Below are 53,527 nucleotides of genomic sequence, written 5' to 3' on the forward strand. Positions count from 1 at the left end.
CGTGTCCTATGAGCTCGGCAAACGGTGCGGGCCGAGGCTGCTGGAGATGCGGATGCTCCAATCGCGTCAGCAACTGGTGGCGCGGGTGCGTGGGCTATTCGAGCGCTACGGCATCGCGGCGATCATGGTCGGTTATCATATCGGGCCGGCGCGCGCGCTGGTCACCAGCGTCGCGGGCATTACCGGCATGCCGCGTCTGAAGTTCGAAATTGCCAGTATCGTGTCAGCAATGGTCTGGATCGTCGATCACGCCTTGATCGGCGTCATCCCCGGCACACTCATCGACGCCGACAGTCCATGGTTGCTCCCGGTGACATTCGGAGCACCGGTCGTCGTGATCGTGCTGACCGTGATGTTGCTGCGCAAGTCGTTGTAGCCCCAGCGCCAACGTCTCGCATCACGCGGCCTTCGAGATCTTCTTCTTGAGATGCCCGGTGTCGTGATCGCGGCGGAGCTGACTGAGCGACGTGTCGTTGAGCTTCGGCAGCACTTCGCTGAGCGTGAGCGTGTCGGGATGCCCGGCTGCGAAAAACTTGCCGTAGATCTTGCGGAGTGTTGCCAGTGTGGTGCTGCCGTATTTCTCGGTCATCGCGCTGTCGTGCGCGTGAAGGTGATCGCCGCCGTCATGCTTCATGTCTCGCTCCCTGCCGGTATCGCATGATCTCGCACCTTGAGCAGTGCAGATTGCGTTCGGCCAGACAGACTAGGCGCGGTGCTGTGGAGAGTACAAGCAGTTCACGTGTACTCGGGAGCAATCGCGCGGGATGGCTTAGCCGCGCGCCCCGGGGCGCTTGCGCTGCACAACGATCTTCATCTTCTGACGGCCCTTGCTTGCCGCGGCGCGGGAGCGTGAGCGGCGCGGTTGCTCTCGCGCGGCAGGCTTGTCGTCGGTCGCCGAGGTGCTGGCAAAAGACTGCCGGAGAGTGTCGAGCGTGGAGGTGAGGGCGCCGACCTGCTCGTTGAGCTTGCGCGCTTCGTTCTGCTGCGCCGTCATCAGACGCTGCATAGTCTGCAACTGATCCTGCACGACCTGGAGTTGGTCGATCGACTGCTGCTGCGTGGCCTCGATGCCCTTGGTTTTCTCGATCAACTGTTCGGACGCCTGCGCCACACGGGCCTGCTGCAGGCGCGATGCGGTGAGACGCTCCGGCTCCGGCGTTGCGCCGCTATAGCTGCGCCACGTGAAGATGCCGCCGATGCCGATCACGACCAGAAACAGGGCCGCAGCCGCAACCATGATCGGCTGCTGGCTAATGCGCCAGGTGTGACTGGGTTCGGACGCGTAACTGTGCTGGGAAGCGCTCGGCATGATTTCGACCATGAAGCTCGAAGTCCTATGGCGTGTGATCGTTCCAATCCGCGACAAAACCATCCAGAACGCGTGAATTTCGGGAGGTTCGCGGCCAAGTTCAACGAAAATAAGGCTCGGGTGGCAATAACGTGGCCTAACCCAGGGCAGTGCGCGAATGGCGCTCCCTAGCGGAATCGAACCGCTCTCTCCACCGTGAAAGGGTGGCGTCCTAACCGATAGACGAAGGGAGCAAAAAACCCCGGCCGATCCAGCGGCCCGAAATCAGGCCAAGGATACCGCGGTTCTGCACGGCTATTTCTAAAATCGCCGCAACATCAAAGCTTTAGGGCTGATCTATCGCGGGCGGCACCGACCGAAAGCAAATCAGTTTGGTGCCAGCGGCCGAACGTATAGTGACGTTTGTTCGGGTCGGCAAGTGGGCGGTGAGGGATCAGGTGGATGATCCCCATGCGCGGCGCACGGACCTTGTGCACAGGACATTTCGAACTCTTCTGCACCTCTCAACGGTTCTTAAAGCATGCAGGCTTAAGGCTCTCTCCCGGGGGCGTGGAGTGATGCGATGGCAGTGACGAAAAAACGCGACACACGCCGGTCCGTACACCAGGCCGCATGGATCACGCTGGACGGTGGATTCGCGGCCCGGCAATGCAATGTACTGGATCTCTCGACTTCCGGCGCGAAAGTCGTCGTCGACGATCCCACGTCGGTCCCCAACAAGATGAAGCTGGCCTTCTCGCGCGACGCACGCACCGGGCGTACGTGTGAAGTGGTCTGGCGCCGCGGCAAGACGCTGGGCGTTCGCTTCATCGCGTAGGGCTCCACGATCGTGCGCCCCGATATCGTCATTCCCGTATTGATGGGCTGCGCGCTGCTGTGGTGGATCGGCCGCGGCATGAACTGGACCATGCGCCTGGTCGTGGCCGGGATCACGCTGGTGTTGATCATGGGCATCCTGCTGCTCGAACGTTCGTTGAACTAACGTTCAAGCGAACGCCTGCTATCAGGAGAGCGGCGGCGCGACATAGGTCTGGAAGCCAGGCCGTGCCGAGATCACCTGATACCAATGTTGCAGATGCGGAAGTGCAGGGCGCGTGACACCCTCGACGCCGAACCAGCGCCGCGCATAGCAACCGATGGCGATATCGGCGAGACTGAAATCGTCGCCTTCCATCCAGGTCTGATGGGAAAGTTGCCGGTCGACCATCTCCCACAGCGCCGCATTGGCATCCGCGGCCTTCTGCAGCGCGGCCATGTCGCGGTCGGCGACGGGCGTCCGCACCAGTCCCCAAAACAACGGGCGCTCGGCCGGCTGCAATGTCGTCAGTGTCCAGTCGAGCCAGCGCTCCATCCCGGCGCGCACTTTTGGCGTGGATGGGTAGAGGGGCGATGTAGCGCCATAGGCCAGGGCGATATAGCGCATGATGGAATTGGATTCCCACAGCACGAAATCGCCTTGCACCAATGTGGGGACGCGGCCGTTGGGATTCATCGCCAGATAGTCGGCCTCGCCATTTCGGCCGAACTGCATGCCGGCATCGATGCGCTCATAGGCGACGTCGAGTTCATGGCAGCACCACAGAACCTTTTGCACATTGACCGAATTGGCGCGGCCCCAGATCTGCAGGGATGGAGTGGGAGTCTGTGACACGATGAACCTCGCTGGCGAATAAGCGCCGCAGGTTTAGCCAGCAACGCGCCGCCATCGCAAGGCCGGTCTCGTGCTGACCTCTCACAAAGGAGCGAGCCCGCAAACGAAACAGGCCCCGCGTGAGCGAGGCCTGTTCATGGGTTCAGCTTGGGAGGCGTCAGCGACCGAAGAAGAGCCACAGCAGAATGATCACCGGAATCGGTACACCCAGCAGCCAGAGCAGAATTCCACGTCCCATTGTCTCAGCCTCCATGAAATCAGTATCGCATCGACAACGCGGCATTGCTCATGGCGTTCCACCGCTGCACCTGCAGCGATGCGTTTTGTGAGTTACCAATGTCCGGTGTTGGGCATTGACGACCATGGCTCCTGCGGCGGCAGTGCGTCGCCTTTCTGCAGAAGCTCGATGGAATGCAGATCGGGCGAGCGAACGAAGGCCATCTGGCCATCGCGCGGCGGACGATTGATGGTGATGCCGAGCTTCATCAACCGGTCGCAGGTCGCATAGATGTCGTCGACTTCGTAAGCGAGATGGCCGAAATAGCGATCCTCGCCGTATTTCTCTTCGTCCCAGTTGTAAGTGAGTTCGACCAGCGGCGCGCCGCGTCCCTTGGTCTTGGCAAGCAACGCCTCGTCTTCGGCGGCGCACAAGAACACCAGAGTGAATTTCGCCTTGTCGTTGTCGACCCGGCGGACTTCCTTGAGCTCGAGCGCATCGGCATAGAATTTCAGGGCCGCATCCAGATTGCGGACGCGCAGCATGGTGTGAAGGTAGCGCATTGGGATTGTCTCCATGGGATCGACACAAGCGTGCAACCACTAGGGCAGCGGCGCTTGCCATAGCAGCTAAACAAGACAAATGGCAGATGTCGTCTTGAGAAAGAGGGCGCACCATCTGAATTGTGAAGAGCGTTGCCCTCAGGCGCTGACATCCACGATGGCGGGCGTATCGATTTCCCGCTTGTGCCAGACGGTCAAATCCTTGCGCGGCTTCTCCCACGCATATTCGTCACCGTTTTTTTGCAAATGCTGAATGGCCGCCACATGGGCGTCATCGGCGCTCTTGGCTTCCACGACGATCTCCACGGATTCCTCGACGGAGCGAACGACGACGACGCTAAAAAATTTCCTTGCCATGCGGGCATAACCGGCAGCGCAAGGCTACGTTCCCGGCGACGATGTATTAAGCCGTGACCGCAGCATTTTATCGGCAACGCTGTCGTAAAGGGCAATCTCGAACCGTGCGGGATTAGGTCGGGACGATGCTGAAATGATGGTCATCGATCTTCTCCCGCGTGATGTCGACGATGGCGCCGGGAAACCGAACCGCCTTGCCCGACGAATCGAGCGTGCACATACCGCGCGCATAAACCCAATGCGTGTCGCCGTGAGAGACGACGCGATATTCACGGGAGAACACCTGACCGGTCGTCAGTGCGCGATTGATAGCGGCGGTGACGTCATCGATGTCGTCCGGATGAATGGCATCCAGCCAATCTTGCAACGGCGTGCCCCGCGAGGCCAAATCCGCATTGACGCCGAACAGACGGGCGAATTTGCTGTCTGCATAGACGCGGTCATTGGCGATGTCCCAGTCCCAGGTGCCGACCAATCGATCCTGGATACTGGAATCGCCTTCATGATGACGCACGCCGCTCTGGGCGGCTTCGAGCGAAGCCATCCGCAGGATCTGCGCGAGAACTGTCTGATGGCTCGCCTGCGCCGAGATGGCGAGCTCCCTGCAGATCTCCGAGATGGGCCGACCGACAATCATCACCGCTCCCGGAACTTATTGGCCAACCGATCGTAATATTGCGTATATTGATGGGCATTCAATTCAACGTACAGGGAAAAGGTTCCGAAACCTTTCCGTACAACTTGGGAGTGTTACTCGTGTGGCGGTTTGGAAGGGCTTCGGACGAGGAGGCCTTAAAAATGGTCGTGACTTACCTCACCATTAACGAGCCGGAGCGCCGTCGCGAAATATTCGAACTCGCTGAGAAGTATGCGAAGGAGACCTGCTCTCCCCCGATCTCGCAGGACAACGTCGATAAGAAGTAACACGCCGAGGAAGTAACGAACCAGGCAGGAGCGCTTCACGATGCGGCCTGTAGTTTAGTTTGATCGCGGGAGCGCCGGAAATTAACAGTCCACAACGGCTTCGTTAAAATCCGATCGGCCAAGTAACCTTCATCGGTTAGGTTAAAACCAGAGTATGATTGCGCGGAAATAAGAGTGAGCTATTCATTTCCCATCGAGGGAGTGACCATGTCCGCTTCGTTTCACAATGCCGACAAGCCGACGCATCGACGGGTGATGCTGGTGGGATTTCTGTTCTGCACAGCCTTTGTCGCGGTGAGCTTCTTCGCCCGGCCGCAGCCGGCAACGGACCATGTCCTGCTGAAAGCCGACAAGCTCACTCGTACCGCGGGCCAGCCTGTGGCTGCCAACTAGCCAAGCAAGGCTTCAACGCTGGCTTGGCGTGGTGTTCGGGCTAAAGGGCATGATCACGCGCACCGGCTCTTGCGACACAGGTCGCTCATAGGCGACACGCTGGGTGTTTTTGCTTGCAACAGCGGGGGTCGGCTCGAGGACCCACGGTACGAAGGCGATCATTCCGCAGACAAGCGCGACCGCGCTGAGCAGCAATACACCATTATCTTCTTCTCTCGGTCCCATGCCATGGAAACACCGCACTGCGGTATTCGTTCCAATGAGCTATGCGACCGCATACAAGCGGCGAGGGAAGACCATGAGAATTATCGTTGTTGGACTGCTGATCGCTGTCATCCCGCTGCAGGCCTTCGCTGCGGCGTCGAAGAAGCCAGTGGCAACGAAGCAGAGCATGACGCCGGCACCACGAAAACCAGATCCGTGTAAGCAATACGGCGCGGGCTTCGTCCAGGTTGAGGGGACGTCGACCTGCATCAGGGTCGGCGGGAGCGTCGGCATTGGTGGGGGCGTTTCGCAATAGAGCGTGGATCGCCGGCGGGACTGGTGGCTAACCTCAGACCTTCTTGTCGAGCTCGACCGGCGCCTCCGGCGGCTCGTGATGGTCGTCATAGGCCCGTTTCGCCTGCAACTGGTCCCATGCCCCCTTGCGCAATGACAGCCGACCGTAAGGCGGCGGGTTCGGCCTCAGTTCGACGGTTTGAACGACAAGGGCTGTGGACATCATCTCCCATAATGCCGCGGGTGCGATTGGGTTCTCCGAGCTCTGGAAGTGCAGTTAAAGCCGGGTTGGCGGAATCTCCGGCATTTGAACGATTACTTGTGTGGCAGGTGAGCGGCGCCCGGAACAAGTCACAGTCGTGCATGTTTTGCACTCACCAAACGGCATATGGGACACCTTGCGTGGACGAAGATTTCAATGACGCCGGCGAGCAGCTCGCCATTTATATCAACCAGTTAATTGAAGAGGCCGACGACGATGGACGACCGGAAGAACAAGGGTCAGCCGGATCGCAGCAAGATCAACATGCACGAGGCGCATGAGGTGAAATACTGGACCCATCAGCTCGGTGTGTCCCGCGAGAAGCTGCAGGCGGCGGTGGAGAAAGTCGGCAATGCGGCTGCGGCAGTGCGCAAGGAACTGGCGCACTAGAGTGCCGATGCATCGGACTGGGTGAACAAACAAGAACGGCACCCGATCGGGTGCCGTTCTGCTGTGTGGTATATCCCGGGCGTCAGATGCCCATGGGAACGCCGTAGTAATCGTTCACCGCGCGGGCCCGCGATGTGTCAGCCCAATTCCAACTATTGTCGTTGCCGTATTTGGGAGCGTTCTCCAGCTGCTGCTGCGTTACGCCAGTGCGATAACCGCCCAGTGCGGTATCATATTTCAGCGACTGCCAGGGCAGGGGATAGTGATCGTCGCCGATGCCGAGAAAGCCGCCAAAGCTGAGCACAGCGTAGGAAACCCGGCCACTCTTCTTGTCGATCATCACGCGCTCGATTGAACCGATCTTCTGGTCGTCAGCGCCGAACACTGCGGTGCCTTCGACCTTGTCGCTGCCAATCAGGTTACCTTGTTCACTTGCTTCGATGGGCATGTAGAGCCTCCCTTTTGGTTGTGTCTGGCCAACAGGTAAAAGGGAGAAACGTTCCTACGTCGTTGCCCTGCAAATGTTTTGGGACGCCCAGCGTCGTCAGTGACTGGCCACGAGACGCAGGCGCGGCTTCAGCGTATTTTGCAAGTCGTCAGCAAGCTTGAGGACCCGCGGATCGCTGGAGCGGGCTGCGCAGGTTGAGAACTGATTGACTGAGCGGACAAGAGCCTCGCGTTCCTCGCGCGTACGCGTGACATGCGGACTCGACAGGCGCAGCACCATCTGGCCAAGGCCGACGAGCAATTCATCGAGCGCCTTGTCGATCTTTGCGATCTGTTCAATCATCGCCATTACTCCACTGCTCGCACGCGTGTCCGTGCGACTCCGCGTACATTCATGGAGAGGAAAGCGTCGGCTTTGCGAGCCGTTCCGATAACCGGCCCCTCATGGTTAATGAAACGTGAAGGCGATATGGGGCGCGTTAAGGCTTCACCCCGAGCTAATCGGCGCCTTGTCGCGGGGGAGCGCAGCCAAGCGACGCGCATAGGGTGACGGTTTCATTTTGCGATGCGTCACGGGAATCATCTTGTCGCGTCCGTTGTGTTCATCGAAAGCGCGAAGCCGCTCTCGGATGAATTCGGGATGCGCCGCGTGAAAGGCCTGAAGCTGGCGTGCGAGTTGCGCACGGCGATAGCGAATGGGCATCATGACGCACCTCCGGTCCGGAACCCGAGCGGTGAAATCTTACAGGCCCTGAAACCAACAAAAAAGCTTGGCGTTATTTGGCCGGTGGTGAACAGAAAGGGTATCACATGAAAAAAGCAGCATTGATCCTGGCCACTGTCGCAGCCATCGGCACGACCGCCGTTACGGCGCCTGCTGAAGCGCGCGGATGGGGTAGAGGTTGGGGACCGGGTCCCGCAATCGGCTTTGGTATTGCCGCAGGTGCGCTGGCCGCGGGGGCCTATGGTGCGTACGGACCGTACGGATACGGATATGGCCCACGCTATTATGGCTACGGTCCCGGCTACGGATATTACCGACCGCGTTATTACCGTCCGGCTTACTATGGCGGTTACTATGGTCCCGGCCCCTATGCCTATGGCCCGCGTTACTATCGCAGCTATGGTTATTGGTAGGGCCGAACACGGCCCGGAGCATTGCTTCGGGCCTATTGCGCTGCACGTGCGTGACGCGCATTCAATAAAAAGCCCGCCAGAAATGGCGGGCTTTTTATTGGTCGCTGCTGCGAGCAGATCGTAGCTAGTGCCGCACACGGCGCTCCTGACGGGGTGTCACGAACTCGTTCCAGTCGGTTGCCCGTACCTTTTCGATCGTGGTCTCGTAATAGTCTTCACGTTCGCGCTGGAACTTCGCCTGCTTCTCGCGAAATTCTGCCACCCGGCGTTCCATGTCGGCGCGCGCCGCTGAAATTCTTTCTTCGTTCATTTTCTTCTCTTCGTTTCGCTCCCCAAGGAGAGCATCGATGCCGAATGCGGCATCAATCCGATCTTTGCAAGGCGACCGGTGGATAAGTCGCAGCGCGCGACGCTCACGCAAGCTCAGATCTCTCGCACCGAATCACCGGCAAAACAAAACCTCGCATCACCGCTGTGAAGCGAGGTTGGATATTCCAGCGCAGACGTAACGCCGTCGACGCCAAAGGGTTCCGTTATTCAGCACTCTCCAACGCAAGCGCCTGTTCGAAATCCCGCATCCGCGCGTTGACCCAGTCTTCGTCCTGACAACTCAAGAGCAGCATTTCTCGTTCTGCCTTGCGGCAGAATTCCGGATCCGGATCGATGCTTTTCCAAAGGTCGATACGTGCCTGCAAATCCATGTCAGTCTCCCAGTTTTCCAGCCGCGTATGCCCCGCCAATCCGGCGATTCCTGTGACGTCCCGATAAAACATTGGCGAATGATGTTCTCTATTTGTTCTAGCTCAGGTCAGCCATTCTGTCCATCGGGATCTCGCTACGGGAGATTGGAATGCACGGAATTCTGCAGGGGAATGGTGCGATCCGGGGCTCCCGATTTTGATCGCGATGGAGAGTGTCATCGTCATCAGCTATAAGGCCGCTCGCTCGGGGCCTTTTGCTTCGGCGTCTGTCAGGAGAGCTGCATGAGCAAGCAGGCAATGCGCGAAGAGGCCGAGCGTCTGATCCGCGAGACTATGGAGCGCAAGGCGCTGGTGGTGAAGCAGGGCGACACACGGATTATGACGACCTGCGGCAAGTGCGGCGCGGCGAACAAGGTCTCGGCGCCAAAGGGTGTCGCGCGGGTGTCTTTCACCTGCAAGGAGTGCGGTCACGAGCAGGTCACGCTCTGACCCTATGCTGAAACCGGAAATCGGCGCGAAAATTGCTTTGTGTTTCGCGGTGGTCCGGGGCAATAATTGCGGTAACGGCTCGGGGAGAGCTGACTGCAAAAATTGAAGGGCGTGAACGATTACCCTTGGACCGGTGCGTATTTGCTGTGTTGGGGACGACCATGCGTTTTTGGGTTTTGGGGACTTTCGGAATTTCTCTGGTGGCGTTGGCCACACCTTCCGCCGCTCAGTCCATTCGGACAGCTGAACCGCTCATCCTGGCGCCTTACGAGAGCGCGCTGGTCCAGGACGGGTCATGTGCGGCCGGCAAGATCTTAAAGGTCACCGGCGCCATTCGTGGCCTGCGCCGCAAGAAGTTGTGCATCCCGCTCAATGAGATCCAGGCCTCGCTGGGCTCGGTGGTTCAGTAATTGCTCGCGGCAAGACTTCTTGCTTTGACTGGACGACTTTCCGAGATCGCATCAATCGCCTGTTAACGTTGGAGTGTGCACTCGCTTGGGCTGTGCGGGCGACGTGTTACCCTGCCGGCATGATCAGTCTCGTCCCAGTCGCCGCCGTCCTGGCGTCCGAACGTGGCGTCCGGCCGGCGCCGGTGATCGATTCCAGTGATGCTTCCCAACGCGACTATTGGGCCTATCGGCTGAGCGTCTCGCCGACCGAATTGAACGCCGCGATCGAAAAGGTCGGCTCGTCGGTTGCCGCCGTGCGGCGACACCTCGGCAAATAACCCGAACCGACAGACCGTCTCCTCACGTTGAAGCCCGCAAGGCGAAAGCCCCGCCGGGGGAGGACGGGGCTTTCTGAAAACAGAGCATCGGGGAAACTGCTCCGGCTTTACAACCGGTCGCGCCCGGAATCGTTCCGCAGCGTTGTGCGGATACGCGTCTGCATAGCTTCGTAATAGACGTCGCGCTCGTGGATCATCTGGGCCTGGCGAGCCTTGAACGACGCAACGCGCTTGAGGATCTCGGCCCGCTCGGATGGGCCCGAATAAAGCGGATCTCTCCGGGCAGGAGATGGCACGTTGGTTGGACCTGCAACAGGAAGGTCCTGCGAACTGCGCTCCGAGGTTTCAATTGCCGCGTTCGCCGCATGTACAATCAAAGCAGGGGCCGTCAAGCGATCTGCCTCCATGATGGCAGGCGAGGTGACGGTTTCCGTTGAATCGGACGCGTGCGACGGCGCGTGGCTCGGCGGTTGCCAGATGTTCAGTCGCTGGGCCGCGACCGGATGCGCTGCGGCGACTTCCTGTACGAATGCGAGCGTCTGCGCGACCAGCCGGTCACGCTCTTCTTTCCAAGATGCCATGACGCGTTTCCCCAATCCCGCATCCATTCTCTGCGAAGCAAGAGCTCGACGTCAATTGAATTGCATCCATCATGATGTCTTCGGTGGATGATCGCGCTGCCGCGCTTGCGGCGCATGGATGTTATCGCTAGTTCGGAACAAACGGAGATTTCCATGGCCAAGATCGATCTGGACTCACTGAGCATCGAGGAACTTGCGGCACTGCGCGATCATGCATCCGACAAGCTGGCGGAAAAAGTTGCTGCGCGTCAGGCTGAGCTCGAAGCCGAGCTGGATAAGCTCGCGCAGTACGGCAAGTCCGTGAAGAAGTCTCAGGCAACGCCGGTGGCAAAGCCGAAGAAGGACGATCTGCCGAAGAGCGAGCTCTCCGCCGATGTCTCGCGGGCTGCATAAAGATTTCGCAAATCGGTATTTAATTACTTAAGGGCGGAGCTCATTTCAGCTTCGCCCCGATATTTGATTTTGATGTGGTGTTTTGACACCGCCCGCATTTCATTTAATTGACGCACGCTGGCGCGTATTTTGCGCGCCTTGGGAAGGAGTGCGGACGCATTTGATCGGAGCTTGTTTATGCCGGCCCTTGATATCAAATCTCTTTCGGTTCCCGAACTCCTCGCATTGCGGGAGGATATCGACAAGCAACTGCAAGCCCACCGTGCCGAATTGCAGGCGCAACTCGCACAGATCAGAAGCGTCGATGGCAAAACCAGCCGTGTCAAAGGCATCAAGGTTCCGGCGAAGTATCGCCATCCCAAGACGGGAGAGACCTGGACCGGGCGCGGCGGTGTAGCGGGCTGGCTCGCGAAGGAGATCGCCGCCGGTCGCAAGCGGGAAGACTTTTTGATCGACAAGCCCGCAAGGAATGGACGCGCCAAAGCGAAATAGATCCAGGAAACGTGGCGACGAAGCGAAACATGCGTTGATCCCGGCATGGCACCGGATCCCGGTCTGCGGCATTGTCGTCGGATCACTTCCTCTCGGACCTTCCAATGATTGCAACTGACCTTCCCACTGGCGTGGATCGTCTTGGCGAGATGATCGCCGAGGCGAGAACCATCGTGCCGTTCACCGGCGCGGGGATCTCGACCGAAACAGGCATTCCCGATTTCCGTTCGCCTGGTGGCTTGTGGACCCGTAACCGGCCAATTCCGTTCGACGAGTTCGTCGCCAGTCAGGATGCGCGCGATGAAGCCTGGCGCCGGCGCTTTGCGATGGAAGAGACATTCGCTGCCGCCAAGCCTGGTCGCGGGCATCGCGCGCTCGCCTCACTCTACAAGGCCGGCAAGATTCCCGCTGTGATCACCCAAAACATCGACAACTTGCATCAAGCGTCCGGCTTCAAGGCTGACGCTGTGATCGAGCTGCACGGCAATACGACCTATGCGCGTTGCATCGGTTGCGCGAGGCGCTATGAGCTCGATTGGGTGAAGAGCAGATTCGATTCCGAAAGACAGGCGCCAGACTGCACGGCATGCGGCGAGCCCGTGAAGGCTGCGACGATCTCATTCGGTCAGGCGATGCCTGAAGATGAGATGCGTCGCGCAACTGAGCTATCGCAGCACTGCGATCTGTTCATTGCGATTGGATCGTCGCTCGTCGTGTGGCCCGCAGCGGGATTCCCGATGATGGCGAAACATGCCGGTGCACGCCTTGTTATCATCAACAATGAGGCGACCGAGCAGGACGATCACGCTGACCTTGTCATTCGCCATGATATCGGCGAAACGCTCGGACCGTTCGTCGGAAATTGATGCGCATCTGATTCGTTTGAGCGCAAGCTGTTCATAGCTGTCACTGTGTTCGTTTTTTGTCTTTGCTGATCAGGCGACAGTGTTATCTTCGAATCGAAAGATTCGCACCGCGCCATCGTGAATTAGCTTCGATGGGGCATGTGAGATGGCGCTGACAGGGCTGACAGCGCAAATGATAGTGGGATCCGGGGCCATGGGGTCGGACGCATTTGAGTCCAAGCGGTTGGGGGGACTGATTCCCGGAGCGGGTGGTCCGCGACCAGGGAATGAGCTTTCAGGCAACGCAAGCCGCGACGCACTCGACCCCTTTGCGGGTGTCGGCGAAGGCAACGCCGTCGATCTCGTCGAGATCAGCGGTGTTATCAAGTGGTTCGATGCTTCCAAGGGTTATGGCTTCATCATTCCTGACAATGGCGCAGCCGACGTGCTCCTGCATGTGACCGTGCTTCGCCGCGACGGCTACCAGACGGCCTATGAAGGTGCCCGTGTGGTCGTTGAATGCACCCAGCGGTCCAAGGGCTATCAGGCTTTCCGCGTTGTCTCGATGGACGAGTCGACTGCCATCCATCCGGCGCAGATGTTGCCGCCGCGCACCCATGTCAGCGTGACGCCTACCAGTGGCCTCGAGCGGGCGCAGGTGAAGTGGTTCAACCGGCTGCGTGGCTTCGGCTTCCTGAGCTGCGGTGAAGGCACGCCGGACATCTTCGTCCACATGGAAACCCTGCGCCGTTTCGGCATGACCGAACTGCGTCCCGGCCAGTATGTGCTGGTGCGCTTCGGGCCTGGTTCCAAGGGCATGATGGCTGCCGAGATCCAGCCCGAAGGCGGTACGCCGGGTCTTTCGTCGCACTAAGCCGTCTACGGTTTTCCAAGTTTCTTGCAGGTTTCCTGTCGGCCTTACCGTCCTAGGGCCATCACGCGGCTGTGCATCACGACCGTCTGGCGCTGGCACGCGTCGTCAGGCTAGGGTCGCGCCGCCCGGCGTCCTGACCGGGCTCTTTGCGTGGATTGCCCTTCATGAGTCTGTTTCGCTTCGCCTACCGCTGCCGCCTCTCGATGCTGGCGGTGATCGCCGCTCTGGCCCTTGTCGGCCCTTATAAGCCAGCCGCAGCCGCCGAATTCCAGCCGCTCGAAATCGTCACCAAGTCAGGTGTGCGGATGTTCTCCGTCGAAATCGCCAAGACCGACGAGGAGCGGGCGACCGGTCTGATGTACCGCAAGGAGCTCGCGGATGGCCGCGGTATGCTGTTCGACTTCACCCCCGAGCAGCAGGTCTCCATGTGGATGAAGAACACCTTCGTTTCACTCGACATGATCTTCATCGGCGGTGATGGCCGGGTGCTCCGGATCGCGGAGAATACCGAGCCACAATCCCTCAGGATCATTTCATCGGGAGGCCCGGCACGGGCTGTTCTCGAAGTGGTCGCAGGCACCGCCAAAAAATACGGAATCGCGCCCGGGGACCAGGTGGTCCACCCGCTGTTCAAGAGGCGCTAAGTCATTGAATATAATGGAGGATGGTCGGGGCACTAGGATTCGAACCTAGGACCTGCGGTACCCAAAACCGCCGCGCTACCAGGCTGCGCTATACCCCGACGATGCGGTGTCGATACACGCTTAGGCCGGGGGCAGCAAGGCATCTGCCGGCGATTTCTCGCCTGTCCCGCACCATGTTCGACAACGGGTCTATTCTGCGGCTTTCGACGGCGATGCCTGCTGTTCTGACGTTGCGGGAGCAGTCGGCTTCGGCAACGGCTTGTCCTGCTTCTTCGACCACGAGATGTAATAGGCCACGCAGGTCATGATGCCGATGCCGGCGGCGCTGACGAATATTTGCGCCAGCAGCGAGCCTGACGACATCATCAGCTGGAAGTGGCCGACGAAGGACAGGAACACGCCGACGCAGAATACGGCGAGCGACTGCTGGCCGCATTTGATGAGCGGCTGAAACACCGGCCACTCCAGGCCTTTCCATTCCTTCGGCACGAAGCGGGTGACGAAGAAGGCGATGATCACGAAATGCAGCACGCGATAGGGCGCAAGGTTGGTCTTGTCGTTCGGATTGAACGCGTCGAACAACCAGTCCGGCATGATCATGTGGCCGGTGTCCGGGAAGCGACCGGCCATGGTCATGACAAGCGAGAACAAGAGATAGGCGATACCGAAATACAGCAGCACCTTGGAGCGGATCACCGAGCGTGACTCGAGCGCACCGCCGAGCGCGAACCAGGCGCCGAACACAAACAGTAATTGCCAGGTGAACGGGTTGAAGTACCAGACGCCGTAGGGATAGGCGGGCAGATTCCAGCCGAACTGGCGTGCCGCGAAATAGAGCGCCAGCGACGCCAGCATCGTCAGATCCGGCTTGCGCAGCATCATCCACAGCACCGGCGGGAACAGGCCCATCAGCACAATATAGAGTGGCAGCACGTCGAGATTGAGCGGCTTGAACTTGAGCAGCAGACCTTGCGTCAGCGTCTGGATCGGATTGTCGACCAGACCGGCAACGTTGAACTCGTTAATGATGTCGGGGTCGTTATAGCGCTGCGCCACATAGCCGATGGCGGCGATGTAGATCACGAACAGGATAACGTGGGCGACATAGAGCTGCCAGACCCGCTTGGTGAGGCGCGTAGCGCCGACGATGAAGCCCCGCTCCAGCATCATCTTGGCGTAGACGAAGGACGCCGTGTAGCCGGAGATGAAGACGAACAGGTCGGCCGCGTCGGAGAAGCCATAGTTCCGGGTGGTGACCCAGTTCACCACATTGTCGGGGATGTGATCGAGGTAGATCGCCCAGTTGGCGATGCCGCGGAACAGGTCCAGCCGAAGGTCTCGGCCTTTGGGGGGAAGGATGGCGTGAATATCCATGGGTGCCGCTTCAGGAGCCCTTCGTGATGCCGAATTGCGAGATCAGATAGACCGCTTCGTGCCCCGATTGTCACGACGCCGTGGAACGAATATACACAATAACGAAGCCGCCAAACGACGGAATCACGGATCAAATTCGTGACAATTGGATATACCAGCCCCGCCGTTTTCACCAATTTGTCGCAGTGTCGCAGCTGACCAAGGCCGATCCCGAGACGCTAATCCCGAGACGAAGGCCCATCCTTAAAAGGCTATCGCATTCCATGACCGCACGTATCTTCAAAGCCCCCAAGAATGCCATGCAGGCAGGCCTCGCCAAGACCAAGGACTGGCAGCTCGATTATGAGCCGGAGCAGGCGCGGGTGATCGAGCCCCTGATGGGCTGGACGTCGTCCGGTGACATGAAGCAGCAGCTGTCCATCCACTTCGACAGCAAGGAAGAGGCGGTCGCCTACTGCGAGCGCGAAGGCATTGCCTATCAGGTGATTGAGCCCAAGGTGCGTGCGCCCCGGACCATCGCCTATGCCGACAATTTTGCGTTCCGCCGCTCGGAGCCATGGTCGCACTGACGACCGGTTTGCGGGCAAATCAGCCTCCGTAACGCTCCAAATCTCACCCTGACCAGCACCGAAAGTTAGGGTTGCGTCCCGCCACGACGGGGTGACACCATCATGGCAGGCCCGTTGCCGGGCCGCCGTGCAAACAAGAAACAGACCCTCCAGGAAACGGAAGCCGATGTCGCTTCGCTCCACGATCGATCCCACCTCGGCCGAGTTCAAACGCAATGTCGATGTGATGAAGGCGCAGGTTGCCGAGCTCAAGGACAAGCTCGGTGCGGTCGCCGGCGGCGGCGGCAAGGCGTCCCGCGCCAAGCACACCGCGCGCGGCAAGATGCTGGCCCGCGAGCGTGTCGATCTGATGATCGATCCCGGCACGGCCTTCCTCGAACTCTCGCCATTGGCCGCCAACGGCCTCTATGGCGGCGATGTCCATTCCGCCAGCGTCATCACTGGCGTCGGCCGAGTGTCAGGCAGGGAGTGCATGATCGTCGCCAATGATGCGACCATCAAGGGCGGCACCTACTATCCGATGACGGTGAAGAAGCATCTGCGCGCGCAGGACATCGCGCGGCAGAACAATCTGCCGTGTATCTATATGGTGGACTCCGGCGGTGCGTTTCTGCCGCAGCAGGACGACATCTTTCCGGATGAGCGCCATTTCGGCCGCATCTTCTACAATCAGGCGCAGATGTCGGCGCAGGGCATTCCGCAGATTGCGGTCGTGATGGGCTCGTGCACCGCCGGCGGCGCCTATATGCCGGCGATGTCCGACGAGAGCATCATCGTGCGCAATCAGGGCACGATCTTCCTCGGCGGTCCGCCGCTGGTGAAGGCCGCAACCGGCGAAGTGGTCACCGCCGAAGAACTTGGCGGCGCGGATGTACATTCGCGGCAGTCTGGCGTCACCGATCACTACGCACAGAACGATGGCCACGCCATCGGCATCGCGCGAAAAATCGTCGCAACGCTGAAGCCACCACAGCGGGCCACACTGAACATGCAGTCGCCGCGCGATCCCCTGTATGCAGCTGAAGAACTCTACGGTGTCATTCCTGCCGACGCGCGCAAGCCGTTCGATATGCACGACATCATCGCGCGCATTGTCGACGGCTCCGAATTCGACGAATTCAAGAAGCTCTACGGCACGACGCTGATCTGCGGCTTCGCGCATATCTGGGGTTTCCCGGTCGGCATCATCGCCAACAACGGAATCCTGTTCAGCGAGAGCTCGCTGAAGGGCGCGCATTTCATCGAGCTTTGCTGCCAGCGCAACATCCCGCTGGTGTTCCTGCAGAACATCACCGGCTTCATGGTCGGCAAGAAATACGAAGCCGGCGGCATTGCGCGCGATGGCGCCAAGCTGGTGACAGCTGTCGCCACGGCCAACGTCCCGAAATTCACTGTGGTGGTCGGCGGCTCCTACGGCGCCGGCAATTACGGCATGTGCGGCCGCGCCTACAGCCCGCGCTTTCTGTGGATGTGGCCCAATGCCCGTATCTCGGTGATGGGCGGCGAGCAGGCAGCGATGGTGCTGAGTCAGCTGCGCCGCGACAATATCGAAGCCAAGGGCGGCACCTGGTCGACCGAAGAGGAGGAAGCGTTTCGCAAGCCGACACGCGACCAGTTCGAGACCCAGGGCAGCCCGTATTACGCGACGGCGCGCCTCTGGGATGACGGCGTGATTGATCCCGCAGATACGCGCCTGGTGCTCGGACTTGGTTTGTCAGCGTCGGCCAATGCGCCGATCGAGCCGACGCGCTTCGGCCTGTTCAGGATGTGATGATGGCCAAAGCCGAAATCTCAAAAGCGTTATATCGCCGCTTTCGCACGCTCCTGATCGCCAATCGCGGCGAGATAGCCTGCCGCGTCATCCGTACCGCGCGGGCCATGGGCTTGCGCACCGTCGCGGTCTATTCCGAGGCAGATGCCAATGCGCTGCATGTCGCGGAAGCCGACGAGGCCGTGTTGATCGGCCCGGCGCGTGCGCGCGACAGCTATCTCAATATCGAGCGCATTCTCGAAGCTGCAAAGAAGACCGGCGCCGAGGCGATCCATCCCGGCTACGGCTTTCTCTCGGAGAGCGCCGAGTTCGCGCAGGCTTGTGCCGATGCCGGCCTGATCTTCGTTGGACCTACTGCGGAGATGATCACTGCGATGGGCTCGAAGTCGGGCTCCAAGGCGCTGATGGAGAAGGCTGGCGTGCCGCTGGTGCCGGGATTCCACGGCGAAGCGCAGGATGACGCGACACTGGCCAAGGCGGCCGACAAGATCGGCTTCCCGGTTCTGGTGAAGGCTTCCGCCGGCGGCGGCGGGCGTGGCATGCGCGTGGTGCGTTCGGCGGCTGAACTGGCTCCGGCCATCGTCAGCGCCAAGCGCGAGGCGAAGGCAGCGTTCGGCGACGATCGCATGCTGATCGAGAAGTATGTCGACAATCCCCGCCATATCGAAGTGCAGATCGTCGGCGACAGTCATGGCAATCTGGTCTCGCTGTTCGAGCGCGAATGCACGCTGCAGCGCAGGCATCAGAAGGTGATTGAAGAGGCGCCGTCGCCGACGTTGAACGGCGCGCAGCGTGAGGCGGTTTGCGAGGCTGCCCGCAAGGCCGCAGGCGCGGTGAACTATGTCGGCGCCGGCACTATCGAATTCGTCTCTGACGGCAAGGACGTGTTCTTCATCGAGATGAACACGCGCCTGCAAGTCGAGCATCCCGTCACCGAACTGATTACGTCGGTTGATCTCGTCGAATGGCAGTTGCGTGTGGCATTCGGCGAAAAGCTGCCGCTGACGCAAAGCGAGATCAAGCTCAACGGCCACGCCATCGAGGCGCGGGTTTACGCCGAGAATCCGCACAAGAATTTCATGCCCTCGGTTGGCAGGATTCGCACCTGGCGGACGCCCGCTGAGACGAACGGCTTGCGCATCGATGCTGGCTATCGCGAGGGTGACGCGGTGTCGCCGAACTATGACGCCATGCTCGCGAAGGTGATTGCCTGGGCGCCGACGCGCGATGCCGCGATCAACCGGCTCAACCGTGGGCTGGAAGAAACCGATATTCGCGGCATCGTCACCAACACGCCGTTCCTGTCGGCGCTTGTGACGCATCCGGATGTGCGTGCCAACACCATCGACACCGGCTTTATCGAGCGTGAATTGAAAGTGTTGACGCCGGACTCGGCGGCGCCTGGCGATCTCGAACTATGCGCGGCCGTCGCCGCCATCGTCTCGAACGAAGCGCAGGCAGCACGGGCCGCCGGTACCTCGCCCTGGCAGACGGCTGGTTGGATGCCGGTCGGGCGTCGCCAGCGGGTGTTCAAATTCAAGCATGGTTCGGATGAGCAGCGCGTGACGTTGAATTACGGCAGCGGTCCTGCGACGATTTCGATCGGCACTCGCGAGCTGGGGTTTGAGACGGCTGCGGCCGATGACGGGCATTTCGATCTGACACTGGACGGAGCACGCTCGCACATCGTTTCGGTGATCGAGGGCCACGAACTCTACCTGCGTACGCGTCACGGCCGTTTCGACATGCATTGGGTCGATCCGTTCGGCGGCGACGATGAAGAGCAAGTCGGCGAGGACAAGATCGTTGCGCCGTTGCCCGGCACCGTGGTGGCGCTGCTGGCCGAGGAGGGCGCGACCCTTGAGAAGGGCGCGGCCATCCTGACCTTGGAAGTCATGAAGATGGAGCAGACCCTGCGCGCGCCGTTCGCCGGCGTGCTCAAGCGCATCAAGTGCAAGGTTGGCGATATTGTTGGAGAAGGCGTCGAGCTTGCGGAAGTCGAGCCGAGCGCCTGATCCTATGAAAGACGTGTGAGATTGAAACAAGCATGAGTGATCAGGTTCGTATCGTCGAGGTCGGCCCGCGCGACGGTTTGCAGAATGAAAAGACGCCGGTGTCGGTCGAGGACCGCATCGCCTTTGTAAAGGCGCTGGTCGGGGCTGGCCTGCATACGGTTGAGGTCGGCTCGTTCGTGTCGCCCAAGGCGATCCCCAAAATGATGGGTTCGGATCAGGTATTTCTCGGCCTGCGCGATTTGCCCGGTGAATTCCATGTGCTGGTGCCGAACGAGAAGGGCTATGAGGGCGCGAAGGCGGTCGGCGCGAAAGTCATCGCGGTGTTCGCCTCGGCCTCGGAAGGCTTTTCGCGTGCCAACATCAATTGCTCGGTCGCCGAATCCATCGAGCGCTTCAAGCCGGTGATCGAGCGCGCCAAGGCCGACGGCATCCGCGTGCGCGGTTACGTGTCCTGCGTTCTCGGTTGTCCCTATGACGGCGACGTCGCGCCGCAGGCGGTCGTCGATGTCTCGAAGACGCTATTTGATCTCGGCTGCTACGAAGTCTCACTCGGCGACACGATCGGTGTCGGGACGCCGTCGAAGGCGCGGCAGATGCTGCGCGCCGTTGCTGGCTCGGTTCCCATGCCGAAGCTCGCGATGCACTTCCACGACACTTATGGTCAGGCGCTGGCCAATCTCTATGCCGGGATGGAAGAAGGCTGTCGCGTTGTCGACAGCGCTGCCGGCGGTCTCGGCGGCTGTCCCTACGCGCCTGGTGCGACCGGCAATGTCGGTACCGAAGATGTGGTCTACATGCTGGAAGGCATGGGGATTGCCACAGGCGTCGATATGAACAAGCTGCTCGCTGCGACTAACACCATCAGTGCTCTGATCGGCCGCCCGCCGGTCAGCCGTGTCGCTTCGGCACTCAACGCGAAGACGCGCTGAGAGCCAGCTGGCGGACGACAGGATAGGTCAGGCCGGAACGTCCAGCGCGAGCTTGAGGAGGTTCGCGGTGACCGGCGTCTTGGCGACATAGTCCTTCCACGCCGTATCGCGCGCGATATCGCGCCACTTGCCGACGGTCGCAGCGTCGAGCGCGCTGACCTGGGCGCCGGCCTTCTCATAGACCCTGGACACTTCGACATCGTCTTGCTGCGCGCCCGCCTTGCCGAAGGCTTCCATCTCGGCGCCGACCGAGACCAGAATATCCTGGTGTGCTTTCGGCAATTTGTCGAACACAGTCTTGGACATCATCAGCGGCTCAAGCATGAACCAGTAGGACGCACCCGCGCCGGAGGTCAGATGCTTGGCGACTTCGCTCAGCTTGAATGAGATGAGGCTGGTCGATGAGGTGATGCCGGCATCGCAGGCGCCGCTCTTCATCGCCGCGTAAATTTCGTTGGACGGCATTGAGAGCACGCGTGCGCCGGCAGTCTGCAACATCATGTTCATCTCGCGCGAACCGCCGCGTACCGTGAGACCCTTGGCGTCCTCAGGAACAACCAGCGGGCGCGAGCGGCTAGCCACACCGCCGGCCTGCCAGACCCAGGTCAGCAGCACGATGCCCTTGTCGGCGAGAATGTCGCTCAGTGCCTTGCCGATCGGCAGGTTCTTCCAGCGCAAGCCCTGATCGTAGGTCGAGACCAGACCGGGCATTAGACCGATATTCGCTTCCGGCAATTCATTGCCGGCATAAGGCAAGGGATAAAGGCTGAGATCGAGAGTCCCTTTGCGCATGGCGGAAAATTGCGCATCTGCCTTGATCAGCGACGAATCCGGATAAACCTCGGCAACGAGGTCGCCGCCACTCTGCTTGGCGATGGCGGCGGCGAAAGTCCGGACCAGACGGTCGCGGAAGTCGCCGTTATCGATGGTGCCGCCGGGAAACTGGTGCGAGATCTTCAGTGTAGTCGCTGCCTGCGCCGTATTGATGCCGCAACGGAGGATCGCAGGCACGGCGAGGGCCGATCCAAGGATGTGGCGGCGAGTCAGCATGCGTAACTCCTGAAAGTGTTCGTCTGGTGCCGGGCGGGACAAAATGCGCCCGCGTCCTGTTGCTCCGTCACCGCGCGTCCCTTCGTTTATACAATCCGAACCGGCGGGCAAGTGATGTTGCGTCGCACGCAATGGCTATCGGATGCATCATCAAGACTTTTTTGATGCGACGTAACAAACCGCGACCTCGGTACGTCTGGTTCATAGCGACAGACGTCGCGCTTCAGAAATGGATCCGAGGAAAAACATCATGACCATCTCCACCAGGTTTGCGCTCGGCGTGTCCGCCGCGCTCGTCTCGCTCAGCCTCGCGCTGGCACCTGCCGCCTTCGCTCAAGACAAGATGAGTAAGGATGACGGCATGAAAAAGGACACCATGTCGAAGGGCGACGGTATGAAGAAGGATGCCATGTCTCACGACGGTATGAAGAAGGACGATGGCATGAAGAAAGACGGCATGATGAAGAAGGACGATGGAATGATGAAGAAGTAACGTCTTCACACGCATCGCTGTGACGGGCCCGTCCGCGCGACGGGCTTGTCATGTTGCGCTGCTCGTTGCTGGACCTGAAAACTCGGCATAGCCTCCGCGCACAAGAAAATGCCTGGGAGGCCATGATGAAAAAAGAACGACGCCTCGTCGTTGCGGCGACTTGTCTGATCGCAGCAACACTGTTTCCAAGCGTGACGACATGGAGCGCCACCGATCAGATGGGCTTCGTGCGCATCAATCAGGGCGAGGAAGTCTGGAAGAATCCGTTCGGTGTCGGCGTTGAAGTTGCGACACTTTACGGAGATCCCTCGAAGCAGGGCATCTATGTTCTGCGGATCAAGTGGCCGCCCGGCATCATGAGCAAGCCGCACAAGCATCCGGAAGATCGTCACGTCGTGGTGCTGTCGGGCACCTGGTACACCGGCACGGGCGAAGCCTTCGTGCCCGAAAAGTCGATCCCGATGAAGACCGGCGGCTACATGGTGCATCCCGCCGGTGCGGTGCATTGGGACGGCACACGGGAAGAGGGGGCCGTGATTCAGATCACCGGCTACGGCCCGAGCGGCAACAATTTCGTCAAACCCGACGAGCCGCAATTCGGCAAAACGAACTGACCTCGGACAATCAATTCAGGCAGCGTGCCATCGGATGATGGCACGCTGATCTCGTGCTTATTTACGCTTCTTGCGGGCGGCGTAGCGGGCGTCGCGGGCGGCTTTCTGCTGGGCTTCCAGCGCGGCCTGGGCAAGCGCGGCTTCTTCCTTTTCGCGCGCAGCCTGGGCTACAGCGGCAGCCGCTTCTTCGGCTTCGCGAGCCTTCTGGACGGCCTTCTCAGCGTCGCGGATGGCCTTGGCTTCCGCGCGTGCGACGGCAGCGGCTTCGCGCTCGGCGGCGCGCGCCTTCACGGCAGGATCATCGGGCCCCGGTGCTGCCTTGAATTTGTTCAGAATGTTCTTCTTGGCTTCGATCGCAGCCTTCTGGCGATCCGCGAAGCTGGGTTCCTTAAATGACATGAACGAGGCCTTGTCGCTTTCTTCGGTTTGGGGTGGGTCATTGTCGGGTGCGGCAGCCGGGCAAACACCCAGGCAATGGCCGAAACTCCGCTGCGGTTTACAGCCGACAGCGCGGCAACGCATCAACTATCTGCGATTTACGGCAATCTTACGCATGATTTGCCGGCAAGGAGGCCTGCGCGAGGCTGGGGCGGAGCTTGCGCCGGGGTGATCCGCGTATATCCGCAAATCCCGGGAATCGGGCATGTTTTGGTCATCCGGCGATTTGGAGCGCGCGGAGCAAGCCGCCTGTGCGGCGCGAGGACCGATATGGATGCCCAGAAGACAGCCGTCGATGCCGTGGTCATTCTGACCGGCTGTGATCGCGACATGGTGACCCACTTCATTCGCAGCCTGTATCTGGCGGGCGTTCGCGACCCCAAGCGACTGACTTTCAAAGGGCTGCAATTCGCAGCAGAAGCAGGCGCTTAGCAACATTTGTAGCCAAAATGGCCATGTTGCGGCTTTGCAGCGGCCGTGCTGCTGCCTTGAACCTGCGGTGCCCTCCGGCTGACTGATCAGGAACTTTCCGCGAAACGCGGAGTTCCTGTCGCCATCGGGAGTTATCCATGCAAGCAGCCATCGATCGCGTCATCCGCTCGTTCAGCTTCAAACATCCGGCCTCGCTCGCAGAGCCGATGTCCGACAGTCGCTCGATCCAGGCAAGCGATGAGGCGACAGAGTTGGCGACCCGGTTGCTTGAAAATTACAAGGGTCAGCTGGCCCGACGCAGCTCCAAGCCTGACTGAGGACCGATTCAAGCATCCTCATTGACCGATCTTCATGGATCGCGGCTTCGGGATTCGGCATTGCCGGGACTTGCGTTGCGGTGCGATGACGGGGCATGACTGCGCCGCTCGCAGACCCAACCATCCAGGAGACATGATGCGAAACTCCCAGCGTGCCGTTAGAGCTACGGCCGTCGCGCTCAGTGCGGCCATGATCGTGGCCGTTTCCGACGTCTCCCTTTCTTCCGCCATGGCGCAAGCGCCTCAAAAACAAGCGCCGCAGAAAATGGCGCCAGCCGCAGGAAAAACCATGACCACAGCTTCAGGCCTCAAGATCGAAGACACTACCGTTGGCACCGGCGCCACGCCGGCCAAGGGCCAGACCTGCGTGATGCATTACACCGGCTGGCTCTATGAGAACGGCGTCAAGGGCAAGAAATTCGACTCGTCGGTCGATCGCAACGAGCCGTTCGAATTCCCGATCGGTATGTCGCGGGTCATCAAGGGCTGGGACGAAGGCGTCGCCACCATGAAGGTGGGCGGCAAGCGCACGCTGATCATTCCGCCGGCTCTCGGCTATGGCGCGCGTGGTGCTGGCGGCGTGATCCCGCCCAATGCGACGTTGATCTTCGAGGTTGAACTGCTCGGCGTCAAATAAGCCCGATCAAACGACCTATGCCTGCGCGATCCTGCGCAGCAACGTCCGTGACGCTTCCTCGCCGGCATAGATGTCGGCGAGGGGCGCTGCCTTCGCGATGAAGGGGGCCTTGTCCGGCGTGACAAATGTCACGCCCATCGCTTCGACCTGCAGGCGCGTTTGCGCCTCGAATGCGGTCCACAGCTTGTTCATGTGATGATAGGATAGGGCGGCGGCTTCGCGGATGATCTCCCGCTGTTTCGCCGTCATGCTGTTGAGCCGGCCGGCGCCAACCAGCAGTACATCCGGGATCATGGTGTGTTCGTCGAACGAGTAGTGCGTCGCGACTTCGGCATGTTTGCCGACGATCAGCGCCACCACGCTGTTCTCCGCGCCATCAACGAGTCCCGACTTCAGCGCGACATAGACATTGCTCCATGACAGTTCGATGCCTTCGGCACCGAACAGCTGCATCAGCTTGACCATCGTCTCAGACGGCTGGATGCGGATCTTCATGCCCTTGAGATCGTCGGGATGCAGAATCGGTTTTCGGCCATAGAAGCTGCGTGCGCCGGCATCGTAGAAGGTCAGGCCGGTGAGACCCGCCGATGTGGTTGAGGCCAGAACGTCGCTGCCGATCTCGTTGCTCGTTACTTTCAGCCAATGGGAGCGATCGCGGAACGTGAAAGGCAGGTTGAGAACCTTGTAGGCGGGATGGAAGCGCTCGAGCACGCTGGCGCTGACTTTCAGGAAATCCAGTTTACCGGCCTGTACCTGCGACAGCAGGTCGACTTCCTGACCGAGCTGCCCGTCCGCAAACAGCGCGATGTCGAGTTCGCCCTGCGAACGCTCGCGCGCGAGATCGGCAAAGTGCTGCATGGCCGGGTGGACGGGATGGGTGGTCGGAAGACTATGGGCGAGGCGCATCTTCAGCGGTTCGGCGCGCAGGACTGCAGGGCAGGCGATCGCCATTCCCGCAGTCAGCAAAAGTCGGCGCCGAGAAAGCATTGTCTGCCTCGTGTCCTGGCTGGAATCTGATGCAAGCGTCGGCGCGTCCCCTGCGCCGGACACCATGTTACGTCGGAACCGGAGAAGTTTAAAGTCTGCCGCCAGCTACTTTGGGGCGATTGGCCTGGAGCAGGGCGACATAGCGGTTCTTGGCATCGGGCGCGACGGCACCGCGGCTGGCCAGATGATGCACGCAATTCAGCGCCAGATCGAACGAGGCGTAGCAATGATGCGCGATCAGTGCGAGGTGCTTGAGCTGCTCGCTCTCCATCGCCTCGGCCTGGATGAAATCCCGGACATAGACCACGTCGGCCTCGACGAGTTGATTGATGGCAGCAGCAGGGTTGGGGCCCATCATCGGCGCGATCATCTTCTTGTTGATGGCCGCGAACATGTGCGGAATGAAGCCGAGGCTGCGCAGTTCGAGATCGATGTCGCCGAACACCGGCTGCTTCTCATAGAGCGGCACGAAGGAGACTTCGGTCTGAATGGCGACGGCCTTTGCCAGTTTGCTGCGACCGTTCCTGAACACCGACAGTTCGCCACCCTGAATGTCGATCTTCAAGAGATCGATGTGGTCGATCTCGGCGATATCGTCGAGCCGCTGTGTATCGAGCGGGAGCCTGTCGACGACACGTCCGAGCTCGGTAAAATTCGGAAAGTGCGTGAGTGTTTTCGGCTCAGGCTGCAGCAGGCTGGCAAAGCCGATGCCACGGCAGATGTTCAGCGTATGGCTGCCGCCATCGCCGACGGCATAAGGAAGATAGGTCTCAAACGCGCCCTTGCGTGCCTGCAGTTGCGCCAATGCCTGCGGATGCGGATCGAAACCGGTAACGCGGCAAAGTCCGCTTTGCAGCATCGGCTTGTAGGGCGGGTCGCCATCGATGGGATTGGCGCCGATATCGACGACATCGGTCATCCGTGCTGGCTGGAGCAGCGCGGATAAACCATCATCGTTGCGTCGAATCGCGCTGTGCATGCGTACCTTTCCTGCGAATGGTGCGACAATGCGTGCTTCAGCGAGCCTGATCTGTGTGTCAGAACGTCGCGCGACAATTCGGACGGTCTGGGCGCTTGCGCCGAAAATGGGGGATGGAATGAAGCACGAACAGAGAGACGACACCGCGCGCCGCCGCCCCATCCATCATTCGCCGCTGTTCTGGATCGGCGTGGTTCTGTGCCTGGCCGCTATCGTCATCTATGTGATGTCTTACGACCTGTCATGGCCGGTCGCCAGATAACGACGCTCACACTTTCTTTGGCTTCTTCTTTGTCGAGGTGTTCAGCGCCACCGCAGCGCGGATGAGCGCCTTCAGCGCCTTTTCATCCAGCTTGTCGCCCTCGTGAATATCGATAGCCCGCCGGGTGTTGCCGTCGAGGCTGGAGTTGAACAGGCCTGACGGGTCATCGAGCGATGCGCCCTTCGCGAAGGTCATCTTCACGACCGCCTTATAGGTCTCGCCGGTGCAGATGATGCCCGCGTATTCCCAGACCGGAACGCCGCGCCACTTCCATTCCTCGACCACGTCCGGGACAGCCTGCTTGATGACCTTTCGGACGCGAGCGAGCATCTCGCCGCGCCAGTCACCCAGCTCCTTGATCTTCGTGTCGATCTGCGCGGAGGGAGAACCTGCCTCGTTGATCTCCGTCGATGTGCTGGACGTCTTTTTTGCCATGCGCTCCCCCTCAGACGTCCGGCGCCATATAGCCGTGTTGGTGGTGCTTATCTACGTGTCGTGAAAATAACCCCGGCCTGTTTCCGGCGTCCAGCCTTCCACCACAGGCGGACGAGAAATCGCTGCGTATTGCGTATTCCGGATCGCGAACCAATTCCGGTGTCACTAAATTGCGTATAGCCTTGAGTCACCGGCGCTTTGCGTGATTCGTAGCGTTTTTCTTATCCAGTTCAGTCGCGTTCGAGAGCATTCCGCCCGTCACGGCGTGTTTGCTGTCGTCAACTATGTCGCGACCATTTCTGCTGAATGGAAAGGCAGATTTTTAAGATGTGCTGCGTTAGTCGTGACAGTAGCAGTCGCCAAGATGACTCGGAGGAGTCCGGATATGACGTATCGCCACGCTGTCGCTCTCGCAGCTGTCCTGTTGGGGGGCGTCGGCGCCGCCCATGCCCAGACGCTGCCATCCTATATGGCGCCGATTTCCGGGCTCACCGCGACAACGCCTGCCGAGACCGCCACCAAGGACATGCTCGCGCTCAACACCGGCATGTTCGAGCTTTACGGCGACGCAGCGAAAGTCTTCCGCACCAATATTCTAGCCAAGCATCCCGTGATCCTCGGTCTGTTCTCCGGCGCCGGCGGCAAATTCACGCTGTACCAGCCCGGCAAACCGCCGCTCGATGCGCCCTCGGTGCCCATCGTCTATCAGCTGCTGAAGTCGGTCGGCCACAGCACCATGGCACTGGCCGAGGTGGTCGGCCCCTACGTCAACAATCCCGACAACAAATCCTGGCTCGGTTCGATGAAGGCCTATCGCAGCCGCATGCAGTCGGCGCTGGATGGCCTCGATCTCACGCCCATGCAGGCTGACTGGCGCGACAACAACCGTACCATCCTGCAGAACAACCTGGCTTTCATGGACGAGTGCATCGCCAAGGGCGTCATCCCCTTCGACACGCTGGAGACATTTGGCAAGAAGCAGGCGCCGTTCCTTGCGAAGAACGTGACGTGGGCCGCGCAGACCCAGGTCAATCACTGGATGACCGTGCTCGGCGACTGGAAGAAGATGCTGGGTCCCGATTGGGACAAGGCCTATGCCGCGAGCAACACGATTTACGTGGCACGGCAGAACAACGTGCTGTTCAGCGTGCTGGCACAGTTCTTCCCGCCGGAAGCCATCAATGATCGCCTGCTGCTGATCGAGACGGTGTCGTTCACCACCACGCAGGCCGATATGCTGGAGTCGCTGACGCGCATCATCGCGGATCGCTCCGTGGGGTCGCTGTTCTTCGGCAACTATCACCTGATGGATTATGAATTGATGGGGGGCGACGCCCGCGCGGCCATCATCGCCGAGAGCGCCAAGCGCGGCATGACGCCGTTCCTACCGCCCGTGGTGCCGTTCGGCTCGAACCAGTGGCCGACGCTGATCACGACTGGACCGGGGCCAGCCACCATCGCCGATCTCAAGTAATCGGCGCAGCTGCGGACGGCTGTCGATCAGGGGTGGAAGCATGCGGACTTCGCGTCGCGAGTTCATGAAATGGGTGTCGGCGGGCGGTATTTCGCTCAGCCTGTCGCATCTGGCTGCGGCGGAGCCGGTGGCGTTCCCGGCACGCGAGACACTGCCGGGGCGGGGCAAGTTGAATCCCGCTATCGGCGGTGTCGGTCGTGTCGATGGCGTCGCCAAGGTCACCGGCTCGAAACTCTATGCGTCGGATTTCCGGGCGAATGACCTGCCGGGCTGGCCGGCCAAGACCTCGCACGCGATTTTGGTGCGCGCGCCCGATGCCACTCATGTTTATCTTGGCATGGACCTCGCGCGGCTGAGCGGCGGGCTGAAGCCTACGGTGATCGTCACCGCGGTGGATCTCGCCAGGATCAACATCCGCGTTCCCGCCTATTATGAAGGCGATCTGTTCTGTCCCGTCGGCAAGACGCCGCTCTATATGGGCCAGCCTGTTGCGCTGCTGATCTTTGAGCAGTTCGACACCTATGACCGCGCGCGGATGGCCTTGCGCGATGGTACCTTCGTGCAGTTTGGCGAGGAGACCGGCCCGATCGTAATGCCGAATTATGCGGCGTATCGTTTCACCCGCGTTGCCGGCGCCACGCCCGATGCGCCCGATGTCTACTCGCCGGTCCTTGCCGGCTGGGTCACGCCCGGCCGTACCCAGGCGTCCGCGCTGCCGGTATGGTCCTCGACCGCGCACAAGAACGAGGCCGGTTACGAGAAGGCTGCGGTCTATGGCGACCAGATCCGTGCCGAAATCGCCGCCAGCGAGTCTTCGGCTCTGGTGCTGGACCGCACCTTCGATACGCAGTCTGTCGATCCGATGTTTATGGAGCCGGAATGCGGGCTGGGCTGGTACAGCGCAAAAGACAAGGCGCTCGAACTGGTGCTGGGCGTGCAGTCGCCCTATGAAGCGACGGAATCAATCGCGTTTCTGCTTGGCGAAACCAAGGCGCCGTTCAAGCCGAGTGCGATCAACGCGCAATTCGCCTATGTGGGGGGCGGTTTCGGCGGCCGCGACCATACGCCATTCATTTTCTATGTGACGCTGGCGGCGATATTCTTTCCGGACCGTCCGGTGCGGCTGGCGCACGATCGGTATCAGCAATTTCAGGCTGGCATCAAACGCCACGCCATCAAGATGCGCTCGCGCATGTCGGTCGATCGCGCCTCTGGCAAGATCACGGCCTTCGCCGCCGATCACGTGCTCGATGGCGGTGGTCTCGCCAATTTCTCGGCCAATGTCGCCACCTGCGCGGCAACGGCCGCAATTGGTATCTATGACGTGCCGAAGGTCGATGTGACGACTGTGGCAGAGCATACCCGCGGCGTGACCGCGGGCTCGATGCGCGGCTACGGTTCGCTGCAGACCATGACCGCGCTCGAAGTTCTGATCGACGAGGCGGCGCTTGCGCTGAAGCTCGATCCCATCGACTTCCGGCGACGCAATGCCCTGAAGCAGGATGGCCGCACCATGACCGGCAATCCCTATATCGTCTCGGTGCGGAGCCTAGAGGTTCTCGACAAGCTCGAGCAGCACGCGATCTGGCGGCAACGAGCTGCAGAGAAGGCGCGCGCGGCCAGTGGCATACTGGTCGGCACCGGCGTCGCCTGTGTGACCAAGGACTACGGCACCGGCGGCGATAGTTCTAACGGTCGCGTTGAACTCAGCCCCGACGGCAGGATCGCGATTTTCTGCGACCATGTCGAGATGGGCAACGGCATCGGCACGGCGCTGGCCAATCGCGTCGCATTGCATCTCGGCAGCATCGCTGACGAGGTGGCGGTGTCGCAGGTCGGCGTGTTCGATGCGCTGGAGCTGGTGACCTCCGGCGATTGCTACACCATGGACCAGAAGACCCAGGACAAGGCCGAGAAGGATCCGCGCTGGGTGCCGTCGATCAGTTCGGCCACGTCAGCCTCCATCGGCGCCCATGTCGGTACCCATGCCGCGGCGGAAGCTGCGCGGGTGATCTTCCGCTTCGGTCTGTGGCCGGCGGCGCTCGCGCTATGGAATATCGGCCCGCGCGATCCTCGCGCCAAGGACTTTGCCAAGGCGCAGTGGAAGGGCGGACAGCTCACGATGGCGGGCCTGCCGTCGCTGCCGTTGGACAAACTCGCCGCCGCGGCCCATGCACGCAATCTGGTCACCGGCGCCGTGGCGCACGGGTTCTCGCGCTGGTCGTGGGCACGCGCACGTTTCCCCATTAACGGCGAGCAGTATCGCGCCGAGATCGACGGGCTCGCGCTGCGTCGTGGCGCCGGCAAATTCACGCGCATCAACCGTGCCAGCGTGTTGTTCCCGCCAACCGATAACAACCGGATGGGCACGGCCTATACAGCGGCATGCGGTGCAACAGTCCGGGTCGAGATCGAGAAAGCGACCGGCGTGCTGCGCATCGCCAAAGCCTATACCGCATTCGAATGCGGGCAGGCGCTGGTGCCGGAGGTCGTGATTGGCCAGGCACAAGGCGGCTTCGCCATGGGCGTCGGTTATGCACTTTTGGAAACGCTGCCGCCGTTTGAGGGCGGACCCGGCAACGGGCAATGGAATCTCGGTCAATATCTGGTGGCCAGGGGATCAGACCTGTCGCTGCGCGACGTCGAGATTGAGCTGATGCCGCCGCTGACACCGGACGAATTGCCGAAGGGCATGGCCGAGGTAGTGATGATCCCTATCGTGCCGGCATTGCTCAACGCCATCCATGACGCCATCGGTCACCGCTTCGCGGCGCTGCCGGTGACACAGGCCATGCTCAAGGGAGCGCTCGCGTGACGACATTGGGCATCACCATCAACGGACAGGTCCATGCGCCCACCGAGGTGCGCGACGATCTCTCCATGAACGACTTCCTGCGCGAATATCTGGGCATGACCGGCACCAAATTCGGCTGCGGCGCCGCGCAGTGCCTAAGCTGTGTCGTGATCGTCGACGAGCCCGACGGCACCTGCCACACCAATCCGACCTGCGTGACCTCGGCGGCAAGCTTCCACGGCAAGACCATCCGCACGGTCGAGGGCCACGCCAAGAACGGCGAGCTGTCGCCGTTGCAGAAGGCCTTCATCAGGCATTTCGCGTTCCAGTGCGGTTACTGTACCGCCGGTTTTCTCAATGAAGGGCAGGTGCTGCTCGAGCAACTGGCCAGGACGCCTGTGCCGCGCGCGGGCCTTGAAGAGAGGATCGCCGAGGCGCTTGACGGGCATCTGTGTCGCTGCACCGGCTACTTCAAGTATCATGAGGCCGTGCTCGATGTGATCCTCAGCGACGCGAAGCGCTATCTCATTCAGGAGCCGCGCGGATGAGAGCCGAGACACGCGTCAAAACTCTGGTTGTCGTCGCGACGCTCGGGATGAGCATGCTCACGGCCTATGCGGCCGGGCAGGGCGCGTCAAAAGGGCTGGCGAGCCCGGAGAGTTTCAATGGCATCGCCGATACCAGTGCGCGCTCCGCGGCGATCTTTACCGAACTCGGCAAGGTGTTGACGCATCCGCGCTGCGTGAACTGCCATCCCGCCGGCGACATGCCGCGGCAGGGCGATGCGCGCCGTTTGCATCAGCCGCCGGTGACGCGTGGGTCCGATGGCCACGGCACCGCGGCGATGCGCTGCAACTCCTGTCACAAGGATGCCAATTTCGAACCCGGCCGCATCCCCGGTCATCACGAATGGCACCTCGCGCCGCGCGAGATGGCATGGGAAGGCAAGACCGTCGCCGAGATCTGCGCGCAGATCAAAGATCCCGCACGCAATGGCGGCCGCAAGGTCGAGGATCTCATCGACCACATCGGCAAGGATACGCTGGTCGGCTGGGCCTGGGCGCCTGGTTACGGACGTACGCCTGCGCCGGGCACACAGGCCGAGGCGGGCGCTCTCGTGGAAGCATGGGCGAAGACCGGCGCGGCCTGTCCGGGCTGATGCCACGACGCCATTTCTGACCCAGTCCCGTTTGTCTCTGTAGACTGGCCCGGCGCCAACAGATTGTATGTTCGTTACGCGGGAACTCTCTGAACAGAAATCCATTATCCGGTCTGAAAAAACCGGAGCTGTGTCATGAAGCAAGTGCCCGACGCTGAAGAAAACCGCCGGCTGGGGAAAATCCAGTCTGACAAGGCTGGCAAGCTCCCCGAGGGCGATGCCAAGCAGGCTCGCTTGAAGAAAGCTCGAGACTACGAAGCGGATGCTCGTTCGAGGGCTTGGCGGGACTCCAATCTCAAGTCTCCGAAGTAATGATCGGGAACGATTGTACGCTAACTAACTTAGGAGGAGTGCCATGTTGGCTCTCGAGGTTTCGGAATGCCGACAGTGCTGGTTGTTGAGGATGAAGCCCTCATTCGGGATTTGATCAGCGAAGAATTGGTCGAATCAGGCTTCGATGTTTTGCAGGTCAGCGACGCCAATCAGGCAATTGCCGTCCTAGAGGCCCGCCAGGATATCCACCTCGTATTCACGGATATCGATATGCCCGGCTCCATGGATGGCCTCAAGCTAGCTGCTGCTGTTCGTGACAGGTGGCCACCGATCCACATCATTATCACAACTGGGAAAGCGAGGCCCATGACGATTCCGGCCAACGCGCTTTTCATTCCGAAGCCCTACCTGACCACGGCGGTGATATCTGCGATGCGGACGTTCGAGAACATGCGTTAGGTGGCTGGCGTCGGCAATTCGATTCCGGTACCGCGCGTCTGCTGCGCTGGTGGAAGCCTCTGCCTAAATCATACGGATAACCTTCTCGGCATCCGTATAAGCCTCTTCTTCTGATGGGAAATCCTCAGACGTGACAACGCTTTTCAATGCAACGCCATTCATGGTCAGGACGGCTCCATCTTTGCGGGAAATAGCTGCACGCCAGAATCCTGGCCGTCGCTGGTAAGCGAGAATGGAGAACTGAGCTTTATTTGCCATTGTAATGTTCGGCGCCTCAAAGGCGGCCGTGTCAAGGCCGGCAAATTTGGCGAAGTCGCGCGCGCCGCAGCTGGGCTTGATGTGAGCTAAGTGAACTCTCCTAAGGGCATATGATTGTGCGGAAAAGCGACGCATCTGGCGTGTCGCCTCAGGCTCTTTATCAAGAAGGTATCCGCGGCCTCAGTTTCCGAGTGAGTTCGGAACTTGGCGTCATCGGGCCGGTTAAGGCAAAGGCCGGCATCCTCGCAAGGCCGTCGCTATGCCGACCTAACCAAAGGAGAGGCAGATGAAAGTAACACGCCAAGTTGTACTAGTTTGTGCAGCCACGCTGGGTCTCGGTAGCGCGTCGGTCCAAGCGGGTCCATGCAACACCAGCAAAACGACTGAAATGCGCGACGCTGGTTCGGGCCCGACTCCAGGCAACACCGGCTCGACTGTCGGTGCAAATTCCAAAACTGATCAGCACCCGCCGACGAGCGCCATGAACCAGCAGTCCGGGAATATTCCTGCTTCATCTGAGGACGCCCAGAAGCAAATGCAAGGGAAGCCAACTGCGGCGCAGCAGGCCGACGGGGCGAAGGCTCAAGGCAGCGACTGCTGATGTTCATGACGAACCGGCCTTCAGCACGCGGGGCATTCATCGCTTAGGCTGTCGAGCACGTTCTACTCTTGCCTAAGAACGTGCAGTGTTCCGCGAGCGACAGAGCGTAATCTACTTGGTACTGTGTCGCGGCCGCGTGTAACCGGCTCGTCGCATGACGCGATCGCTTGGGCTTCCATCAGTAAATCGGCCGCCGGCATTCCAGGCCATGGTCAGACCTTCTCGCCTGAAATCTATCCGCTCGAGGGCTCGTCGGGATCCCCTCCGTTCAAGTGCAGTCCAGCGCGTTCCTCAACCTGCCAAGCTTCTTCCTGGTATTTCGCCGCCAAAGCATTCAGCCGATCTGATACTGACCGAAATCCGACGAATTTGGCGAACTCTTTGCACCTTCGAGACATGGCCCTCAGTTGAACTGCTGTTGCGATCGCTTTTCGTTGGAGCTTTGTGGGAGCCATCGATGTCCTAGGTTTCACCGCGCGACAAACACTCCACTATTTCGCAAAACAGCGGGCGCGTTGAACCAACGACAAGAAGATGAGTGTAGTTCCCTGAGACAAAGTATCGCAAGGCCGGCGAAGAGCGGGCCTATTGATATCGGGCCATCAGCTTTCGCGTGCTAGTTCGAAAGATGCGGCGCAGCTCGCATTGATACGCGAATAAAAGTTCCAGCGTTGCCGAAATGAAAGACCTAGCGTGACGCGTGAATGTGAGAAGGTTCAGCAGCATCTGGCAGAGCTGGCTGGTTACAGTCAACGTGATGGTCGCTGATCAAATCAAGCGCCCGATGCTTCCACCTTTCGGCTTCGGCTAGAAATTTCCAACTTTCCTCGGGAAAAAACGAGGCGCGCTGTCGACACATGCTCTCCATTGCTCGTGCATGTAGAAGCTCTTTCATCGCTTCCTCCCCACTTCAGAACAGACCTCATTCTGCGCTCCACAAATCAGACGTAAAGAGCCTCGGAGAAATAAATCGCCCGAAATACCGTAAGGGATCTGCATCGGGAGCGCTGCTTCCGTGCCTGTATGCGATCAATCTCAGTAATCGAATATCGTTCCGAGCCGAATCCGGCGCCCTAGGTCGCTCTGCGGCGCAACAAATTCGCGGTTGTGAAGGAGGTCACCTCCGAAACCGGTTTGGCACAGAAAGCGGTGCCAGAGCCGGCCCGACCGGCGCGCTTCACATGGATGGTCAGAGGATGCTGTCAAGCGACACTGCTGCGAGCTGTCTCTAATGCATTGCTGAGCTCGTGAAGCTCATAGGGTTTGCGCAATAGCAGAAACTCTGAACCTGATTTTCGGGAGGCGTCACTGTAGCCCGTCGCAAGCACCACCGGCATGTGCGGGTGACTCCGTCTGAGATTGCGAGCGAGGCCGAGACCATCCAACTTTCCCGGCATCACAATATCACTAAATACAATGTCGATGCCGTCGCGTTCAATCTCGCGCATTGCAGATTCTGCGTCCGTTACCCATTTCACGCGATATCCCAGCTCTTCCAAAAGAACGGTGCTGGAGGTTGCGACATCTGGATTGTCTTCAACGAGAAGAACGGTGCCGGCGCCTTCGGCCAGAACCTCTGCTTCATGCACGCCAGCATGGCCCTCTCCGCGCGGGAGCCGAATGACGATTTCCGTGCCTGCGCCGAGCTTGCTTTTGATTTCTACACTGCCGCCAGCCTGGTTGACAAAGCCATGGACTTGCGAGAGCCCCAATCCCGTTCCCTTGCCGACAGGCTTGGTCGTGAAAAAGGGATCGAACACCTTCGCAATGACATCCTCAGGAATACCAGCGCCGGTATCGATCACTTTGATATTCACATGCTCGCCTATATCTTCTCCGTCCGCGACACGATGATTTTCTGCTGTGATCGTCAACGTGCCCCCGTCGGGCATGGCATCACGAGAATTGATGCCGAGATTGATGATTGCGGTCTCGAGCTCGGTCGGATCCGCGAAGACCGGCCAGACTCCGGCGGGTACGGAGATTTCGAGCTTTATCGCGCTGCCTAGGACTGTGGCCAAGACTTCGCGTACAGCTTGCACAGTCTCTCCAACGTCAAGCAGCACCGGGTCGACTTGTTGGCGCCGCGCAAAAGTCAGCAGTTGGCGCGTCAGTGCCGCCCCGCGGCGAACGCTCGCCTCTATCGCTTCTGCTGCCTTGACCACGCGAGGGTCGATGGCGTGGCGCTTGATAAGCCGAGCGTTACCGGTAACCGCCATAAGCAGGTTATTAAAATCATGTGCCACTCCACCGGTCAGCTGACCGAGCGCATCCATCTTCTGTGATTCAGCCAGCTGCCTTTGCATATTTTCAAGTTGCTGCGCCGCCAGCCGTCGTTCCGTGATGTCGCGCGTAATCTTGGCAAAGCCGATCAACTCGCCTGCATCATTGCGGACGGGATCGATGACCACACTCGCCCAGAAAAACGTGCCGTCTTTGCGAACGCGTAAGCCTTCCTCCTCGTAACGGCCGTTCTTACGGGCAGTCTCCAGAGCACGCGCCGGCTTTCCCGCTTCGCGATCACCAGGGGTGTAAAATCGCGAGAAGTGCTGTCCGATAATTTCTTCGGGAAGATAGCCCTTGATTCGCTGGCCGCCCAAGTTCCAGCTGGTGATCCGACCTTCCGGATCAAGCATATACAAAGCGTAGTCGGTGACATTTCCCACCAGCAGGCGAAAATGGTTCTCGCTCTCGTTTAATGCGACGCGCGCCTGCATCCGCTCGGTGATGTCCCGAGTGATTTTCGCGAAACCGACAAGCACACCATCTTCATAAATGGCATCAATGACAACGGAAGCGAAAAATCGCGAACCGTCCTTACGCATCCGCCAGCCTTCCGCTTCGAAGCGTTTGTCCCGCCGCGCGGCCTCTAGCGCAGCAGCGGGAAGTCCGGCTTCGCGATCCTCCGGGGGGTAGAAAACCGAAAAATGCTGACCCACGATTTCATCTGCGGAATATCCTTTGATCTTCTCGGCGCCTGTATTCCAATTTGACACAATGCCGTTCAGGTCCAGCAGATAGATCGCATAATCTGTGACGCCTTGAACGAGGAGCCGAAAGGCGCGCTCGCTTTCGAAAAGACCGCGTCCAGCGTTATTTGTCTCTGCCATCGTTCACTTCCCGCGAAACTACTAACGCGTGTCCGGTTTGGCGGTGCCCACAAGGCTGCACCGCTGTCGGCACGGCGACGGAGAGATCCGCAGGGTCTTCAGCGTAAGCCGTCATGCGCGGGACACAAGAAGACAGTTTTTGGCGGAGGCGGAACTAACGAAGTGCCAAGGAGTTAAGCGTTGTTTAGGCGAAGCCAACGCGGCGCCGAAGAAGGCCGCCGCAGCTTTGAAAAATTCGTCGCGATCTGTCCAATCCACGATCCGTATATGATCAGTGCGATCACAACCGCCAATCCTGCAAAGACCCACGACTGCGTCTCTGATTGAGGCACGTTGACCGTGAAAAAAGTTACCGCGTTATAATGTACGGCAAGTCATTGAAAGTATTGGAATCGGAAAATGACGTGGCGATCCCAGCAGGATTCGAACCTGCAACCCACGGAGTAGAAATCCGTTACTCTATCCAGTTGAGCTATGGGACCGGCGCGTCGTCATATCATCGTCGGTATGGCTTGGACAGACCGGGTAAATTGGCCGGATTCGGACACGGTTTTCAAGCGTTTGGGCGGTCGGTGAGCTGGCCTTTCTCTTGCTGATTGAGCGGTGAACCCGCGATTTCAGCCAGAAAGTGTGCCGACTTGATCCGCTTTTCGTCCCAAAACCGAACGTCCGTCTGTACCTTTGACGTCGCTTCGATTCCTGTCCCGTTCGGGGATCGTCTCGCAGAGTCGGCGTCCGCAGACTGGCGGACCCTAAGACTCCGACGGCGGGGGCCGCGATGGTGGCTTATCGTCCTTGCTATTGTCACTGGAGATGCCGCGCTGGCCGGTCTCGCCTGGCTCGCCGTCGATGTGGTCCTCAAATAGCTGCTCCGGGAAGCCGTATTGCCTAGTCACGAAACGGCCGGCCATATAGGAGATCTGGCACGCGATCAGACATCCGGTCGTGACCGCCACACCGCCCAGCGCCGGAAATCCCTGGCCCCATGTCACGGCGGCGGACAGGACAGCGACCAGCACGGTCGTCACGACAATGACCCATACGGGGCCGACCAGTCCGACGGCGAGGCCCGCCAGTGAACTTGTCGCCAAAAGAAGTTCGATCATGATGCGATGCGCCCAGAACGACCGAGCGGGCGGGCGATCGCCGTGATCATCCGGTGCCGCAAGGCACACCCATCTGACCGCAGCTGGAAGACTTGGGTACCCGTGATCTCCAGTCGTCCCCAACAGGCTGCTTTTAGTCTTAACGTGTCGCGTTTGATTAAAACGCGTAGGGGGCGATCGCGGGCCGGGCCGGCCGTTCATGCGCGTATGACCCGTTGTAAAACTGTCACCAAAATCGTCGGCGCGTGCTCGAACCGTTTCCCACACAGGCGCGACCAATCGGCGGTGACGTGGCTTTGCTTTCGGCAGGGCCCGCCGCCATGATGCCCGCGGCTTGCGCGTGGGGCTGCGATTTGAGTTACCCGGGTTCGTCACATGATGTTGCCAGCAATCGTCGTGTCTCGCGTTGCGCCGGTCGAGAGACTCGCGAACAAGCTGGCCATGAGTCCGTCACCGTTTTTACGCACATTTGAATCCAGGCGGCATTCGTCCGTGCAGGGGAGTTGTCCATGATTGGTCTGGTTCGCGCCGTCACTGTCTGCGCCACGCTGGCGTTCGGCCTCATCTCGGCTCACGCGGCCGACAAGGCTTTCCGACGGGATGAGCTCGCGGATTCCGCGATCAAGCTCGAGGCGCAGATCAAGAGCGAGGCGGGGCCTGTCGCCAAGAGCGCGGCAACTTTGCGCACCGACGCGGACGCGGCCTTCAAACGCTCGGATTTCCGGGCCGGTCTGCAGACGCTGGGCCAGATCGTGGCCATTGCGCCCGATGACAGCGCCAACTGGCTGCGGCTCGCCAAGACGATCTTCCAGATCCGCCCGGCAACCTCGTCCGAAACCACCTTCCTGCGCGAGCGCGCTGCGACAGCGGCCTATATCGCCTATCAGCGCGCCGGTAATGCCGGCGAGGAGGCCGAGGCGCTGGCCGTGCTCGGCCGGGCCATGGAAGAACGCAAGCTGTGGCGTCCGGCGCTGGACGCGCTGCGCCTGTCGCTCGAGATGCGCGAGGTCGCCGACGTCCGCGGCCAATACGAGAAGCTGCGCGACGATCACGGCTTCCGGCTGCTCGATTACACAGTGGACTCGGATTCCGCCTCGCCGCGGGCCTGTTTCCAGTTCTCGGAAGAACTCGCCAAGCGGGTCGATTTCGCGCCGTTCCTGGCGCTCGCCGGCAGCGACAAGCCGGCATTGACCTCCGAGGAGAAGCAGCTCTGCGTCGAGGGCCTCAAGCATGGCGAGCGCTACAATATCAACCTGCGCGCCGGTCTGCCGTCGACGGTGAAGGAGAGCCTGCCGAAATCGGCCGAGTTCAATATCTATGTGCGTGATCGCAAGCCGTTCGTGCGTTTCACCGGCCGCGCCTATGTGCTGCCGCGCACGGGCCAGCAGGGTATCCCCGTGGTCTCGGTCAATACCCAGGCGGTCACCGTCAATGTGTTCCGGATCGGCGACCGCAATCTGATCAACACCGTCATCGGCAGCGACTTCCAGACGGCACTGAGCAAGTACCAGCTTGAGAGCCTCGGCGACGAGCGCGGCATGAAGGTCTGGACCGGCGAGCTGGCCACGGCGTCGACGCTCAATGCCGACGTCACCACGGCATTCCCCGTCGATCAGGCCATCGGCGAGCTGCAGCCCGGCGTTTATGTCATGACCGCGGCGGCCAAGGGTCCGGGGTCTGGCAGTGGCGATGACGACGGCTCGCTGGCGACCCAGTGGTTCATCGTGTCGGATCTTGGTCTCACGGCTTTCTCGGGCAATGACGGCATCCACGTTTTCGTCAATTCGCTCGCTTCGACCGATCCGATGACCAAAGCCTACGTCCGGCTGGTCGCGCGCAACAACGAGATTCTTGCGACCAGGAAGACCGACGACTCCGGCCATGTGCTGTTCGAGGCGGGGCTCGCCAAGGGCGAGGGCGGTCTGTCGCCAGCATTGCTGACGGTGACATCAGACAAGAACGACTATGCGTTCCTGAGTCTCAAATCGAACGCCTTCGATCTCAGTGATCGTGGCGTCTCCGGCCGCGCGGTTCCTGCCGGTGCCGATGCTTTCGTCTATGCCGAGCGCGGCGTCTATCGCTCCGGCGAGACGGTCTATCTCACCGCGCTGTTGCGCGACGGGCAGGGCAATGCCGTGACCTCGGGCCCAATGACTCTCGTGGTCGAGCGCCCCGATGGCGTCGAGTTCCGCCGCGCCGTCCTGCCTGACCAGGGCGCAGGCGGTCGCAGCCTGACGCTGCCACTGAATTCGGCGGTTCCAACGGGCACCTGGCGCGTTCGTGCCTTCACCGATCCGAAGGCGCCGTCGGTCGGCGAGACCACTTTCATGGTCGAGGATTACGTCCCGGATCGGATTGAATTCGATATATCTTCCAAGGATAAGCTAATCAAAGCTGATGCTCCTGTAGAACTTAAAGTCGATGGTCGTTTCCTCTACGGCGCTCCCGCGTCGGGCCTGCAGCTCGAAGGCGATCTGCTTGTCAGCCCTGCCGCGAACCGCCCAGGATTCGCCGGCTACCAGTTCGGCGTTGCCGACGAGGAAAGCGTCAGCAATGAGCGGACGCCGATCGAAGGCCTGCCGGAGGCCGATGCCAATGGTGTCGCGACGTTCCCGGTTAGCCTCGCCAAGCCGCCGTCCTCGACGCGGCCGCAGGAGGCGCAGATCTTCATCCGCATGACCGAATCCGGCGGCCGCGCCGTCGAGCGCAAGTTCGTGCTGCCTGTTGCGCCGAGTGCGCCGATGATTGGCGTGAAGCCACTGTTCAAGGACAAGAATGTCGCCGAGGGGGACAACGCCGCTTTCGACGTGGTGGTCGTGTCGCCGGAGGGGACCTCGCTGGCCCGCAGCGGACTGCGCTACGAATTGCTGAAGATGGAATCCCGCTACCAGTGGTATCGGCAGAATTCGTCCTGGGATTATGAACCAGTCAAATCGACGAAGCGCGTCGCCGATGGCGATCTCACCATCGCCGCCAATGCTCCGGCCCGCATCTCGCTGCAGCCGCAGCCCGGCCGCTATCGGCTCGACGTTAAATCGAATGAAGCCGACGGTCCGATCACCTCGGTGCAGTTCGATGTCGGCTGGTATTCCGACGGCAGCGCCGATACGCCGGACCTGCTGGAGACCTCCATCGACAAGCCGGAATATCTGTCGGGCGACACCATGATCGTTTCGGTCAATGCCCGCACCGCCGGCCTGCTGACCATCAATGTGCTGGGCGATCGCCTGCTGACCACCCAGAGCATCGCCGTCAAGGAAGGCCAGTCGCAGATCAAGATCCCGGTCGGCAAGGACTGGGGCACAGGCGCCTATGTGGTGGCCACGCTGCGCCGACCTCTCGACGCCGCCGCCAAGCGGATGCCCGGCCGCGCCATCGGGTTGAAGTGGTTCGGTATGGACAAAAAAGCACGCACGCTCGACGTCGCACTGTCGCCGCCGGCGCTGATCCGGCCCAGCACGACGCTGAAGCTGCCGGTGAAACTCGGCGGGCTCAATCCCGGCGAGGACGCCAAGATCGTGGTGGCTGCGGTCGATGTCGGCATTCTCAACCTGACCAATTACAAGCCGCCAGCGCCGGACGATTACTATCTCGGCCAGCGCCGCATGACGTCGGAAATTCGCGACATCTATGGGCAGTTGATCGACGGCATGCAGGGCACCCGCGGTCAGTTGCGCACTGGCGGTGATAGTGCCGGCGCGCAGATCGAGGGCTCGCCGCCGACCCAGAAGCCGATGGCGTTGTATTCCGGCATCGTCACCGTGGCCGCCGACGGCACTGCGCAAATCGAGTTCGAGATTCCCGAATTCGCCGGCACTGCCCGCGTGATGGCCGTGGCCTGGACCGCGACCAAGCTCGGCCGCGCCACTGTGGACGTCACGGTGCGCGATCCCGTGGTGCTCACTGCGACCCTGCCGCGGTTCCTGCTGTCCGGCGACAAGGGCACCATGAGCTTCGACCTCGACAATGTCGAAGGCGCACCGGGCGACTACACCATCGCTGTAAAGACCTCCGGCCCCGTCAAGGTGACCGGCAATCCGGCGACGACGATCAAGCTCGCGGCCAAACAGCGGACCTCGATGGCGCTGGCCATCGATGCATCCGGTGCGGGCACGGCCCAGTTCGATGTCGATATCAAGGGACCGAACGGGCTGACGCTGGCACGGCACTATGTGCTCGACGTCAAGGCGGCCACGCAGGTGCTGGCGCGGCGCTCGATCCGCACGCTGGCGAAGGGCGAGAGCCTGACGCTGACGTCGGACATGTTCTCCGATCTCGTATCGGGCACCGGCGGCGTCTCGCTGTCGGTCAGCCTGTCCACCGCATTGGATGCAGCGACCATCCTGAAGGCGCTGGATCGCTATCCCTATGGCTGCTCCGAGCAGATCACCAGCCGCGCGATGCCGCTCCTCTATGTGAACGATCTCGCGGCCGGCGCGCATCTGGCGATGGATACCGGTGTCGATCAGCGCATCAAGGACTCGATCGACAGACTGCTGGCGCGTCAGGGCTCGAACGGCTCGTTCGGCCTGTGGTCGGCGGGCGGCGACGATGCCTGGCTCGATGCTTATGTCACGGACTTCCTGACCCGCGCCCGCGAAAAAGGTTTTGTGGTGCCGGACGTGCTGTTCCGTGCCGCGCTCGACCGCGTGCGCAATTCGGTCGTCAATGCTGACGAACCGGAGAAGGATGGCGGCCGCGATCTTGCTTACGGGCTTTACGTGCTGGCCAAGAACGGCACTGCGCCAATCGGCGATCTGCGCTATCTCGCCGACACCAAGCTGAAGAACCTGGCGACGCCCATCGCCAAGTCACAGCTGGCGGCGGCGCTGGCGCTGGTCGGTGACCGTGCCCGTGCGGAACGTGTCTATGCGGCGGCCGTCGAAAGCCTCGCTCCGAAGCCGGCCATCGAATTTGGCCGCGTCGATTACGGCTCAGCGCTCCGCGACGCGGCCGCGCTGGTCTCGTTGGCCAGCGAAGGCAATGCGCCGCGTGCAACGCTGACGCAGGCGGTCCAGCGTGTCGAGGCCGCGCGCGGCCTGACGCCATTCACCTCAACGCAGGAGAATGCGTGGCTGGTGCTGGCATCGCGTGCGCTGGCCAAGGAAGCCAACACGCTGGCGCTCGACGTCAACGGCTCGGCTGTGAAGACCGCTCTCTATCGCAGCTACAAGGCGGCGGAGATGTCCGGGCAACCGATCAAGATCACCAACACTGGCGATACGCCGGTGCAGGCGGTCGTCTCGGTGTCCGGTTCGCCGATCACGCCAGAGCCGGCGGCATCCAACGGCTTCAAGATCGAGCGCAATTACTTCACGCTCGACGGCAAGCCTGCCGACGTCACCAAGGCCAAGCAGAACGATCGCTTTGCCGTGGTGCTGAAGATCACCGAGGCCAAGCCGGAATACGGGCACATCATGGTGGCCGACTATCTGCCGGCCGGTTTCGAGATCGACAATCCGCATCTGGTGTCGTCGGGCGACAGCGGCACGCTGGACTGGATCGAGGATGGCGAAGAACCTGAGAACACCGAATTCCGCGACGACCGCTTCACAGCGGCGATCGACCGGAAGAGCGACGACAAGGCGGTGTTCACCGTCGCTTACATCGTCCGCGCAGTGTCGCCCGGAAAGTACGTGCTGCCGCAAGCCTATGTGGAGGACATGTATAATCCGTCGCGCTACGGGCGGACGGGGACGGGCAGTGTCGAGGTCGCGAAGCCGAAATGAGCGAGGGCACGTCCACACCACACACTCCGTCATCCCCGGGCTTGTCCCGGGGATCCATGTATTCTTGTGTGGATCGTGGGCAAGACGTGGATGGCCGGGACAAGCCCGGCCACGACGTGAGGAGAGGCTGGTGGCTTATCCGAAAGGCTGTCGCCGCTGCCACCGTAGTTGTGGTCCTGACTGGTGCAGCGACCGCCGCGTGGGTGGCCTCCCTCGGCCCTTTGCCGCTCGACCATGCCCGCGAAATCTCCACCACCGTTATCGATCGCAACGGCAAACTCTTGCGCGCCTATGCCATGACCGACGGTCGCTGGCGGCTTCCGGTCGATGCGAGGACGTCCGTCGATCCCGGTTATCTCAACATACTGCTCGGCTACGAGGACAAGCGCTTCTACAGCCATCATGGTGTCGATCCGCTGGCGCTCGGCCGCGCCGCGCTTCAACTCGTGACGCGCGGCGAGATCGTGTCGGGTGGCTCGACCATCACCATGCAACTTGCACGGCTGATCGAGCCGCGGCAGCAACGCTCGATATCGGCGAAGATCAGACAGGCCGTCCGTGCGCTGCAGATCGAGCGGCAGATGAGCAAGGATCAGATCCTCGATCTCTATCTGGCGCTGGCGCCGTTCGGCGGCAATCTCGAAGGTCTTCGCGCCGCGTCGGTCGCCTATTTCGGCAAGGAGCCGAAACGGCTGTCGCTGGCGGAATCTGCATTGCTCGTAGCGCTGCCGCAATCGCCGGAACACCGCCGGCTCGATCGTCATCCCGGCAATGCGCGCGTGGCGCGCGACCGCGTGCTTGAACGCATGGTCGGCGAGGGCAGGGTGTCGGCTGCGGATGCCATGCAGGCGAAATCCGTCAGCGTGCCAAAGCTGCGCAAGCCGATGCCGATCCTGGCGCCGCATTCTGCGGATCAGGCAACGTCGCTGCACAAGGATCGCCCCATCATCAAGCTGGCGCTCGATGCCGGTATCCAGCGTGCGCTTGAAGGCCTCGCGCGTGACCGCGCGGCGGCGCTGGGCAACAATATCTCCATCGGCCTGATCGCAGTCGACAACGAGAGCGGCGACGTGCTCGCCCATGTCGGCTCGCCCGATTATTTCGACGACCGACGCGCCGGGCAGGTCGATATGACCCGCGCGGTGCGCTCGCCCGGCTCGACGTTGAAGCCGTTCATCTATGGCCTCGCCTTTGAAGATGGCTTCGTGCATCCGGAAAGCCTGATCGAGGATCGGCCGGTGCGCTTCGGCAGCTACGCGCCGGAGAATTTCGACATGAGCTTTCAGGGCACTGTGCCGGTGCGCAAGGCGCTGCAGCTCTCACTGAATGTGCCGGCTATTGCGCTGCTGGATCGTGTTGGCACGTCGCGGCTGTCGTCAAGGCTCAAACAGGCGGGCGGCAATCTGGTGCTGCCGCCGGGTGAGGCGCCCGGTCTCGCCATGGGGCTCGGCGGCGTCGGCATTACGCTGCAGGACCTCGTCCAGCTCTATACGGGCGTGGCGCGGCTCGGCAGTTCGAAGCCGCTGCGGGAGATCATGCAGGCCAATGGTGGCGACGATCGCGAGTCGTTGCGGCTGATGGATCCGGTCGCAGCCTGGCAGGTTGGCAATGTCCTGATCGGCACGCCGCCGCCGGAGAATGCCGCGCATAACCGGATCGCCTTCAAGACCGGCACCAGCTACGGCTATCGCGACGCCTGGTCGGTCGGTTTCGACGGACGCATGACCATCGGCGTCTGGGTCGGCCGGCCCGATGGCGCGCCGGTGCCCGGCCTGGTCGGTCGTACGGCCGCGGCTCCGATCCTGTTCGATGCCTTTGCCCGGACCGGCAAGCTGCCGGCTTCGTTGCCGAAGGCGCCCAAGGGCGTGCTGATGGCCAGTAATGCAAAATTGCCGCTGCCGCTGCGTCGGTTCCGCCCTGTCGGCGAGCTGATCCGGACCGGCAGCGATCAGGCCCTGCATATCCAGTTCCCGCTGAACGGTTCCCGGATCGATGCCACTGTCGGCGAGGGGCAGCTTTCGGCAGTGCCGGTTAAGGTGGCCGGCGGGGTGCTGCCCATGACCGTTCTGGTCAATGGCATGGCTGCTGGGGAACTCGACAGCCGGCGCCAGCGGCTGGTCGATCCGCCTGGTCCGGGTTTCGTCCGGCTGACGGTCATGGACGCCATGGGCACCGCAGACACAGTTGTGGTCAGAATCCAATAAGCACGGGCTAACTGGTTGTCCGGTCGGCGGTTTCAGCGTATGCGACAGGCATGGCCGAGACCTATCCAAGACCCCGATTTGGCGCCCCGCGCGAGCCGAAAACCCGTGTCGATCCAGGCAGCAGACTGGTGCGCGTGCTTGATTTCGTCAGCTCCGGCCATGCCCGCGCGGTCGCGTTCCTGACCATTTGCGGGTTCCTGTTCTTCCTGCCGGGCTTCTTCACCATCCCGCCGATCGACCGCGACGAAGCGCGCTTCGCGCAGGCGACCAAGCAGATGGTCGAGACAGGCGATTTCGTCGACATCCGGTTCCAGGACGAGGTCCGCTACAAGAAGCCGGTCGGCATCTACTGGATGCAGGCGGCCGTGGTCGAGACCGCTGAGGCGCTGGGCTTGCAGAACGCCGAAGTTCGCATCTGGCTCTATCGCGTGCCATCGCTGATCGGTGCCATTGGTGCAGTGTTGCTGACCTATTGGACTGCGCTGGCCTTCCTGGCGCGGCGCGGCGCCGTGCTGGCTGCGTTGATCATGTGCAGTTCGGTCTTGCTCAACGTCGAGGCCCGGCTCGCCAAGACCGACGCCATGCTGCTGCTGACGGTCATTGCCGTGATGGGCGCGATGGCGCGGATTTACCTGGCGTGGCAGCGCGGCGAGGAGGCCGACAAGTCGCGCTGGCAGGAGCCGGCGGTGTTCTGGACGGCCATGGCGATCAGCATTCTGGTCAAGGGCCCGCTGATCCTGATGTTCGTCGGGCTGACGATCATTGCGCTGGCGATCATGGATCGCTCGGTCGCATGGCTGTGGCGATTACGGCCGCTGGTCGGCGTCATCTGGATGCTGTTCCTGGTGCTGCCGTGGTTCGTCGCGATCTTCCTGAAGTCGGGGCAAGCGTTCTTCTCCAATTCGCTCGGTGGCGACATGCTGAGCAAACTGGCTGCACAAGAATCCCACGGCGCGCCTCCGGGCATGTATTTCCTGCTGTTCTGGATCACCTTCTGGCCCGGAGCGCCGCTGGCCGGTATGGCCACGCCGGCGATCTGGCGCGCGCGCCGCGAGCCCGGCGCACAATATCTGCTGGCCTGGCTGATCCCATCCTGGATCGTGTTCGAAGTCGTGATGACCAAGCTGCCGCATTACGTGCTACCGCTCTATCCGGCGATCGCCATCCTCGTCATCGGCGCGCTTGAACGCCAGGTGCTGGCGCGCAATTGGCTGGCGCGCGGCGCGGCTTGGTGGTTCGCGATCCCGGCGCTAACCGCTGTGGTCGCCGAGATCGGTGCCGTCGCGATCGTCCGCCATCCGGTGTTTCTGGCCTGGCCATTTGCCGCCGCAGCACTGGTCTTCGGCCTGTTTGCCTGGTGGCTGTATGATAACGCCCGCGCAGAACGCTCGTTGCTGAATGCGGTTGTGGCCTCATTGTTCATGAGCGCCGCCTTTTATGGCGTGCTGCTGCCGTCGCTCCGACCGCTGTTTCCGAGTGTGCAGATCGCACGTGCGCTGCGTAACGTGGTCTGCGTCGGTCCCAAGGCTGCGGCAGCGGGATATCACGAGCCGAGCCTGGTGTTCATGACCGGCACATCCACACAACTCACTGATGGTGCCGGCGCGGCGGATTTCCTCGGGCAGGGCAGCTGTCGCTTCGCACTTGTCGAATTGCGTTCAGAACGCCAGTTCGCGATGCGCGCCGAGGCCATCGGCCTGCGCTACAACATGGCAACCCGCATCGACGGCTATAACTTCTCGCAGGGCAAAGCGATTTCGGTGGCGATCTATCGCTCCGAAGGGACCGAGTAATGGTAGCCCCGGACAAATCGCAACCACAGACCTATCTGTCGCAACTCGCTGCGCTTGTCTGGCAGTCATTCGCACAGCTTGTTCGCGCACCGTCGCATTCGCGGCGTGCCGAAGCTGCTCGTTATTGGGCGCGCCGTTCGCTGGCGCTTGGCGCCGTGACAGCCGTGATCATCATCGCGCTGATGTTCATCGTCGATGCCACCGAGATCGGACTGATGCCGGCGCGGGGCACGGCCGGCCTGTGGCCGCTGCGTATCTTCACTGACTTCGGCAAGGACGAATATGTCCTGCTGGCGTTGTTCGCGTTTATGATCGTTCTGGCCCTGCTGGCGCCGCTGCGGCACGGGACGTCGCGCGCCGTACTTGTCAGCTTCGGCACGCGCATTCAGTACATTTTCCTGTCGGTCGCGCTGTCGGTCTTCGTGGCTGAAATCATCAAAGGCATGCTCGGCCGTGGGCGGCCTTTCGTCAGTGGCGCGGCAGACCCCTTTCACTTTTCGCATTTCGCCTGGACGCCAGCCTATGCCAGTTTCCCGTCGGGTCATGCGACCACGAGTTTCGCATTGGCTTTCGCGGTCGCCGCGCTTTGGCCGCGGCTGCGCACGGTGATGATCGTCTACGCCGTCGCCATCTGTGCCAGTCGGCTCGTCCTGCTGGCGCATCATGCCAGTGACGTGGTCGGCGGCGGGCTGGTCGGCTGGATTGGCGCCATGACGGTGCGATACTGGTTTGCGGCCCGACATCTGGCGTTCACCATTCACCAGGACGGCACGATCGACCCGCTGCCAGGGCCGTCCGCAGGCCATCTCAAAAGGGTTGCCCGCGGGACCGCGGCCCCATAATAAGCGGTCTTCGCCGGGCCAGCTGCGACAAGTTCCCGCAGGACCGCCCTCCAACCATGAGCTCCGATTTGTCCGCTCCCGAAGCTGCCCCCGTCGACGTCTCCATTGTCGTGCCCGTGCGCAACGAGCAGGACAATGTCGCGCCTTTGATCGCCGAGATCACCGCCGCGCTCGACGGCCGCTGGCCCTATGAGATCATCTACGTCAATGACGGCTCCACCGACGCGACGCCAGCACGGCTCGCCGAGTTGATGCAAACGCGCGCCAACCTGCGCCGCATCGACCACGCTGCGTCATCGGGCCAGTCGGCCGCCGTGCGAACCGGCGTGCGCAACGCCCGCGGCGCCATCGTGGCCACGCTGGACGGCGATGGCCAGAACAATCCGGCATTCCTGCCCAACCTGATTTTGGCCATTCAGGATGGCGGCGGACGTGTTGGTCTCGCCGCCGGGCAGCGCGTTGGCCGCAAGGATACCGGCTTCAAGAAAGCCCAATCGAAGATCGCCAATGCCGTACGCAATGCGATCCTCAAGGACGGTACCCGAGATACCGGCTGCGGTCTGAAGGCGTTCCGCCGTGATGTGTTCTTGTCGATGCCTTATTTCGATGGTCTGCATCGCTTTCTCCCGGCGCTGGTGCGTCGTGAGGGCTTCGACATCGCCTATGTCGATGTCACCGATCGGCCGCGCCATTCCGGTGTGTCCAATTATGGTTTTTTCGATCGGCTCTGGATCGGCATCATGGATCTCGCTGGCGTCTGGTGGCTGATCCGCCGCAAGCGTACGACGCCGGTCGCAACCGAGTTCAAATAAATGCTGATTCAATACGGTCAGGCGCTTGGCGACTATATCTACGACGTATTCGTCGCGAAGTTCGATTTCTGGCTCGCCTTTGGTTTGATCGCCCAGCTGCTGTTTACCGCGCGCTTTCTCGTGCAATGGATTTCCAGCGAACGCGCCGGACAGAGCGTGGTGCCGATGGCCTTCTGGTTCTTCTCCATGGCCGGCGGGTTCATGACGCTGATCTACGGCATAGCCAAGCGCGAGCCGGTGATCATCCTCGGCCAGGCTTTTGCCACCGTAATCTATGTCCGCAACATCATGCTGATCATCAAGAACCGCGGCAGCGGATCGAAGACGCTCGAGAGCTGAGCGTCTTCGTCTGGCGTCCTCGCCGATCAAAGCGCCGCGTTGAACGCCGCCAAGCCGCGCTCCAGATCAGCCTTCAGATCATCGACACTTTCCAGCCCGATATGAAATCGCAGCGCCGGACCGCCGGGCGCCCATCTCGTCGCGCTGCGATAATCCGAGCAGTCGAACGGGATGACGAGGCTCTCGAAGCCGCCCCAGGAATAGCCCATGCCGAACAGCTTGACGGTGTCGAGCAGGGCATCGACGGCCTTTTGCGGCGACGGCTTCAGGATGATGCTGAACAGGCCGGATGCGCCTGTAAAGTCGCGCTTCCAGATGGCGTGGCCAGGATGGCTGGGCAAAGCGGGATGCAGCACCTTCAGCACTTCGGGGCGGGTCTCCAGCCACCGGGCCATCTCCAGCGCCGAGCGCTGATGATGCGCGAGCCGGACGGACATTGTGCGTAGCCCGCGCAGCGCGAGGAAGACGTCGTCCGGGCCAGCGCATGTCCCGAGCAGCCTGATGCCTTCGCTGATCAGCGGCCAGGCTGCGTCATTGGCGGAGATGGTGCCGAACATGATGTCCGAGTGGCCGCCGATATATTTGGTCGCCGCCTGGATACTGATATCGACGCCCTGTTCGAGCGAGCGATGATAGAGCGGCGTGGCCCAGGTGTTGTCGTCGAGCACCAGCGCGCCGCGCGCATGCGCAATGCCGGCAATGAGAGGCACATCCGGCATTTCGAAGGATTGTGAGCCCGGCGCTTCGACCAGGACGGCGCGGGTATTCGATTTGAACAGCGCTTCAATGCCGGCGCCGATCAGCGGATCGAAATAGGTGGTCTCGATGCCGTAGCGTGCCAGCATGCCGTTGCAGAAATTGCGTGTCGGCCGATAGGCGCTGTCGCTGACGAGGAGATGATCGCCGGCCTTGAGCACCGAGAGCAGGGCGGTCGAGATCGCGGCGAGGCCCGATGGCACGAGCCCCACGCCGGCACATTTCGGGCCTTCCAGTGCCATCAGCGCTTCCTGCAATGCCTTGGTGGTCGGCGTGCCGTGGCGGCCATACTGAAACTCGCCACGATGCGCGTGGAGGTCGTCGGCGGTCGGATACAGCACCGTGGAGCCGCGCACGACCGGTGGATTGACGAAGCCCCGCTGCGATTTGGTGTCGCGGCCGGCGGTGACGATCACGGTGTCCGTGTCGAGCGAGGTGGTGCCGTGATTATCGTTCGAAGCTGTCATAATGGGGCCGCCGGTCTGCAGGTGTTGCAAGGCCATTGGCATCTGGGTTGCCGAATGGCTGGTTCCGTCACTAAGAGGACACGGCGGATGGCCGTCAACCCCTTGACCCGGCTGGCTGATCGTTCTCTGTTGCGGACCTCGCGATCCCCCGCGGCACGTTGAGGGGCCTGCCGCGAAATCTGCGATTTCCTGCTGATTCGTACGGTCTTTTTAGATCGTCTCTGCTGTCGTTCGCCTTTCCGGTCGGGCCATTCACGGCTATGGAACTGATCCGTAGGCTCGTCATTCAATTCTTTGCGTCGACCGAGCGTCCTGACGTCCCCAAAGAGGCCTTACATGAAACGCGCAACCTTGATGTTCTCTCTCGCTCTTGCCGCCAGTCTGACCGCGCAAGGTGCATCTGCGCAGACGCTCAAGACCGTGAAGGACCGCGGCATGCTGTCCTGCGGCGTCACCCAGGGCTTGCCGGGTTTCTCGGCGCCGGATGACAAGGGCAACTGGGTCGGCTTCGATGTCGACCTGTGCCGCGGCATCGCGGCGGCGATCTTCAACGATGCCACCAAGGTGAAATATGTGCCGCTCTCGGCGAAGGATCGCTTTACTGCCTTGCAGTCCGGCGAGATCGACGTGCTGTCGCGCAATACGACCTGGACCCTGTCGCGCGATACGTCGCTTGGCGTGAACTTCGCCGGTATCAACTACTATGACGGCCAGGGTTTTCTGGTCCGCAAGGCGCTCAAGGTGAATTCGGCACTCGAGCTGAATAGCGCCTCGATCTGCCTGCAGACCGGCACCACCAACGAGCAGAATGTTGCCGACTATTTCAAGGGCAACAACATGAAGTATGAAGTGATCGCGTTCTCGACCGCCGACGAGACTATCAAAGCCTATGAGTCGGGCCGCTGCGACGTCTTCACGGCTGATCTCTCGCAACTTTATGCAGAACGCCTGAAGCTCACAGTGCCTGCAGATCATGCCGTGCTCCCTGAGGTGATTTCCAAGGAGCCGCTTGGCCCATTGGTGCGTCATGGCGATGATCAGTGGCTCGATGTGGTGCGCTGGACGCTGTTCGCGATGGTCAATGCGGAAGAGCTCGGGATTACCCAGAAGAACGTCGATGACCAGGCGAAATCCGACAAGCCGGAGCTGAAGCGTATCTTCGGCACCGACGGCAATCTCGGCGAAACGCTGGGCCTCACCAAGGACTGGTTTGCGCGCATCATCAAGGCGACCGGCAATTACGGCGAGGTGTTCGACCGCAATGTAGGCGCAGGCTCCAAGCTCGGGATCTCGCGCGGACTGAACCAGCTCTGGAACAAGGGCGGTATCCAATACGCGCCGCCGATCCGCTGAGCGCATCATCGCCCGTGGCGACATCGACCGAAGCCAGAAAACCGCCGCTGCAACTCGCTGCAAAATTGCGGCGCTTGCTGGGCGGGCAGGCGGGCTGGAGCGGCTTTGTGCTCCAGGTCGTGTTCGTCGCGGCGCTGGTCTGGATAGGCTATGAGATCGTCGAGAATGCACGCAGCAATCTGGCCGCGCAGAAGATCGCATCCGGCTTTGGCTTCCTGTCAAATACAGCGGGCTTCGCCGTCAGTCAGGCGCTGATCCCGTATTCGGAATCGGACACCTATCTGCAGGTGTTCCTTGTCGGCCTCGTGAACACGCTGGTCGTGTCGCTGATTGGCATCTTCTTTGCGACCATCATCGGCTTCATCGTCGGGCTCGGCCGGATGTCGCCGAACTGGCTGCTGGCGCGGATCGCAGGCGGCTATGTCGAACTGATCCGTAACCTGCCGCTGCTGTTCCAGATCCTGTTCTGGTATCTTGCCGTGCTCGCGACACTGCCGCAGCCGCGACAGAGTATCTCGCTGCTGGACAGTTTCTTTCTCAGCAATCGCGGCTTTGGATTGCCGAAGCCGATCGGGACGGAGGCTTTCACGGCGGTTGCGGTCGCTGTGATCGTTGCGATCATCGCCGCGATGGTGTTGCGCGTTTATGCGCGACAGCAGCTGTTCGCCAAGGGGCATGTAATAGCCGTCTGGCCGATCGCCTTGGGCTTGCTGATCGGCCTGCCGTTGCTGACGGTGCTCGTGCTCGGCAAGCCCGTGACATTCGAGTATCCGGTATTGAGAGGTTTTAATTTTTCGGGCGG

General features: G+C 61.0%; 63 protein-coding genes and 3 tRNA genes (2 of these 66 only partly in view). 41 read left to right on the forward strand and 25 right to left on the reverse strand.

The annotated features are described in order from the left end of the window. Positions 1–376, forward strand: the 3' portion of a protein-coding gene (locus AB7951_RS12950; protein ID WP_120289486.1) for a VTT domain-containing protein. The gene continues 218 nt to the left of window position 1, outside the view; the window shows 376 of its 594 coding nt (coding positions 219–594); its start codon lies off the left edge, out of view; the stop codon is at positions 374–376. A gap of 21 nt (positions 377–397) precedes the next feature. On the opposite strand, the gene AB7951_RS12955 is transcribed toward AB7951_RS12950, so the two are convergent. From AB7951_RS12955 to AB7951_RS12965, 3 genes are all read right to left on the reverse strand, one after another. Continuing rightward, positions 398–634 carry a hypothetical protein gene (locus AB7951_RS12955; RefSeq protein WP_068736536.1) on the reverse strand — a complete coding sequence of 79 codons (237 nt, stop codon included), beginning with the start codon at positions 632–634 and terminating at the stop codon, positions 398–400. A 135-nt stretch (positions 635–769) separates the two neighbouring features. Beyond that, positions 770–1,321 carry a hypothetical protein gene (locus AB7951_RS12960; protein WP_309946149.1) on the reverse strand — a complete coding sequence of 184 codons (552 nt, stop codon included), beginning with the start codon at positions 1,319–1,321 and terminating at the stop codon, positions 770–772. Between the two features lie 146 nt (positions 1,322–1,467). Next, a tRNA-Glu gene (locus tag AB7951_RS12965) sits at positions 1,468–1,542 on the reverse strand. Between the two features lie 329 nt (positions 1,543–1,871). On the opposite strand from AB7951_RS12965, the gene AB7951_RS12970 reads away from it, so the two are divergent. Together AB7951_RS12970 and AB7951_RS12975 are read left to right on the forward strand one after the other, a co-directional pair. Beyond that, positions 1,872–2,126 (forward strand): PilZ domain-containing protein, encoded by a 255-nt coding sequence (locus AB7951_RS12970; RefSeq protein WP_089264230.1) that lies wholly within the window; start codon positions 1,872–1,874, stop codon positions 2,124–2,126. Positions 2,127–2,138: 12 nt separating this feature from the next. Beyond that, on the forward strand, positions 2,139–2,291 hold the full coding sequence (locus AB7951_RS12975; RefSeq protein WP_158596794.1) for a hypothetical protein: 153 nt from the start codon (positions 2,139–2,141) through the stop codon (positions 2,289–2,291). A 21-nt stretch (positions 2,292–2,312) separates the two neighbouring features. Here AB7951_RS12975 and AB7951_RS12980 read toward each other — a convergent pair whose 3' ends face one another. The 4 genes from AB7951_RS12980 to AB7951_RS12995 form a co-directional block, all read right to left on the reverse strand. Then, entirely contained in the window at positions 2,313–2,960 is a 648-nt protein-coding gene (locus AB7951_RS12980) for a glutathione S-transferase (RefSeq protein ID WP_120289577.1), read from the reverse strand. Between the two features lie 330 nt (positions 2,961–3,290). Beyond that, the gene (locus AB7951_RS12985) at positions 3,291–3,740 is read right to left on the reverse strand and encodes a VOC family protein (RefSeq protein ID WP_093758501.1); all 450 of its coding nucleotides are present in this window, start codon (positions 3,738–3,740) and stop codon (positions 3,291–3,293) included. A 138-nt stretch (positions 3,741–3,878) separates the two neighbouring features. Further along, positions 3,879–4,046, reverse strand: a complete 168-nt coding sequence (locus tag AB7951_RS12990) for a hypothetical protein (protein WP_244558297.1) — start codon at positions 4,044–4,046, stop codon at positions 3,879–3,881. Between the two features lie 163 nt (positions 4,047–4,209). Beyond that, positions 4,210–4,734, reverse strand: a complete 525-nt coding sequence (locus AB7951_RS12995) for a PAS domain-containing protein (protein ID WP_120289579.1) — start codon at positions 4,732–4,734, stop codon at positions 4,210–4,212. Positions 4,735–4,895: 161 nt separating this feature from the next. Here AB7951_RS12995 and AB7951_RS13000 point away from each other — a divergent pair, with 161 nt between their 5' ends. The 3 genes from AB7951_RS13000 (at position 4,896) to AB7951_RS13010 (ending at position 5,934) form a co-directional block, all read left to right on the forward strand. Beyond that, entirely contained in the window at positions 4,896–5,021 is a 126-nt protein-coding gene (locus AB7951_RS13000) for a hypothetical protein (protein WP_439061609.1), read from the forward strand. Between the two features lie 207 nt (positions 5,022–5,228). After that, positions 5,229–5,414 (forward strand): hypothetical protein, encoded by a 186-nt coding sequence (locus AB7951_RS13005; protein WP_147421635.1) that lies wholly within the window; start codon positions 5,229–5,231, stop codon positions 5,412–5,414. A gap of 298 nt (positions 5,415–5,712) precedes the next feature. Next, on the forward strand, positions 5,713–5,934 hold the full coding sequence (locus tag AB7951_RS13010; RefSeq protein WP_147421636.1) for a hypothetical protein: 222 nt from the start codon (positions 5,713–5,715) through the stop codon (positions 5,932–5,934). A gap of 33 nt (positions 5,935–5,967) precedes the next feature. Here the strand turns inward: AB7951_RS13010 and AB7951_RS13015 are convergent, their stop codons facing one another. Further along, positions 5,968–6,135 carry a hypothetical protein gene (locus tag AB7951_RS13015; protein ID WP_158596795.1) on the reverse strand — a complete coding sequence of 56 codons (168 nt, stop codon included), beginning with the start codon at positions 6,133–6,135 and terminating at the stop codon, positions 5,968–5,970. A 255-nt stretch (positions 6,136–6,390) separates the two neighbouring features. On the opposite strand from AB7951_RS13015, the gene AB7951_RS13020 reads away from it, so the two are divergent. Next, positions 6,391–6,564: a DUF3606 domain-containing protein gene (locus tag AB7951_RS13020; protein ID WP_120289587.1), complete on the forward strand. Its 174-nt coding sequence runs from the start codon at positions 6,391–6,393 to the stop codon at positions 6,562–6,564. 82 nt (positions 6,565–6,646) lie between these two features. Here the strand turns inward: AB7951_RS13020 and AB7951_RS13025 are convergent, their stop codons facing one another. Then, entirely contained in the window at positions 6,647–7,012 is a 366-nt protein-coding gene (locus AB7951_RS13025) for a PRC-barrel domain-containing protein (protein ID WP_089264240.1), read from the reverse strand. A gap of 96 nt (positions 7,013–7,108) precedes the next feature. Then, complete coding sequence (locus AB7951_RS13030; RefSeq protein WP_120289591.1) at positions 7,109–7,354, reverse strand: hypothetical protein; 246 nt, start codon at positions 7,352–7,354, stop codon at positions 7,109–7,111. Between the two features lie 467 nt (positions 7,355–7,821). Between AB7951_RS13030 and AB7951_RS13035 the strand changes: the two genes are divergently transcribed. Next, positions 7,822–8,148 carry a hypothetical protein gene (locus tag AB7951_RS13035; protein WP_092143275.1) on the forward strand — a complete coding sequence of 109 codons (327 nt, stop codon included), beginning with the start codon at positions 7,822–7,824 and terminating at the stop codon, positions 8,146–8,148. Between the two features lie 124 nt (positions 8,149–8,272). Here the strand turns inward: AB7951_RS13035 and AB7951_RS13040 are convergent, their stop codons facing one another. After that, positions 8,273–8,569: a hypothetical protein gene (locus tag AB7951_RS13040; RefSeq protein ID WP_120289595.1), complete on the reverse strand. Its 297-nt coding sequence runs from the start codon at positions 8,567–8,569 to the stop codon at positions 8,273–8,275. 112 nt (positions 8,570–8,681) lie between these two features. Further along, entirely contained in the window at positions 8,682–8,849 is a 168-nt protein-coding gene (locus AB7951_RS13045) for a hypothetical protein (protein WP_158550333.1), read from the reverse strand. 282 nt (positions 8,850–9,131) lie between these two features. Between AB7951_RS13045 and AB7951_RS13050 the strand changes: the two genes are divergently transcribed. The 3 genes from AB7951_RS13050 to AB7951_RS13060 all read left to right on the forward strand — a co-directional run bounded on the left by AB7951_RS13050 (position 9,132) and on the right by AB7951_RS13060 (position 10,065). Continuing rightward, positions 9,132–9,338, forward strand: a complete 207-nt coding sequence (locus AB7951_RS13050) for a hypothetical protein (RefSeq protein ID WP_089264246.1) — start codon at positions 9,132–9,134, stop codon at positions 9,336–9,338. Between the two features lie 161 nt (positions 9,339–9,499). After that, positions 9,500–9,748: a DUF6719 family protein gene (locus tag AB7951_RS13055; RefSeq protein WP_139212548.1), complete on the forward strand. Its 249-nt coding sequence runs from the start codon at positions 9,500–9,502 to the stop codon at positions 9,746–9,748. A 119-nt stretch (positions 9,749–9,867) separates the two neighbouring features. Next, positions 9,868–10,065 carry a DUF3606 domain-containing protein gene (locus AB7951_RS13060; RefSeq protein WP_068736505.1) on the forward strand — a complete coding sequence of 66 codons (198 nt, stop codon included), beginning with the start codon at positions 9,868–9,870 and terminating at the stop codon, positions 10,063–10,065. 107 nt (positions 10,066–10,172) lie between these two features. Here AB7951_RS13060 and AB7951_RS13065 read toward each other — a convergent pair whose 3' ends face one another. After that, positions 10,173–10,646: a hypothetical protein gene (locus tag AB7951_RS13065; protein WP_120289602.1), complete on the reverse strand. Its 474-nt coding sequence runs from the start codon at positions 10,644–10,646 to the stop codon at positions 10,173–10,175. 153 nt (positions 10,647–10,799) lie between these two features. Here AB7951_RS13065 and AB7951_RS13070 point away from each other — a divergent pair, with 153 nt between their 5' ends. The 5 genes from AB7951_RS13070 to AB7951_RS13090 all read left to right on the forward strand — a co-directional run bounded on the left by AB7951_RS13070 (position 10,800) and on the right by AB7951_RS13090 (position 13,894). After that, on the forward strand, positions 10,800–11,039 hold the full coding sequence (locus tag AB7951_RS13070; RefSeq protein WP_093758515.1) for a hypothetical protein: 240 nt from the start codon (positions 10,800–10,802) through the stop codon (positions 11,037–11,039). Between the two features lie 177 nt (positions 11,040–11,216). Then, entirely contained in the window at positions 11,217–11,531 is a 315-nt protein-coding gene (locus AB7951_RS13075) for an H-NS histone family protein (protein ID WP_120289604.1), read from the forward strand. 104 nt (positions 11,532–11,635) lie between these two features. After that, positions 11,636–12,397, forward strand: a complete 762-nt coding sequence (locus AB7951_RS13080; protein ID WP_120289606.1) for a Sir2 family NAD-dependent protein deacetylase — start codon at positions 11,636–11,638, stop codon at positions 12,395–12,397. Positions 12,398–12,590: 193 nt separating this feature from the next. After that, on the forward strand, positions 12,591–13,250 hold the full coding sequence (locus AB7951_RS13085; protein WP_170849667.1) for a cold-shock protein: 660 nt from the start codon (positions 12,591–12,593) through the stop codon (positions 13,248–13,250). A 203-nt stretch (positions 13,251–13,453) separates the two neighbouring features. Beyond that, positions 13,454–13,894 (forward strand): DUF192 domain-containing protein, encoded by a 441-nt coding sequence (locus AB7951_RS13090; protein ID WP_439062659.1) that lies wholly within the window; start codon positions 13,454–13,456, stop codon positions 13,892–13,894. A gap of 21 nt (positions 13,895–13,915) precedes the next feature. Here AB7951_RS13090 and AB7951_RS13095 read toward each other — a convergent pair. Beyond that, positions 13,916–13,992 (reverse strand) — tRNA-Pro (locus AB7951_RS13095). 91 nt (positions 13,993–14,083) lie between these two features. Beyond that, positions 14,084–15,268, reverse strand: a complete 1,185-nt coding sequence (locus AB7951_RS13100) for an OpgC domain-containing protein (RefSeq protein WP_120289610.1) — start codon at positions 15,266–15,268, stop codon at positions 14,084–14,086. 263 nt (positions 15,269–15,531) lie between these two features. On the opposite strand from AB7951_RS13100, the gene AB7951_RS13105 reads away from it, so the two are divergent. The 4 genes from AB7951_RS13105 (at position 15,532) to AB7951_RS13120 (ending at position 20,552) form a co-directional block, all read left to right on the forward strand. Next, entirely contained in the window at positions 15,532–15,837 is a 306-nt protein-coding gene (locus AB7951_RS13105; protein ID WP_089264254.1) for an ETC complex I subunit, read from the forward strand. A 166-nt stretch (positions 15,838–16,003) separates the two neighbouring features. After that, positions 16,004–17,608 (forward strand): carboxyl transferase domain-containing protein, encoded by a 1,605-nt coding sequence (locus tag AB7951_RS13110; protein ID WP_120289612.1) that lies wholly within the window; start codon positions 16,004–16,006, stop codon positions 17,606–17,608. Between the two features lie 2 nt (positions 17,609–17,610). Continuing rightward, positions 17,611–19,623 carry an acetyl-CoA carboxylase biotin carboxylase subunit gene (locus AB7951_RS13115; RefSeq protein ID WP_120290315.1) on the forward strand — a complete coding sequence of 671 codons (2,013 nt, stop codon included), beginning with the start codon at positions 17,611–17,613 and terminating at the stop codon, positions 19,621–19,623. Between the two features lie 32 nt (positions 19,624–19,655). Further along, complete coding sequence (locus tag AB7951_RS13120; RefSeq protein ID WP_120289614.1) at positions 19,656–20,552, forward strand: hydroxymethylglutaryl-CoA lyase; 897 nt, start codon at positions 19,656–19,658, stop codon at positions 20,550–20,552. 27 nt (positions 20,553–20,579) lie between these two features. Here the strand turns inward: AB7951_RS13120 and dctP are convergent, their stop codons facing one another. Then, a complete protein-coding gene (gene dctP, locus AB7951_RS13125) occupies positions 20,580–21,602 on the reverse strand; it encodes a TRAP transporter substrate-binding protein DctP (protein ID WP_120289616.1) in 1,023 nt (340 codons plus the stop codon). Between the two features lie 250 nt (positions 21,603–21,852). Here dctP and AB7951_RS13130 point away from each other — a divergent pair, with 250 nt between their 5' ends. Continuing rightward, positions 21,853–22,095 carry a pentapeptide MXKDX repeat protein gene (locus AB7951_RS13130; protein WP_120290317.1) on the forward strand — a complete coding sequence of 81 codons (243 nt, stop codon included), beginning with the start codon at positions 21,853–21,855 and terminating at the stop codon, positions 22,093–22,095. 125 nt (positions 22,096–22,220) lie between these two features. After that, the gene (locus AB7951_RS13135) at positions 22,221–22,709 is read left to right on the forward strand and encodes a cupin domain-containing protein (RefSeq protein WP_147421638.1); all 489 of its coding nucleotides are present in this window, start codon (positions 22,221–22,223) and stop codon (positions 22,707–22,709) included. 57 nt (positions 22,710–22,766) lie between these two features. Here AB7951_RS13135 and AB7951_RS13140 read toward each other — a convergent pair whose 3' ends face one another. Next, the gene (locus AB7951_RS13140) at positions 22,767–23,108 is read right to left on the reverse strand and encodes a DUF6481 family protein (RefSeq protein WP_089264260.1); all 342 of its coding nucleotides are present in this window, start codon (positions 23,106–23,108) and stop codon (positions 22,767–22,769) included. A gap of 309 nt (positions 23,109–23,417) precedes the next feature. On the opposite strand from AB7951_RS13140, the gene AB7951_RS13145 reads away from it, so the two are divergent. From AB7951_RS13145 to AB7951_RS13155, 3 genes are all read left to right on the forward strand, one after another. Continuing rightward, positions 23,418–23,579 carry a hypothetical protein gene (locus tag AB7951_RS13145; protein WP_199712063.1) on the forward strand — a complete coding sequence of 54 codons (162 nt, stop codon included), beginning with the start codon at positions 23,418–23,420 and terminating at the stop codon, positions 23,577–23,579. Between the two features lie 137 nt (positions 23,580–23,716). After that, entirely contained in the window at positions 23,717–23,896 is a 180-nt protein-coding gene (locus tag AB7951_RS13150) for a hypothetical protein (protein ID WP_089264262.1), read from the forward strand. A gap of 136 nt (positions 23,897–24,032) precedes the next feature. Continuing rightward, entirely contained in the window at positions 24,033–24,533 is a 501-nt protein-coding gene (locus AB7951_RS13155; RefSeq protein ID WP_199712064.1) for an FKBP-type peptidyl-prolyl cis-trans isomerase, read from the forward strand. 15 nt (positions 24,534–24,548) lie between these two features. On the opposite strand, the gene AB7951_RS13160 is transcribed toward AB7951_RS13155, so the two are convergent. Together AB7951_RS13160 and AB7951_RS13165 are read right to left on the reverse strand one after the other, a co-directional pair. Next, positions 24,549–25,484: a TRAP transporter substrate-binding protein gene (locus AB7951_RS13160; protein WP_158596796.1), complete on the reverse strand. Its 936-nt coding sequence runs from the start codon at positions 25,482–25,484 to the stop codon at positions 24,549–24,551. Positions 25,485–25,608: 124 nt separating this feature from the next. Beyond that, positions 25,609–26,499: an FkbM family methyltransferase gene (locus AB7951_RS13165; RefSeq protein WP_120289625.1), complete on the reverse strand. Its 891-nt coding sequence runs from the start codon at positions 26,497–26,499 to the stop codon at positions 25,609–25,611. A gap of 118 nt (positions 26,500–26,617) precedes the next feature. Here AB7951_RS13165 and AB7951_RS13170 point away from each other — a divergent pair, with 118 nt between their 5' ends. Next, positions 26,618–26,761 carry a hypothetical protein gene (locus tag AB7951_RS13170; protein WP_170849670.1) on the forward strand — a complete coding sequence of 48 codons (144 nt, stop codon included), beginning with the start codon at positions 26,618–26,620 and terminating at the stop codon, positions 26,759–26,761. Between the two features lie 6 nt (positions 26,762–26,767). Here AB7951_RS13170 and AB7951_RS13175 read toward each other — a convergent pair whose 3' ends face one another. Next, complete coding sequence (locus tag AB7951_RS13175) at positions 26,768–27,196, reverse strand: DUF1801 domain-containing protein (protein ID WP_120289627.1); 429 nt, start codon at positions 27,194–27,196, stop codon at positions 26,768–26,770. A gap of 385 nt (positions 27,197–27,581) precedes the next feature. Here AB7951_RS13175 and AB7951_RS13180 point away from each other — a divergent pair, with 385 nt between their 5' ends. The 6 genes from AB7951_RS13180 to AB7951_RS13205 all read left to right on the forward strand — a co-directional run bounded on the left by AB7951_RS13180 (position 27,582) and on the right by AB7951_RS13205 (position 33,355). Next, positions 27,582–28,670 carry a hypothetical protein gene (locus AB7951_RS13180; protein ID WP_120289629.1) on the forward strand — a complete coding sequence of 363 codons (1,089 nt, stop codon included), beginning with the start codon at positions 27,582–27,584 and terminating at the stop codon, positions 28,668–28,670. 40 nt (positions 28,671–28,710) lie between these two features. Then, the gene (locus AB7951_RS13185) at positions 28,711–31,485 is read left to right on the forward strand and encodes a molybdopterin cofactor-binding domain-containing protein (protein ID WP_120289631.1); all 2,775 of its coding nucleotides are present in this window, start codon (positions 28,711–28,713) and stop codon (positions 31,483–31,485) included. After that, positions 31,482–32,012, forward strand: coding sequence for a (2Fe-2S)-binding protein (locus AB7951_RS13190; RefSeq protein ID WP_089264269.1), 531 nt, complete (start codon positions 31,482–31,484; stop codon positions 32,010–32,012). Before AB7951_RS13185 ends, AB7951_RS13190 begins: the two co-directional genes overlap by 4 nt. After that, entirely contained in the window at positions 32,009–32,623 is a 615-nt protein-coding gene (locus tag AB7951_RS13195; protein WP_120289633.1) for an Isoquinoline 1-oxidoreductase subunit, read from the forward strand. Before AB7951_RS13190 ends, AB7951_RS13195 begins: the two co-directional genes overlap by 4 nt. 135 nt (positions 32,624–32,758) lie before the next feature. After that, complete coding sequence (locus tag AB7951_RS13200) at positions 32,759–32,935, forward strand: hypothetical protein (RefSeq protein WP_158596797.1); 177 nt, start codon at positions 32,759–32,761, stop codon at positions 32,933–32,935. 66 nt (positions 32,936–33,001) lie between these two features. Next, positions 33,002–33,355 carry a response regulator gene (locus AB7951_RS13205; protein ID WP_120289635.1) on the forward strand — a complete coding sequence of 118 codons (354 nt, stop codon included), beginning with the start codon at positions 33,002–33,004 and terminating at the stop codon, positions 33,353–33,355. 63 nt (positions 33,356–33,418) lie between these two features. Here AB7951_RS13205 and AB7951_RS13210 read toward each other — a convergent pair whose 3' ends face one another. Beyond that, entirely contained in the window at positions 33,419–33,748 is a 330-nt protein-coding gene (locus AB7951_RS13210) for a hypothetical protein (RefSeq protein ID WP_120289637.1), read from the reverse strand. A gap of 151 nt (positions 33,749–33,899) precedes the next feature. Here AB7951_RS13210 and AB7951_RS13215 point away from each other — a divergent pair, with 151 nt between their 5' ends. Continuing rightward, entirely contained in the window at positions 33,900–34,214 is a 315-nt protein-coding gene (locus AB7951_RS13215) for a hypothetical protein (protein ID WP_244628519.1), read from the forward strand. Positions 34,215–35,416: 1,202 nt separating this feature from the next. On the opposite strand, the gene AB7951_RS13220 is transcribed toward AB7951_RS13215, so the two are convergent. The 3 genes from AB7951_RS13220 to AB7951_RS13230 form a co-directional block, all read right to left on the reverse strand. Then, positions 35,417–37,324, reverse strand: a complete 1,908-nt coding sequence (locus AB7951_RS13220) for a hybrid sensor histidine kinase/response regulator (RefSeq protein ID WP_093758530.1) — start codon at positions 37,322–37,324, stop codon at positions 35,417–35,419. A gap of 405 nt (positions 37,325–37,729) precedes the next feature. Next, a tRNA-Arg gene (locus AB7951_RS13225) sits at positions 37,730–37,806 on the reverse strand. Positions 37,807–38,076: 270 nt separating this feature from the next. Further along, positions 38,077–38,430 carry a hypothetical protein gene (locus AB7951_RS13230; RefSeq protein ID WP_120289641.1) on the reverse strand — a complete coding sequence of 118 codons (354 nt, stop codon included), beginning with the start codon at positions 38,428–38,430 and terminating at the stop codon, positions 38,077–38,079. Between the two features lie 509 nt (positions 38,431–38,939). On the opposite strand from AB7951_RS13230, the gene AB7951_RS13235 reads away from it, so the two are divergent. The 6 genes from AB7951_RS13235 to AB7951_RS13260 are packed head-to-tail and all read left to right on the forward strand — an operon-like array spanning position 38,940 to position 50,149. Further along, on the forward strand, positions 38,940–44,159 hold the full coding sequence (locus AB7951_RS13235; protein ID WP_439061605.1) for an alpha-2-macroglobulin family protein: 5,220 nt from the start codon (positions 38,940–38,942) through the stop codon (positions 44,157–44,159). Next, positions 44,156–46,363 carry a penicillin-binding protein 1C gene (gene pbpC, locus AB7951_RS13240; protein WP_120289645.1) on the forward strand — a complete coding sequence of 736 codons (2,208 nt, stop codon included), beginning with the start codon at positions 44,156–44,158 and terminating at the stop codon, positions 46,361–46,363. Before AB7951_RS13235 ends, pbpC begins: the two co-directional genes overlap by 4 nt. Positions 46,364–46,413: 50 nt before the next feature. After that, positions 46,414–48,156: an ArnT family glycosyltransferase gene (locus AB7951_RS13245; protein WP_120289647.1), complete on the forward strand. Its 1,743-nt coding sequence runs from the start codon at positions 46,414–46,416 to the stop codon at positions 48,154–48,156. Then, entirely contained in the window at positions 48,156–48,998 is an 843-nt protein-coding gene (locus tag AB7951_RS13250) for a phosphatase PAP2 family protein (protein WP_120289649.1), read from the forward strand. Before AB7951_RS13245 ends, AB7951_RS13250 begins: the two co-directional genes overlap by 1 nt. A 56-nt stretch (positions 48,999–49,054) precedes the next feature. After that, the gene (locus AB7951_RS13255) at positions 49,055–49,810 is read left to right on the forward strand and encodes a glycosyltransferase family 2 protein (RefSeq protein ID WP_120289651.1); all 756 of its coding nucleotides are present in this window, start codon (positions 49,055–49,057) and stop codon (positions 49,808–49,810) included. Beyond that, entirely contained in the window at positions 49,811–50,149 is a 339-nt protein-coding gene (locus AB7951_RS13260) for a lipid-A-disaccharide synthase N-terminal domain-containing protein (protein ID WP_089264280.1), read from the forward strand. It abuts the gene before it with no gap. Positions 50,150–50,175: 26 nt separating this feature from the next. Here the strand turns inward: AB7951_RS13260 and metC are convergent, their stop codons facing one another. Then, the gene (gene metC / locus AB7951_RS13265; RefSeq protein WP_120290321.1) at positions 50,176–51,372 is read right to left on the reverse strand and encodes a cystathionine beta-lyase; all 1,197 of its coding nucleotides are present in this window, start codon (positions 51,370–51,372) and stop codon (positions 50,176–50,178) included. A 336-nt stretch (positions 51,373–51,708) separates the two neighbouring features. Between metC and AB7951_RS13270 the strand changes: the two genes are divergently transcribed. Both AB7951_RS13270 and AB7951_RS13275 read left to right on the forward strand, forming a co-directional pair. Beyond that, positions 51,709–52,725, forward strand: a complete 1,017-nt coding sequence (locus AB7951_RS13270; protein ID WP_093758538.1) for an amino acid ABC transporter substrate-binding protein — start codon at positions 51,709–51,711, stop codon at positions 52,723–52,725. Positions 52,726–52,739: 14 nt separating this feature from the next. Beyond that, on the forward strand, positions 52,740–53,527 hold the 5' portion of the coding sequence (locus AB7951_RS13275; RefSeq protein ID WP_120289653.1) for an ABC transporter permease subunit. It continues 424 nt past the right edge of the window; 788 of the gene's 1,212 nt are visible here — the first part of the coding sequence; its start codon is at positions 52,740–52,742; its stop codon lies beyond the right edge, outside the window.

Source organism: Tardiphaga sp. 285_C5_N1_2, assembly GCF_052076065.1.
GTDB classification, from domain to species: domain Bacteria; phylum Pseudomonadota; class Alphaproteobacteria; order Rhizobiales; family Xanthobacteraceae; genus Tardiphaga; species Tardiphaga robiniae.

Coding starts and splice junctions, on each gene's coding strand:
- AB7951_RS12955 (WP_068736536.1), bottom strand. CDS start 634: ATGAAGCATGACGGCGGCGATCACCTTCACGCGCACGACAGCGCGATG.
- AB7951_RS12960 (WP_309946149.1), bottom strand. CDS start 1,321: ATGGTCGAAATCATGCCGAGCGCTTCCCAGCACAGTTACGCGTCCGAA.
- AB7951_RS12970 (WP_089264230.1), top strand. CDS start 1,872: ATGGCAGTGACGAAAAAACGCGACACACGCCGGTCCGTACACCAGGCC.
- AB7951_RS12985 (WP_093758501.1), bottom strand. CDS start 3,740: ATGCGCTACCTTCACACCATGCTGCGCGTCCGCAATCTGGATGCGGCC.
- AB7951_RS12995 (WP_120289579.1), bottom strand. CDS start 4,734: ATGATTGTCGGTCGGCCCATCTCGGAGATCTGCAGGGAGCTCGCCATC.
- AB7951_RS13000 (WP_439061609.1), top strand. CDS start 4,896: ATGGTCGTGACTTACCTCACCATTAACGAGCCGGAGCGCCGTCGCGAA.
- AB7951_RS13005 (WP_147421635.1), top strand. CDS start 5,229: ATGTCCGCTTCGTTTCACAATGCCGACAAGCCGACGCATCGACGGGTG.
- AB7951_RS13010 (WP_147421636.1), top strand. CDS start 5,713: ATGAGAATTATCGTTGTTGGACTGCTGATCGCTGTCATCCCGCTGCAG.
- AB7951_RS13015 (WP_158596795.1), bottom strand. CDS start 6,135: ATGTCCACAGCCCTTGTCGTTCAAACCGTCGAACTGAGGCCGAACCCG.
- AB7951_RS13020 (WP_120289587.1), top strand. CDS start 6,391: ATGGACGACCGGAAGAACAAGGGTCAGCCGGATCGCAGCAAGATCAAC.
- AB7951_RS13025 (WP_089264240.1), bottom strand. CDS start 7,012: ATGCCCATCGAAGCAAGTGAACAAGGTAACCTGATTGGCAGCGACAAG.
- AB7951_RS13030 (WP_120289591.1), bottom strand. CDS start 7,354: ATGATTGAACAGATCGCAAAGATCGACAAGGCGCTCGATGAATTGCTC.
- AB7951_RS13035 (WP_092143275.1), top strand. CDS start 7,822: ATGAAAAAAGCAGCATTGATCCTGGCCACTGTCGCAGCCATCGGCACG.
- AB7951_RS13045 (WP_158550333.1), bottom strand. CDS start 8,849: ATGGATTTGCAGGCACGTATCGACCTTTGGAAAAGCATCGATCCGGAT.
- AB7951_RS13050 (WP_089264246.1), top strand. CDS start 9,132: ATGAGCAAGCAGGCAATGCGCGAAGAGGCCGAGCGTCTGATCCGCGAG.
- AB7951_RS13055 (WP_139212548.1), top strand. CDS start 9,500: ATGCGTTTTTGGGTTTTGGGGACTTTCGGAATTTCTCTGGTGGCGTTG.
- AB7951_RS13060 (WP_068736505.1), top strand. CDS start 9,868: ATGATCAGTCTCGTCCCAGTCGCCGCCGTCCTGGCGTCCGAACGTGGC.
- AB7951_RS13065 (WP_120289602.1), bottom strand. CDS start 10,646: ATGGCATCTTGGAAAGAAGAGCGTGACCGGCTGGTCGCGCAGACGCTC.
- AB7951_RS13070 (WP_093758515.1), top strand. CDS start 10,800: ATGGCCAAGATCGATCTGGACTCACTGAGCATCGAGGAACTTGCGGCA.
- AB7951_RS13075 (WP_120289604.1), top strand. CDS start 11,217: ATGCCGGCCCTTGATATCAAATCTCTTTCGGTTCCCGAACTCCTCGCA.
- AB7951_RS13080 (WP_120289606.1), top strand. CDS start 11,636: ATGATTGCAACTGACCTTCCCACTGGCGTGGATCGTCTTGGCGAGATG.
- AB7951_RS13085 (WP_170849667.1), top strand. CDS start 12,591: ATGGGGTCGGACGCATTTGAGTCCAAGCGGTTGGGGGGACTGATTCCC.
- AB7951_RS13090 (WP_439062659.1), top strand. CDS start 13,454: ATGCTGGCGGTGATCGCCGCTCTGGCCCTTGTCGGCCCTTATAAGCCA.
- AB7951_RS13100 (WP_120289610.1), bottom strand. CDS start 15,268: ATGGATATTCACGCCATCCTTCCCCCCAAAGGCCGAGACCTTCGGCTG.
- AB7951_RS13105 (WP_089264254.1), top strand. CDS start 15,532: ATGACCGCACGTATCTTCAAAGCCCCCAAGAATGCCATGCAGGCAGGC.
- AB7951_RS13110 (WP_120289612.1), top strand. CDS start 16,004: ATGTCGCTTCGCTCCACGATCGATCCCACCTCGGCCGAGTTCAAACGC.
- AB7951_RS13115 (WP_120290315.1), top strand. CDS start 17,611: ATGGCCAAAGCCGAAATCTCAAAAGCGTTATATCGCCGCTTTCGCACG.
- AB7951_RS13120 (WP_120289614.1), top strand. CDS start 19,656: ATGAGTGATCAGGTTCGTATCGTCGAGGTCGGCCCGCGCGACGGTTTG.
- dctP (WP_120289616.1), bottom strand. CDS start 21,602: ATGCTGACTCGCCGCCACATCCTTGGATCGGCCCTCGCCGTGCCTGCG.
- AB7951_RS13130 (WP_120290317.1), top strand. CDS start 21,853: ATGACCATCTCCACCAGGTTTGCGCTCGGCGTGTCCGCCGCGCTCGTC.
- AB7951_RS13135 (WP_147421638.1), top strand. CDS start 22,221: ATGAAAAAAGAACGACGCCTCGTCGTTGCGGCGACTTGTCTGATCGCA.
- AB7951_RS13140 (WP_089264260.1), bottom strand. CDS start 23,108: ATGTCATTTAAGGAACCCAGCTTCGCGGATCGCCAGAAGGCTGCGATC.
- AB7951_RS13145 (WP_199712063.1), top strand. CDS start 23,418: ATGGATGCCCAGAAGACAGCCGTCGATGCCGTGGTCATTCTGACCGGC.
- AB7951_RS13150 (WP_089264262.1), top strand. CDS start 23,717: ATGCAAGCAGCCATCGATCGCGTCATCCGCTCGTTCAGCTTCAAACAT.
- AB7951_RS13155 (WP_199712064.1), top strand. CDS start 24,033: ATGCGAAACTCCCAGCGTGCCGTTAGAGCTACGGCCGTCGCGCTCAGT.
- AB7951_RS13160 (WP_158596796.1), bottom strand. CDS start 25,484: ATGGCGATCGCCTGCCCTGCAGTCCTGCGCGCCGAACCGCTGAAGATG.
- AB7951_RS13165 (WP_120289625.1), bottom strand. CDS start 26,499: ATGCACAGCGCGATTCGACGCAACGATGATGGTTTATCCGCGCTGCTC.
- AB7951_RS13170 (WP_170849670.1), top strand. CDS start 26,618: ATGAAGCACGAACAGAGAGACGACACCGCGCGCCGCCGCCCCATCCAT.
- AB7951_RS13175 (WP_120289627.1), bottom strand. CDS start 27,196: ATGGCAAAAAAGACGTCCAGCACATCGACGGAGATCAACGAGGCAGGT.
- AB7951_RS13180 (WP_120289629.1), top strand. CDS start 27,582: ATGACGTATCGCCACGCTGTCGCTCTCGCAGCTGTCCTGTTGGGGGGC.
- AB7951_RS13185 (WP_120289631.1), top strand. CDS start 28,711: ATGCGGACTTCGCGTCGCGAGTTCATGAAATGGGTGTCGGCGGGCGGT.
- AB7951_RS13195 (WP_120289633.1), top strand. CDS start 32,009: ATGAGAGCCGAGACACGCGTCAAAACTCTGGTTGTCGTCGCGACGCTC.
- AB7951_RS13200 (WP_158596797.1), top strand. CDS start 32,759: ATGAAGCAAGTGCCCGACGCTGAAGAAAACCGCCGGCTGGGGAAAATC.
- AB7951_RS13205 (WP_120289635.1), top strand. CDS start 33,002: ATGCCGACAGTGCTGGTTGTTGAGGATGAAGCCCTCATTCGGGATTTG.
- AB7951_RS13210 (WP_120289637.1), bottom strand. CDS start 33,748: ATGCGTCGCTTTTCCGCACAATCATATGCCCTTAGGAGAGTTCACTTA.
- AB7951_RS13215 (WP_244628519.1), top strand. CDS start 33,900: ATGAAAGTAACACGCCAAGTTGTACTAGTTTGTGCAGCCACGCTGGGT.
- AB7951_RS13220 (WP_093758530.1), bottom strand. CDS start 37,324: ATGGCAGAGACAAATAACGCTGGACGCGGTCTTTTCGAAAGCGAGCGC.
- AB7951_RS13230 (WP_120289641.1), bottom strand. CDS start 38,430: ATGATCGAACTTCTTTTGGCGACAAGTTCACTGGCGGGCCTCGCCGTC.
- AB7951_RS13235 (WP_439061605.1), top strand. CDS start 38,940: ATGATTGGTCTGGTTCGCGCCGTCACTGTCTGCGCCACGCTGGCGTTC.
- pbpC (WP_120289645.1), top strand. CDS start 44,156: ATGAGCGAGGGCACGTCCACACCACACACTCCGTCATCCCCGGGCTTG.
- AB7951_RS13245 (WP_120289647.1), top strand. CDS start 46,414: ATGGCCGAGACCTATCCAAGACCCCGATTTGGCGCCCCGCGCGAGCCG.
- AB7951_RS13250 (WP_120289649.1), top strand. CDS start 48,156: ATGGTAGCCCCGGACAAATCGCAACCACAGACCTATCTGTCGCAACTC.
- AB7951_RS13255 (WP_120289651.1), top strand. CDS start 49,055: ATGAGCTCCGATTTGTCCGCTCCCGAAGCTGCCCCCGTCGACGTCTCC.
- AB7951_RS13260 (WP_089264280.1), top strand. CDS start 49,811: ATGCTGATTCAATACGGTCAGGCGCTTGGCGACTATATCTACGACGTA.
- metC (WP_120290321.1), bottom strand. CDS start 51,372: ATGACAGCTTCGAACGATAATCACGGCACCACCTCGCTCGACACGGAC.
- AB7951_RS13270 (WP_093758538.1), top strand. CDS start 51,709: ATGAAACGCGCAACCTTGATGTTCTCTCTCGCTCTTGCCGCCAGTCTG.